The sequence below is a fragment of the Vibrio sp. D401a genome (assembly GCF_030248515.1).
Taxonomy (GTDB): Bacteria; Pseudomonadota; Gammaproteobacteria; order Enterobacterales; family Vibrionaceae; genus Vibrio; species Vibrio rotiferianus.
In genome coordinates, this window is the sequence record NZ_JAHGAI010000043.1 from 57,672 (window position 1) to 115,342 (window position 57,671).

Sequence of the window (57,671 nt, forward strand, 5' to 3'; positions counted from 1 at the left end):
CAACCTTAATCCTTTTGGCATTTAGATAAATATTAAACTTTACAAGGAGAGGTAACATTAAATAAAGAAGACTTTTATGAATATACACCTAACATCAGTGGGAAAATATTTAATCATAAAAACCCAATTGCAAACCAAGAAATTGTATTTGGAATAAACTCAGAAAAAATAAACAAAGAAATCATCTGTAAAACTGATAACAATGGTGGTTTTAGTTTCAACTCTATTTTTGTTGAAAGAGATAAAGAAACGGAAGTTATTTTTTCGGAAAAACGTGTATCACTTTATATTATCACTGAATATGAAGGAAAAAGATCGATAATATGGAATAGCACTTTGAGTGGATTTGAGGTAAGTGATTTTGAAAGAAATAACCTTGGAAGCTTGCGGTGTGATTTAGACAGTCCTATCACCTCCTTTTCTTTTCGCAATGAGAACGCAAACTCGGCGCCAATTTATGTTTATAGTCAATGCTCGTTATTCGGCTATTTTGAATCAGAAGCCATCGGAGAATAATTGTGAAATCATTAACCCCCCGCCTCGCATCAGCAATTGCCGAGATACCATATGACGTTTTTGGAGGTGAATTAAACAACGTTCCAACTGATGTTGCGAAGTTGTTTGAGTTTGATACCAAATTCAAGGTGTTAAAAGCGACTTCCCACTTGATAGGACTTGTAAAGCAAACTACAAAGTTTGCCGTAATTGCAGAAGGTAGAAAGGGATCGTTATACGCTGATTCTTTAGTCATATCTTTTAGAGGCACTGAGAAAATAATCGGTGATATTATTACTGACGGAAATCTCGGCCTAACAGGTACCTCCTCTGGCCATATTGTACATGCTGGCTTTGAAAACTGCTTCAATAGCGTTAGACCTCAAATTGAAAGCTATATTCTGTCATATAAGAAAACCTATAGAACAAGGCCCAAAGTCATCCATTGTGTAGGCCATAGTTTGGGAGGTGCAGTAGCCTCACTAGCTGCTGAATGGCTAAAGTGTACATACCATTCTAGGGTTCACTTATATACATTCGGCGCACCTAGAGTAGGATTTCTGCCTTTTGCGCGAGGAGTAGGCAGTGAAATAGAAAAAACTTATCGTTGTACGCATGGTGCGGACCCAGTTCCTATGGTACCTCTTTGGCCATTCATTCACGGCGGAAATGAATACCGATTAGATAGAAGCACTGGTATTTACGGCTGTGCCCATGGACTAAGCTCAACAGCAACTCCAGGCTACCTAAACACCGCGAACACACAAGATTGGGGTGGATTAGAGTATGCGTCAAACATCTACCTGCACCAGCCTGTAATTCTTTCATATTTTAATCGTCATAATGCCCACTTCAATTCTGGCTGGGTTGCAAAAATAAGCTCTGCAATATTGACCTTGCTCAAGTTAAGCGGGCAGGCGCACCGAGCGCAAGCATATATGACGGCAGGAATGACTTGCTGGGATTTGTTAGCTAAATTGCTTCATAGTATAAGTAAGATGAAAGACAAATATGCGGACCATTTGCGTGGAATCCTTGGACATATGAATGTCATGTCTGGAAATCTGGCGTTAGATATGTCACACCTCACTTACTCCATCATAAAAAATTGCTTCTCACGCTTTATCAGGAAACTCAAACAATATGTTGGACATGCATTGAACTTCGCAAATTAATGTCGATCCTCCCATTAAGCATTAATTTCGAGGTTAGAGTTACGTACACCTTTGTCAGCTGCAAGTACCAATTAGCTTACATACATAATGGGTGGAAAGCATCTGCATAACACACGGAGCTATTTACTTATAAAAAGCTGTATATTCGCCGGGCGAAATCCCTCTATGGGCTATTTAATTAGAGCTTTTAGAGGGAGGACGCGTCAATTGCATTTATCATATAAGCAGCATGACTTATTTCTGGCTCCGAGTACATAAATCACTCAGGTCCCAATCATCTGCTTTTTGAACAATGATATCTACGACACTAGCAAGCTCTTTGCCTTTTGGGGTTAACCCGTAGTTCACTGTTACTGGGATGGTGTCTTGTTGTTTTCGCCATACAAAGCCATGTTCGGACAACAGCTTCAAGCGCTCGGTAAGTACTTTGCTAGAGACTAGTGCTAACTGCTTGCGAATTTGGCCAAATCGCATCTCTTCTTGTTGCCCGAGTAGCCATACGATGTGCGCTGTCCATTTCGTCGATATCAATGTTAAGTATTTATCTACACTGCAATAGCCATCTGTCTGGCTGTAATTGATGATTTACTTTCGGCGACATCGCTCTTTCCTGATTCCTTCTCTACTAAGACAGTGTAATCAAACGTGGCTTCACAAACCAATAGTTACCTAGGGGTAACTAGTTACTTTTAGGAAGCTAATTTTAATTCGTAACTGACTTATCTATTGTTACCTCGCAACAAGGCTTGGGTTCACGCACTACCGGAGCCAATATCAAAAGGACTAAGTTATGCGTTACATTCTATTGTTTATTTACTTACTCTCGCTTGGTTTACACGCTGAGACGCTTTATTCGAAACCACAAACCCCTTCTGAGCTACATTCGTTATTTGGCCAGTATTTTGCAAATAAAGATTTGGAAGGATTGGAGACACTTTTTCATCCAGACGCTGTGTTTGTATTAGATAAAGAAGGCAACCAAGCTAAGGGAAGAGAAGCGATTAAGCAGGTATTGAAAGGCTATATGAAAGGCGATGTATATATGCTCACCAAAAGCGTTTCGTTCCACATAAACGATGACGTTGCCATGGTGCGCTCTGATTGGGAAATATCGAACGCTTCGCAAGAAAAGGCCATCCAAGGAACGGCGCTAGAGGTGATGCATTATGTGGATTGTGGCTGGGTTTACGTTATCGATAACCCCAATGGTTTCTAACGTTGGCAATAAGCACCAACAACATGCTTGACGAACTTCACCACAGACATTATTGACATTACATAGACATCTTGACTAGAAGCAAAGGCCTTCGATGTGTTGTGCAAGGCAATGATTATATTGCCTTAACTGGCACACCGATAGCCTAACGCCCTCTGTCTATGCAATTTCCACCGAATCTTCACCATCAAACAATTTCAAAAATTGAATGGTATTTAGACGTTTCAACTAGCACGGGACGAGGCTTACATAGTGGCGACTATGCGTGTTTCTGCCCAACCTCCCCCTTCAACAGAAATGGACGCATTACTGGTCTCACCCTCTAAAGTCGCTTACTATGCTTATTACCTATAACGCTTTGTGAGTTATTCATGAGCCGTAAAAATAATAAAAACCTCAGTATTCTTCTTAAACTCAACACCTTCGTGTCCCCTTATAAATGGCGTGTTGCTGCTGCCTTGGTGGCACTGGTTGCAACAGCCAGTTTAACGTTGTCCGTTGGCTATGGTGTTCGCATCCTTATTGACCAAGGGTTTGCTCAGCAATCTCTCCAAGAGCTCACCTATGCGATTCAGTTTATTATTGGTGTCACGCTATGTATTGCGGTGGGGACTTTCTTCCGTTTCTATCTGGTTTCTTCGGTAGGCGAACGCGTCAGCGCAGATATTCGTCTTGCGGTGTTTAACCATGTGATTACGCTACATCCTAGCTATTTTGAAACCAATAGCAGCGGCGATATTATTTCTCGTCTCACCACGGATACCACGTTGCTGCAGAGCATTATTGGCTCATCATTTTCTATGACAATGCGCAGTGCTTTAATGTGTATTGGTGCGATCATTATGTTGTTCGCGACCAACTTTAAACTCACGCTAATTGTGCTGGCTTCGGTGCCATTTGTATTGGTCCCGATTCTGGTTTACGGAAGACGTGTCCGCGCCCTATCTCGCAAAAGCCAAGACACGATGGCAGATGTAGGCAGCTATGCAGGTGAAGCAATTGAACATATCAAAACGGTACAAAGCTTTAGCTCAGAACAACATGAGAGAGCCGCTTTTGCAATTGAAGTAGAAAAAGCTTACGAGGTCGGCAGACAACGAGTAAAACAACGTGCGATTCTGATCTCTGGCGTGATTGTGATTGTATTCAGCGCCATTGCTGGCATGCTTTGGGTAGGCGGCAGTGATGTTATCCACGGTAAGATGTCTGCCGGTGATCTAGCCGCATTCGTGTTCTATGCCATCATGGTTGCATCGTCTACGGCGACCATTTCTGAAGTGATGGGCGAACTGCAAAGAGCAGCTGGTGCAACAGAGAGGCTGATTGAGATTCTGCAAGTCGAAAGTGATATCAGCGCGCCAAACAATCACCTTCCAATCACCGAGGATATGCCCGCAGAAGTGACCTTTGAGTCGGTGAACTTCAACTACCCTTCTCGTCCAGATCAACCCGCGATCAAAGACTTAAAACTGACTGCGGAGCGAGGCAAAGTGCTGGCGCTAGTCGGCCCTTCTGGTGCAGGAAAAACGACACTGTTTGAACTACTGCAACGCTTTTATGACCCACAACAGGGGCAAGTATTGTTTGGGGGTGAAGACATTCGACAGTTCGATCCAAATGATCTGCGCCGTCAAATGGCATTAGTGCCGCAGCAGCCTGCTTTGTTTAGTCACGATGTGTTCCATAACATTCGCTACGGCAACCCAGATGCAACTGACGAACAAGTAATAGAAGCGGCGAAGAAAGCCCATGCCCATGAGTTTATTGAGAAGCTACCGGACGGTTACCATAGCTTTTTGGGTGAGCGCGGCGTGAGATTGTCTGGCGGCCAGAAACAGCGAATAGCGATTGCACGTGCGATTCTGAAAGACCCTAAAATCCTATTACTGGATGAAGCCACCAGCGCACTAGACAGTGAGAGTGAACACCATGTTCAGCAAGCGCTAGAGGCATTGATGAAAGACCGCACCACGTTGATCATCGCGCACCGCCTGTCGACGATCCAACATGCAGATAAGATTGCCGTACTAGACGGCGGCGAGCTGATTGATATCGGCAACCATCAGTCATTAATGCAAAGCTGTGAGTTGTATCAGCGATTGGTGGCGTTACAGTTTAAACATTTCGAGTAAAAGGAGCCTTTTTGCTAATTGTACAGATAAGCCACTCAGCAACGGCAGAGAAAGTCCTCAACGATACCAAATACGCGAAGCTAACACATATAATCCTGCGGCAATCAAGAAGCTAAAGGAATAGAGCACTTCGAACATTCTGTTGAGGACCGCCTCCTGCTACTTCCCCAAACTGTACATCTTCTATCTTCGAACACGAAGTAAGTATGCTGTCGTAAGAGCACGTCCTCAAAGTTTTTGTTAATACGTTACCGCTCAATCATGGAAACGCTTAATTGCCTCATTTACGCCTCGATATAAACGTTTAAGCATCTTATTGAAAATCTCTCTAATTGTTTTATAAGTCAAATCGATAACAACAGAGCTAGCCGAACCGGCAAATACCAACATATGACCCAGAAGACCTTTCACTTGGGATGCAGCAGTTTTTCCTGCTTCGGCTATTTTTACCAACGTTTGTGCAATAAAGTCGTAAAGTGTCGCACCTGTACTAATCGCTCCTTGAGCGGCTATAAGTGAATAGTAACCAGTATCCTTAAGTAGGGTGACTAAAGCAGCACTTAAACGGTCAGTCCAATAATTACTATAATTAGCCTGATTGCGTTTATTGTAATCCAACCGCACAGGGCGAAGAAAATCGCTAGCAGCCATTTGTAACTCTTGCCAATCTTCACCTTTTGCTGTTGCAAGATAACCTGGAACAGCTCCTTGATCAGGATCCATGCCATGAGCGCTAGCGCAAATACCTTGCCCACCGTCGAGGCGAAACTCTAAGCCTTTATACGGCGAATGAAAAAATGGCCAAAGTGGCACTTTTGGTACAACATCCGCTCCATGCGTACAACGATAAATATCGTTGATTCTGTTCGTATTCGCACTAGCAAAACCAGACAAGCCAACCCTAGGTGCACCAAACGTATACAGTTTCACGTTGTTGCTATAAGAGCTAGTTGCGACCCAATCGGCAGTTAACGTAGCCAAAGCTCCGCCTAGACTATGTCCAATACAATGCACTGTTCCTGTCTTTGAATTTTTTCGCCATTCATCTAGAAACTTTTTTAATTGTGGGCGTAACAGTGAAAATGTACGCTGAAAGCCAGCATGAACAGTTTGTCCATTGGCACTCCCCTTCAAACCAATTTGCAAGTTAGTCCCCCAATCATGACCAGATGTCATTTTAGTTCCGCGAATAGCGATAATAGCATCTCCATCATATGGACCATCACCATAACCTAACGCTGCAAATCCCGTCTCTTTATTGAACAGGTAGCCTCCAGTTTTGCTAGCCAGATTATCTTTACTTTTAAAATAACTACGAATAGAAGGCGGGGGTGTAACATTACGCTGTTGTTCTCGTATAGAATATGCGAAGAAAGCTAGTTCCGAGGCTAGCTTAGGAGAAAGAGTTCCCATTTAAATCCCTTAAATTAGTCCATTAATATTGCCGTATTTCTCTAGATCTTGAAGTTCACCAAACTCTTCAATATCAGCAGCTTTCTTTTTCTCTATTTCTGAGCGAACAGGCCATCTGCAGACGCTTACGACCGTATAATTAACTACCCCATTTGGAAAATCAGAGTTGTAGATGTCAACGATTTCTTCGTCGTTAGCTAGGTCACAATTTAATTCCGACAGCATTTCAGAAAAGTAAGAGTTGTGTGTTACACCACGGGAGTTTGCGTCCCAAAGGTAAATTTCATCCTTTTGAGTATTGAATTGCTGATCATCAACGCGGATGCCTTGCCAAATCACATTGGTTCTCAACGGGTTATTAGCTTGACGCGATTGCATAGTTAGCTCCGGAAAGCTAAAACGCCCTTCACTATCGGTTGTTGTATAGTCGTGTATCTCACCATCCGTGATATCTATAAACTCGTAGCTTCTTTTCAGCTTAATACCAACCAGCGGTTTGCCATTGTAAGTGAGCTGTCCGCGTACAGCTGGAAATAGCTCGACAGTTTCCTTTTTAAACATTTCTATCTCCAATCCATAGGCTTCAAATGCAAAAGATAACAGGAAAATAATGAGAACTAGCGATGAGGGACTTCTAACCATACGCATCATACCTCATAGACAATCAGTTTTATTTGAGCTAATGCTATATACTGCATTTGGCACTATCAATGCAGAGCTACTCTAAAGGCATCTTCATTTGACTAATTCTTAGTTTTTAGACTCTCATACACATCTGGAAAAGCAACGCCTGTCGGCGATTCAACATGCAGAAAACATTGCCGTACTAGACGTCGGCGAGTTGATTGATATCGGCAACCATCAGCCATTAATACAAAGCTGTGAGCTGTATCAGCGATTGATGCTCCTCGAATTCAAGCGCATGGGGTAAACATAATTATTAAACCCGCTCTAAGTTGTGGGTTTCGCTGACGGACAAATATGTATTTTTTCGTCATATCCTCGAAGGCGGCATATACCAAAAACCGAGTGCTCTCGCCCGTTTTGCACAACTCGGTTTTTAAAATGATATTCATAAGGAGAATCATCTAGATCGCACTCTAGATTCTCCAAATTATCAATAACATAATCATGGATGTCCAAGCCAGTATGTGAAGACCACATTAAAATTTGATTGTTATTTATATTTGCAGTGATCTGAATTCCAATTAAATTTGTGTTGATTGACAGCGGCTTAAACCATTGACGGTGAATGATTGGTTCAAAATGAAACCTGCCGTCTTTATCTGTTATAGTAGTTCTTTCATAATACTCACTAAAACCCGCAAGCAGAGCCACTTCGATATTATCAATTGGCTCCCCGTATTTTAAAACAGTACCGGATATAGGAGGGCTAACTACTAGTTTATAGGGTTTAAAATAATTAAACACGTCACTATAACTCATAATAAAAAACAAAAAAAATGCAACCGTTATTGTGCATTTGTACTTAAACATTAATACATCTCGAATTTTGATTTAAAATATATCGAAACCATATATATTTATCACCCACCTATTAAAATACATTGATAATAATTCGTGCAACTTCACAATTATTTGCAATAAATAATGTTAACTATAATTAGTTTCTTGAAAAATAATTTTGTAGGTGTGGAAAAGTAATACGCACAAATTTTTTAAGATTTGTTCCAGAGGGGAGTAACTACGAGGGGGATTTTCACTAGATATAGTTGACCACACTTCAACACCACACGTGTCGAAGCGGTATCCTGTTGTTTTAACGAGCGTATTTCAAAAAGAGCAACGCGCTTTTTTCTAGAAAAATATCAATGCCGAGGCATACGACACCAACTAGATTAACTGACCGAGATTGCGGCTCTCTTTAAGCAAATTACTTAGAGGCAAGAATAGTGGCTCTGGTAAGTTGTTTAGCTCACACCACTGCCACTGCTTGCATTTATCTGGCTCGGCCACTTGAGGCTCACCGCTACCGCACGATGCTAAGACAAATAACGTCACGTAGTGCTTGCCCTCTTTCTCAAAAATGTCATTGGTAAAGGTCAGTTTTTCAATCGAATCGACGACTAAGCCCGTTTCTTCGAAAGCCTCACGCTTAGCACACTCTTCAATGCTCTCACCTAGTTCAAGGTGTCCGCCTGGGGTCGCCCAAGTGTTTGCACCATGAGAACCAATTCTCTCACCAAGCAATATTTTTCCGTCACGAAGGATAATGGTCGCGACACCAACTCTTACTTCTTTATTCACATTACATCCTTCAAAAGCGCTATTTTTTAACTCTACCTCGGTGTCGTTTTGGTAAACGACTACACCTCAACGCCGTTAGTTTTTTGCTCTGGCTTAGACCACTTGATGATGGCACGTAGGTTCATAGAGAAGAAAATGATATTTGCGATTATCATTGCCACACTTCCGGTGAGATAACCCACTGCTACCCAGCTTGTATTGCCACACATCATGAGTACGAAACCAATTTTATTCTTATTTCCTATTTGCCATATGGCAAGAAACGTAAGCACCATCGCAATCCAATCGATCCCATAGTACTGAAAATAATCCATTTTCCCTCCATTACTTAGTACTTAGTACTTAGTACTTAGTACTTAGAGTGATGCTTAGGGGGTGAGCCTAAATTAAATAGCACCATGCTAAGCCACCCCAGAACATTATATTTGCTGTCCATACCATTGTGCTTTGGATAGGCAGCATATGAACAATCAACTGGGGACAGCTTTTAATTTCACGAGGAAGAAACAGCATTTGAGGCTGAACATCCCAACTGGTTGCGAAACGAAGGACTCTTTTCAACCGAGGATGACTCAGCAAATATTCAGCGTAGGATGAATAAATTGTCCATAAACCCAAAACACCAATTAACTCGATTAAAGAGATTACCTCTAAACTAAATGGTAATAGTGAAGGCCCACCGATGAGTAAGATAGCCGCAAATATCCATTTTCTATTTTTCACTACACATCCTTGTTAATGATTTAAACTAACTGACTATGAAAGAGCTAGGCTGTTACACTGCCGCAGCCGCAATCAAAATGCAACAATAAATCAATAACTTAATTAACTATTTAGTTAATTACACCCTGTCAATTTCAATGGCAAGTTTGGTAGCGATTCGATTAAAGCAGCCTCTAATTAACGCATCACAGTAAGGTAAAGGTTATCGTCTTACGATATTTTTCGGCTCTGTAGAATGTGATGTAGCGGATTTAATACCAACTGCTTGGTTTTATTGGCAATGAACTCCTGTGACAGCGTTAAGGTCAATATCACCGAAAAAACAAATAGAAAAGACAAGCAAGTTACGACTGAATAGCTAGTCAGCAGCATTGGTACGCCAAGAATTATAAAGGCTTTTATAAAGAATCCATGCCAAGCGTATACATATAAAGAGTTTTTCCCCTGCGACAAGATTTTGTTACTTCCAACAGGAATTAGTAATAACACAGCAAAAGCCGTAAGCAGTGAGATAAGCATCAGACCAAGCCTGATTAGTCCAGCCGAAATGTCACCGATGCCAAGACGTGAGTAGGAAAAGCTACCATATAACCATTGGTGCGGCATGCCATTGTAATAAGAAAATAAAGCAACATTTAGTACCACAACCCCAACCATGGCAGCTTTGAGCGAGCGACCACAATACTTGCTCCTAACGCCCATAAAAGTATCAGGAGTGATCTTATGTCCAATGACAAAAAAAGGCAGGAAATAGAGTGTTCGGGACACACCAAAATCATACCCGATAGATCCTATGTAGCCGGCACTTAACGCGATAAGTAACGTCATTGCAATTGGGTATTTAAACTTCAGTATGCTAGGCAACATTAACTTCCATAAAAACAAGCTATATAAAAACCATAGCATCCAGTATGGCTGAACATTCTTTGTGTAGTTACTGATACTCCCTGTTGTAAGATAATTGAACGCTTCATAAGCAATAGTAAAAGCTACGAATGGAATCAGTATATTACGGACGGCTTTCGCTACTGCATCTGAGCTTCCATCACTGCGAGACAGCATCCCAGAAATGATGACAAAGGCAGGCATATGGAAGGAATATATGGAGAGGTAAACGATCTTAATTATTGGACTATTTTCGATGAGGGGCTCAATCAGGTGTCCGAACACAACAAGAAAGACCAATATAAACTTTGCGTTATCAAAAAATGGGGTGCGTCCCATACCGTTCCTTAACCAAGCTTTTCTCAGCTAAATTTTAATAAATCAGTTCTTACTGACACTTATAAAAACTTAGCCAAGCTTAAGTGCGTTGTAAACTATGGAAAATAGGAACGACGCTGCAATACTGCTTTGAGTGAGCGATACTATTAATCGGACGATTTGCTTTTCTTAACGTACTGGAACACTTTCCAGATGAGAAATCCTGCGGCGGCAACAATGAGTGCAGAGCGAATGAGGATAGGTGCGTCATGCTCAAGTTGACTAGCATGTGGGACAATGCTTGCAAACAATCGGCTAGCAAAAAGCAGCCCCATTACTAACATCACTATTTTGTTCATACGCCCTGCCATTGATATAGATACATTTTACAGAACAGACGGATAAGTATTACTCCTTCTCAAGAGCCCGCCTTGTGCTGAGTGAACGTAAAAGAATGCGCTTCTTCTGTATAGTCGTCAACGCGTTATCAGCCTAATGTCAGTAAGCTAATATTTCACATTTAATGGGGACTAATTGGTTCGTGGTGAAGTTATAAATTCACTTTATCTTTCTTGCAGACTTCGCAACCTTATCAAGCCAATTATTTCTTTTATTAATGTTTGAACCCAGGACGGGACCAAAATAGGTTGCAGAGCGATTTTTGATACCGGAAAAGTCCAATATAGACTTTTTAAGGTGTTTATAAATCACATTGCCTTTGAAGAGTTTGTACAATAATGGCGGTGTATCTAATGTAATAAATAGCTCTGAACTGCGTCCTGATAGTAACTTTTCTGGAAACATGTTTCCTTCAGTGTATTTAAAGGCGAAGTTCGGCAAGAATACGCGATCTACAACACCCTTAAATTTAGCGGGCACAGTCCCCCACCAAACAGGAGTAATGATGACGATATGCTCAGCCCAGAGGACGAGCTCTTGAAAGCGCAGCAAATCAGGTTCTAGTGATGTGCGGCTGTCATAGCCATTATCTAAACTGATTTCGAAGTGCATTTCACTGATCTCTACTTGCTTCACTTCGTTCTTCAACGCGGCGGTGAGAGCATAATTGTCCGCTAGAGATTTACAGAAGCTGTCAGTTTTTGGGTTTGCGTTTATAACCAGTACTTTTTTCAAAATATAATCATCCATGTTGACGAAAAGTACAGTTTAAGGTCTTACCTATAGGTCAGAGTCAACCCCTTGAAGACAAACATTTATTGACTCTCGATATTGCTGAATTCGGTCTCTTTGAATTTCCAGCTGCTTGATCTGAAGTTCCACATCTCGTTGCTTATCAATTAAAAAGTCTCTCACTATTTGCCAATCGAACTCTTCCTGATCACTCTTTAAGTGCGCCATTTCAGAGAGCTGGATTCCTAGTGTCTGTGCTTCTTTGATCAGCTTTATCAAATTGATATTCGTTTGGGTATACACTCGATACTTACCTGAACGGGCGACGTTGAGTAAGCCCAATGACTCATAGAGTCTGATGGCCCTTTGAGTCGCCCCTGACAGTTCAGATGCTTCTTTGATATACACTTCAACCTCCATATTGAATTCACTATACAAACTCTCGTCTACATGACGAATAGAGCAATCACAACATCGTCAGAACCACACGATTATTATGCAGCTTTAGTACAGTTCGCATTTAGACCATCACTCAACAACTTTAAACTGGATGAAATACAGATTACTTTCAGTTGGATAAATTTTACGTAAAATCCATTTGAGCATGAAAACGAATGGTAGGTTTTCAGCTTTTGCATGCTTTCTATTGAGTTGCTCAAACGCTACCGACTCAACGCCGAGTATTTCTAACTTACCGATCTTTCTGTTGTCTTCGTGAGTAAACGCCTCAACGACTTGCCCAACGGCATAATGACTCTCTGATTTATCACGAATCGTTGCCGTCTTCTTTCCAGATAAGATTTGTCGCTCCATCCTGGCGAAAAATGTGATTTTATCCAATGAATTACACCTACTTCCTAACGGTTTCTTCCCTGCACATAGCGTATCGTATGTGATTAATTGTTATCGTTCATTCCAGTCGCTTAGCGAACTTCTCTTCACTATGTTGTGGTAATAAGCACTCAAAACAGTCACGAGCACGCGTTTACAGCAAGGGCGTTAAATTGAATTATTGTCATAATAAAATCAATACGCTAGCCACAAGCAAGCTGATTCTCTTGAAACTATTCGAGGAGGTTCTGATATTAAGAATAAGACCTAACAAATGACCTTAGTATCTATATCGGAAAATACTCATCTTTTTGCACATCTATCCACAAATCGTAGTTTGTCATCACTTTCGAAAACTCAGCGCTATGAAGATAGCCGTTCAACCAAGCCCTTAATCTGGTGTATTGGCTATGGCGAAACCATTGCTTATCAATGCGAGCATATTTACGCAAAAATGGCAGTAAAGCGATGTCGACTAAACTCTCTTGTTCCGCGAACAAAAATGGGTGTTCTGTTAAGCGCTCTTCAAGTTTCGCCAGTTGAATTTCACATACTTTACGCCGTTCTTTTATATCGGCTTCATGATAACGTTTGGCGCACCCAAAGGCATTGAGCGCTGGCACGAAGTAGCGCTCAAACTCTTGTATTACAGTGATAATTTCTGGCAGTGCGTTGGGATTCCCGCTCTGTAGTAAATTGTCAGGATCATACTCACATAGCGCCCAAATCATAATCTCTAAGCTCTCTTCAAGAACAAGCGGAGCTTCTGGAACCTCCCTATTCTCGCATTGCACTTTTGGTACAACTAACACGGGAACGCTCCCCTTTGGCGACATATTCAACATCTCAGGCGGTTTGTTATCGAGTTTTATTGACCGAAGAAATACTCTCTGATGTGCTTTCAACAAAGCAAAGCGAGCCCTAATAGCATACGGGCAATTGTGTAAGGAATAGAGGATGGGGAATGGTTTACTCTGCATGTTCAACTCCATCAACGATTAGTCTCTTTATTTTCTCCAATCAAGTCTTCTTTTCCAATCAAGTAGTGTGAACAAACGACTTCCGAGATACAAAAATGCCTCTAAGCGACTGCTTGTCTCGCCTTTAACAGGTAGTACAATCAATGCCCTTTAGCATATTGAAAAACACTTGCCTTGATTCCGGGCTGCTGTCGCGATGCGCGGTGTAATCAGCATGGGTTTCTTCTTCTGCTGTTGGGGATAGGGTTATCCCCCATAACGCCTTAATTTGATTTGGAACGATTGAGTAACGGATATCGATGATCCTTAGTTCATCGTAGGGATCTTGGGCGATATAACCGTTTGAAAACCAACGAAAGCGCTCAATGTCCTTCGCCTGTTGCGATTTCATGTCGAGCCATGGGAAATCTTTGCTCAAGTCCAGCTTTGCAATAGATTGGCCTTGGTAGGTTTTCGAATATCCTCCTACCCTTACCGCATCTACATAATAAGCCTGCTTCGTTTCATAAATCACTTTCCAAACTAGGATGTTTGCGAACGTTGGTTTTGCCTCCAGCCGTATCGGAGAGTGTTGACGAGCTTGCGCTAACTCCCACCCTATGGCTTCAGCTTTGTTTCGTTGGTACGTCCCCAACGCGAGGTATGCTAAAACCCATATAAATGCGGCGCGCGCATACCAAGGGTTTCGCTTCAATACTGTAAAAAATAGAAGGCTCAAGATGGGCAGTGTGAATAGAGGGTCAATAACGGAGATGGTGTTCCACGCATACCGCTCTTCAGATAATGGCCATAACAGCTGGGTGCCATAAGTGGTACAAGCATCCAACAAAGCATGAGTACCGTAGCCTAGCGCACAATAAAACCAGGTTTGTTTAAACAACAATCCACGCTTCTTTGCGATCAGATTATGCAGAAGCAAGGCACAAATGAAGCTACCAATGGGAATAAATAAGAGAGAATGCGTAAACTGACGGTGGTATTCCAAAAACAGCAGTGGATCGCTTGATGAACGGATGAGTACGTCTAAGTCTGGTGTCATACCCGCCAGCATGCCGAGCACTCCAGCAACAACCAAGTGCTGTTTTTTGCTTATCGCCTGTGGCAAAGAAGCGCCCAGTAATCCCTGCGTTAATGGATCCATTAGTTACCCTCGCGAAGGCATTCGTTTGTTAGAAGTGACACATTCAATTGGTTGAAGACACGTACTTCTATTGTAGTGTAAGTAGGAATAGCCGAGCCCGCTAGTTGGTGAACTACGCTGTGCTAAATCTAGAAATGCAAAAGTTTCCCCCCCTTAAATGAAACAAGGCGAACCCAATCGCTCGCCTTACTCGATAGATCGCTGAAGTTAAAAACTTAGTCTTGAGATTCTTCCTTTGCGTTAATCTCAGCGTATGTGTGTAGCAGTTCTGTTAGCGTCTTAACCCATGCAAATACGTCTGTCGGTGTGTTTTGAAGTAGCTTTTCTACTTGCTCACAATGCGTTTCAAGCGTAATAGCTTCTTCCAAACGAAATGAGATTGCGTAGAAATGCCAAAGCACAAGACGCGTCATACGTTCGCTGTTTTGTTTCGCGTTATCTGAATCATCGAAAGCTTGCTGAATCTCGCTCAATGCGATTGCTGTCATGCGTAACATCGCATCGAGGCGCGCTGACAACATGCGGTCTTCACTGTCTACTTCTTCTTGATCAAAGGTAAACAGTTCGTTCATCACATCTTCTGGCACCATTTTACTGATCATGCGAGCACTGAACTCTTCCAGTTCATGGCGAGGCATGGTTACAAGACAATCGAATGTGTAATCACGAAGCATAAAATCACTCTACATCAGTTATAAACTTTTAGTCTGCGCATTCTAAGGGCTGTAATTTCAATTGCCACTGTTATTTTCGGGGGATGTAAACGTGTCGTCGGTCAAACTAGTTCCACTAGAGGATTTACTTTTCTAAAACAACTGGAACCACTTCCATACAAGGTTCCTAGCGACCGCGACAATCAACGCAGCATTAAGGAGACTTGAAGCCATCGAATTCTAATTGGTTAGCATGAGGGACAATAACGCTATTAACGAGCTCAAAAGCTTTCGTGAGTGCGGCTTCGTGCTCTCAAACACTACTTAGCAAAGAGCAAAAAGGAATCAGCGGTCTTTGACGGAGCTTCAACCATTGGCAAATGCCCCACGTTTGGCATAACCACTGATTTAGCATGGGGAGCGACTGACTTTAAAACCATGGCACCCGATGCATGCAAAACCCTATCTTTGTCCCCCCAAGAGATTAGCACTCGACCTGTGTAGTTTTCTAATGTGCTATCTAAGGGTAAGTCTGGGTGTGGCTCCCCACCTTTCATCCGATGAATTTGTTCAAATATCTTTGTGTTTATATCTGCATGCTCTTTGGCTTTGTTGGCCAAATGACTGATAATTGGTGACGGGACAAAGGGAGGCTCAACAAACAAAAAGCGGAAGAGCGCCGAGAACTCGTTTTCTGTACGAGCGAGAACCACTGGATTTTGGCCTTGTTTTGTTGCTAAAAACATTTCACTTACTTGCGCCCTTTCTACTCCAAAGGGGCTGATGAGCCATAAACTTTCGACGCTCTCGGGGTATTGGACAGCAAAATTTCCTGCAATATACCCACCCATAGAATTACCCGCGAGATGAAACTTTTTTAACCCTAAAGCTTCTGTTACCAGCTTTAGCCTGTCTATCTGCGACTGAACATCGTAGTTCAGTTCTATGTCCTTTGTGCTATTTCCGAAGCCTGGTAAGTCAATCGCGATGACATCAAAATCATCAATTAAATAGCGAGCTATTCGATTCCAGTTATCTTTATCTGCGCCAAAGCCATGAAGTAAAACTAGCGGTTTTCCACTACCACCACGAAGGTACTCAATTTCTAATTCACCCACCTTTATTCTTTCCACTTCAAGGTGTGCGAGGCTTCGCTCTGCTTTAATCAAATATTGAGATATGGTCGAAGACGGAGTAATGAAATACAAAATAACTGCGATAAAAATGACCGCTAGGATAGACCTCAGTATGTTTTTTCTCATGTAATAGTCCCTTTTACATGTTCTATAACGACACTCCTGTCGCATAACGCCTACTTAAGGCGTAAACCTCAAGTACACTGTTGTGTGCTAACTCTAATATATTGAACAGAATAATAAAATGAACTTGTTGCAAATTTGTAAAATTAGAGCGTTAGAAATCTGAGGTAAGATCTTTGGCGCAGCTTATTTCGATGTTTTGCTTTGAGAATAAAATACCCATGCGAAGAACAGCATGAATACGAAGTCATTCAATCCATAGATGCTGTAAAAGATGCCCGCAAATAAGTCTTTGTCATACACGGCGCCAAGGCTGTTATCTTTGAACCAAAACAACCATGCCAATACATAAACGAATTTCTCGATAGCGAACGCACCTGCTAACCACTTAATGCCGGATGTAGTCGCTGCAGCCCCAAGATAAGCCAAGCCCCATATGACGATCATCAGCAAACCAAAATTGGACATCACGACAGGGTCAAACTCGTTGATCACGGAGTTTGTGAAAACTCGCGAGAATACCAATACGCCACCGATGTTCATCATGGCTGCGGCAATAAAACCTAACTTAATCATTTTCATACTTAACCTATCTTTTAAGCCCGCATCGATTAGCGACTAAAACCAACTTTAAAGCAAACCGGCTACCCAAAATACTCATCGCTTCGTTCTTCGAGCCACAAGTCATGGTTTTTCATGAACTTAAAGAACTGAGCGCTCCAATAATAGCCACTCCATCGTACTTTCAAATTCGAACATAGCTTTAACGGAGCTGATGCTTGTTAACACAGGTATATTTACACAGAAATGGTAGTGTTTAGGTAACACTCTAATTCTTTCAGTGATTGCAGTATAATCTCGCAACCAATATTTTGAGTATAAGTTTGTTCCCCTTTAGTACCACCACTGAGGCATATCTTGCAGTTAACCAGTTTTAAATATAAAACGCGTAAAGGCCCTGATTATCGTCATGGCGACCAAGTGTCGTTCATCGATATCAAAGAGACGTTTGGCATCGGTGGTATTCGTATTGGTAAGTGGGTGAACACCGAAGAAAAGGATCTTGCTGCGAATTTAATATTCGATTCTTTGGCAGACTTGGCCTACATATTGGCCTTACCGCCTTCAGCAATTGGGCTAAGAGGTAACTTAAACCTTGCTTTTGGCACCGGAGGACGAAAAGGCGTTCAAGCGCACTATGCTCCAAATCAGCGCGAGTTAGCATTAGCCAAAAATGCAGGAGCAGGAGCACTTGCTCATGAGTTTTGGCACGCGTTCGATCACTATATAGCTGAAAAGGCCTTTGATATTGGCGACCGTTCTGGTCCTCAACGTAAAACGATTTTCGCCAGTGATTGCTGGCTACGTAACGCCAACCACTTTCCTCACCTATTAAACGAGCGCTTGCTTAAGATTTTCGATGCGACTTTGCTCAGTGCGGATGGTCAAGATAAGCACCACTACGTGACTCGAAGTGTCAAAGCGGATAAGGCAATGGGTTCAAGTTATTTTTCTCAACCAACAGAGATGATGGCAAGAGCCTTTGAAGCCGTTGTAGAGTCATGCTCTGGCATAGAAAACGCTTATCTAGTGTCTGGAACTGCCAAGGCTGACACCATCACCCTCTACCCGGATATTGCGCATCGCCACGTTATCTATGGTGCACTGCAAGCTTATTTCCGACCACTTGGTGAAGCACTAAGTCGCCAATAAGCGAATAGCGACTATTCATCATTATCGGATACCGTTTAAGCACAAACCTTTCCTATTAATCACAAAAAGGTTTATACATAACATTATGTTATTCAAAGTGCTGAATGTTTCATGACGTCAAAAGAAATACTAAAAATCCGCAATGTCCGCTGCTTCCTTATGTTCCGAAGCAGCTATTTCGCGCGCTTCTATTACCCTGTATTCACCCTGCTCTATCTGGATTACGGGTTGACTCTGTCTCAGTTCGCCATGCTCAATGTTGTTTGGGCCGCCACGATTGTATTAGCCGAAGTACCATCAGGTGCATTTGCCGATACGCTCGGTCGGAAACGGCTAGTGGTGTTGTCATCGCTGGTCATGTTCATCGAAATCGCAATGATCGCCTTTGTCCCGACAGGGAATCCCAGTTTTGTTTTCGTTGTATTTTTGATTAACCGAGTATTGAGTGGCTTAGCGATGGCGCTGGCAAGTGGCGCGGACGAAGCACTGGCTTACGACACATTGAAGGAACAAGGCAAAGAGGAGCTTTGGCCAAGAGTATTGCAAATTCAACTTCGTCTTTCTTCAAGCGTTGGAATTGTTGTCACTCTGGTGGGTGCGGCTATGTACGACGTAAACTTTATGGCTAGTGTTTATCACTTCCTTGGGCTGGCAGAGCCTGAGAGCACGCAAGACATTATGAGAATCCCCGTGTATGCCACCCTGTTTGTTGCGATGATTGCGATCTACGCGGCGCTGGGTATGAGGGAAGCCAAAAAAGTCATGCCAAGCAGTGAAAGTAAGTTGGCCTCTACCATGGCAAGTATGAAGCTGACACTCGACACGGCGAAATGGGTCTTGTCTACGCCTTACGTATTGTTCATTCTGCTCTACTACAGTTTGTTCGAACATACATCGCGTATGTTTTTAACCATGAACAGTCAGTACTATCGTGCGATTGATATTCCGATTATTTACTTTGGTTTTATTGGCGCAGGCATCAGTGTATTGCAGATTCTATTGGCCAGTCAGAGTCGTCGTTTAGCAGAAAGCATGGAGCCGAAAACATTCATTGCGATAATGGGCCTTGCAAGTATGGCAACGTATTATTGGATTAGTCTTGGATGGTCCATTTATGGTGTCATTCCGGCATTGATTCTTATCTTCATCATTATGACGATGAACATTTTCATTAGTTACCATCTCAACAAGAAAACGGAATCTCACAACCGAGCGACGGTGCTGAGCTTTAAAGGTTTGATGTTTAACCTAGGCTACGGCTCAATTGGTATTCTCTATGCGTATTACTACAAGTTGATCTCGCAAAACTATACGCAAGAACAGATTGCACAACACGTAGACTTCATCGCTTCGCTTTCTTCGTTTTTCTATTACTTCACGTTCTTGTTTTTTATCATCAGCGTGTTTTTCTACTTCAAAGACAAGAAGCAGTCGATTTTCAGATGATCAGACCTGACCTCACTCTCAGTTCGAAAAGGAAGCTATTACCACTGGTGAGGTCCAATTATCATATTCCCAACTTATCTACTAATTCTGAAAAAGACGTTTCAATCTGTTGACCAGATGTATCGATGCGAATCACGTTACCTTTCCATGCTTCATAGTGGCGATTTCTTACCTGATTCCAATCCGGCAGCCTTAAATTAGTCACTTCCGAGACTCGGGTATTGACCCTATATTCATGCTCATCACTATCTGAGCAACACACTTCAATGTTCACAAATCTTGCATCAACGCTCTCAGCCACTTGTTGCCACTCCTGACGAGTTAACTCAATTGGATTACAGGAGTCCGCTATACAGCTAACGCCAAGCTCTAGATTGTCGCGAATGACTCGATAACTTAATCGGTAGCCTTCCCCTTCAACTTTAACGTTGCACAGATCCCTTAGCCCTTGCTCTACAGTATCAACACGAAGGTACATAGCTCCAGTTTTGCGTGCTAGTAGCTTGGCTAGAGTGGACTTCCCTGAAGCTGGCAGGCCGGAAAAAATATACAACACAGGAATATTCAATTGATTTCTATCCTTTTGATATAACTACTTGTTGAGCTTCAACAACACCTTAAACAGAATGCACAATAGATACAGTGTTCATTAGCCATTATTTTTGAACAACTTACTTTGTTGTTACTATTTCTACACTAACGATTTTTGACCGAGTTGGATCTTTGGATCTATCCCCGCCTTACTGTATAAGCTCAGCGCAGATTCATTAAACGAGTACACTTCTAACCACAGTTCTTCACTACCTTGTGCAATCGCACGGCGCTCAAACTCTTCAATTAACTTCAACCCAACGCCTTGTCCTCTTGAGCAAGAATCAACAACAATCTGCTCGATGCTCGCTATTTTCCGTTGCTTCAGCGTCCAAGACTTCCTTTCCCACAACTCCCCATATACAAAACCAACCAGTCGCCCTTCTTCTTCAGCAGCTAGGCATATCGTACGATCGCTCTTGATGACTTTGTGCATATCAATTTTTAACTCAATCTCTTCTGGAGCTAAAAAATCATTTGGGAGGTTTTCTTGGTGATATGAATTAAGCTGAAATTGTAATCGCTTTACGGCGTCTATATCTGCGATACAAGCTTGTCGAATAGTTAGCATAGCAAGTTCCTTTTATTCTTTGAGAAGTTAAGAGGCTGGTGTTCATCCCATAAACACAACCAATCCATTAACTAGACTACCTTCTACTCCTCTTCTTCCGGTCAGATAAGACTATCATCGCCAATAAACTGCACGCAAACGTTCTTACGAACGAAATAGTCGCTGACTGGCTATTAGTCTATTACTGATCTAATCGCCAAGGCGGGTTCTTTCGGTTTTCGCCCGCCCAATATAGTTTAATTTCATTGCCTGAAGGATCATTAAGCATGGCTTCTCTCCAAAGGTAATCTTTTTCAGTAGGATCTTGCTCAAACTCGATGCCTTTCCTCTTTAAACTTGCGACTAACGCATCAAGCTCTTCGTGTTCAAAATAGATCACGCTGTTGTTTTTGGATTCTGGAGCACCGAGATACAGAGAAAAAGTGGCGTCTCCTTCAAGGCACTCAAAGCGCGCATAATTCTCTGTTTCAACGATCAAATTGAACCCAAGTTTTTGATAAAACTCGATTGATAGCTTGATGTCTTTAACGGTTAACAACACTTGATTTAGATTCATAGAAATATCCTTTTCCGAATAGTTGCTTAACAATTTTTGGTTTGACTGTTCAAGGCTGTGAGAATAAAACCTCAAGCTAACTTAAGGTCAAGAAGTGATTTCTACCGTGATTAGAAGTCTATGTATAGCAAGAGCTCAAAATGAAAAAGGCGGCACTGTGGCCACCTGTAGCTGTGTCGATTTATCGTTATTGGGTTAGCGCAATGTACTCTTGTTGCGCAGCTTGTAAGTCCTCAGAAAATTGTTTATCTACTTTTAGCTTTCTGAAACAAGACAGTAAACTTAGAATTCACAAGTATTGAAGAGACTGCTATTTCACGAAATACAGTATAAGTAACGCTATAAGATATACTGATGAGAAAGATATTTAAAAAACAAACACTCAAACTTTAAAATAGAAATGAAAATGTATATTACATTTAGTTAAAACGACTAAAAATAGTAAATCTTACTCACATTTAAGTAATATTAAATGTGATAATATGTTAATTTTACAAGCAAAGAAAGAATATGCAACTCATATCACACCAATCCTTATTGCAGAAAAGATGACATAACAATAAAGTCCGCACGAAAAATAACAACTATATTAGTGAGAGTATGAGTTTATTTAATTTGTTAAAAGCTGATCGCTTCGACTGGCTTTGTATTTCCCTATTAGTACCTATTACATTTCTAGCAATCACCCCATCATCCTATGGAATAGCTTTGAACCTTTTTGGTTACAATGGAGAAGGTCTACTTTGGGGGACACCTCGCCCCATTCGCTCAGATGAATGGTCTGTATGGACGCCTTACTTACAGATGTCTATATTAAACAACTTCGGCCGTTTCAATGAATTGTCTACTTATCATCAAGATTTGAGAGGCTTCAATGCCCTTCCTTTGCAAGATTGGGCCTTAATTTTCAAACCATTTATGTGGCCTTTTTGGTTGCTAAGCCCTGCACGTGCATTTGCTTTACATCATGGTTTAATCATTATGACATTTTTAATAGGGTGGAAAAATCTCACTTTGATTATTATAAAAGATTTATCAAAATCAGAGAAAAATAAAATATTATCAAGTGCTTTTTCATTACTATTGTTTTTTACCGGTTTCGTACAGTTTTGGTGGACAACTCTTGGCCCAATCCTAGCTTTGAGCCCTTGGTTGTTATTATTATTTTTAAGATGGAAGAATTCTCTAAGTCATTATATATGTCTTAGCTATGTCGCTACTGTATGGTTGTTATCTCATACTTATCCACCAATTATTATTTCAATCGCTTACTTTGGTATTTTGTTGCTGTATGTCCATCAACCTTTCTGGTGGCGGAGTTCGCTAACAAAGCTGACATCAACAGCCGTCGCCTGTTTGGTAGCATTAACCATATCACTAATCTACTACAGTGATGCAATACCAATAATGATGGAGACTGTTTACCCTGGCCAAAGAATATCTCAAGGTGGAGAGCGCGGCTGGCTTATCTGGTTGTCAACACTCGTACCATATATAACACATTCTTACTTTGATAATCTCGTAGAAAGAAACATATGTAACGTCGGAGCTATCTCTAGTTTATTACCATTAGTAGCAGTTTGTTTTGTAAAACCCAACACATCAAACCCTACAGTTAAAAGAGCTATCATTGGCAGTGCTGTTTTATCTACTATTTGTACAATTTGGATGTTATTACCTGTACCAGCTCTGTTAGCTAAGATCACTCTCCTATACAAAGTTCCCGGATTAAGAATGCTATTCCTCTGTGGCTTGACATTCAACTATCTTGCACTAGTCATTATAGTCTCAGGTAAAGTCGCAGTCAGTAAAAATCGGTGTGCTTTGTTCACCATTTCAGTCATTGCTATCATAGGACTTCCTAGTCTATTGTCGTTGATTAATTTTGGGGAAAAATCAGTATTTGAATTGTCAGCTCTAGCAATACTTTACACTTATCTTTTCATATATAGAAAAGATAAGGAAAGCAGAAACGAAAATGGAAACGTCATTTGCTTGTTAATTGCATTAGTCCCTAATGTCATAAGTTTCTCTTGGTTTAACCCAGGGCAATCTGCTTTTCCTATCTTTGACCTTCATAAAAGAGAAGAGATAAAAGTACTGAAAGAAACAGCACATGAAAATGAGCCAAACTGGATCGTTTCAAGAGATTATCGCGGGGCTATATTGTCAGGTATGGGCTTAAATTCGTTTGTTTCAGTACTAATTCAACCTCAACTAGAATTGTTTCGAAGCATGTACCCGGCAATGCCAGAAGATGAGTTCAACTATATATTTAATCGTTATGGACGCATTACTCTAAGTACAACGGAAAAAAGCCCAAATACTCCTTTTCCAGATGTAATATCAATACCCTTAGCAGATTTAATGCCGGATATCAACGACGTATACTCAACAATAGACGAATTACCACTTAATAGCATCATTAATAATGGTGGTCATATAGATGCTATTGCTGAAGAACCGGATAGACTGGTAATAAGTGGTTGGGCAATGTCTAAACCTATGAAACTAAAAGGAAATATGGATCTTACAGATATTTTTGTCATAGCGAACGAGCCGAGGCCCGATGTATCCAAAGCTTTGAACGATAGTCGAATGCTAAACTCGGGGTTTGAAATAAGCATTGAACGTAGTCAAGAACTAAACCAAATTATAGAAAATAACGGTTTATGCATTTTTAGTTCAGATAGTCAATATGGTCTGAGAGCGCTTAACTTATCAAACAAATTTCCAAAATATCGATGTAAATGGTAACGCTAGAAGTGATGAACGTTTAACTGAACGTTCATCGTATCTACTTTTCGTATTTCGCTTAATAACCATTGTATTCTCAGTCCTGGAAGCTCATCTTACTTCCTTTTAACCAAGCTATGATAGGTTTGTTCCTGATCAATACTCTAAGTACTGTTGGGTTAAGAGGGCTGAATTTCAGATCATACTGCCACTCGGGCAACCTTGTGACAAAACACTGCCGTAGCTCGTCGTCGGGGTAAATAACATGACTAAATCAGCAGGTAGGAATACAACATCAGTAACCAAAGACAATGGCATATCCACAAATGAAATAGGATATAAAGCATAAGACACTGCTGAACCATCCAAGAAGCATGGTTGGCGAGCAACGGACAGCGCTGTACCGGAAAATGGCTTACCGTAACCTCCTCTGGCATGTGCATCCATAGATGAACATCCCACTGTCAAAGAAGCCAATGCGACAACGACAAGTACTTGAAGTTTTTTAAGAAGATCGTTTTTCATATCTGATAGGTTCCAACTGATTGTTATTGATGTAAATTATTATTCGACAACAGTAACCCTATCTGCATTTATAAAAAACCTACCTAACTAATTTGATTGGGAATAAATCAATTTTCGTGACAAATGTATCGCTTCTAACTTGGGTAAATATCAACTTATAAACGTTCAGTTCCTTCGACCCATCGCACAAAGGCGAACCAATTGGTTCGCCTTGAGTACATGAGGAAAGAGTAAAAACGACGTCAGTTACAGCTTATCTGCGTCGACAACTTTGATCGTTGTCCAGTTGGTGTTGGCATCTTGAATAAAGCCCTGTGTATCTTCTAGCCAGCGCTTCTGTACCGATTTATCCAAGTTTAAGTAGAGTTTGCCACCTTCTATCTTCCATGCCTCGGGATCGGTTTCAAACTTCTTACCCATTGCAACGCCAAATGCACAGTAACCACCATATTGCGGTGCATAGGCTTGTGGGTCTGATTTAAACTGTTCACGGTTTGCAGCGTTGGCAAAGTGATAGATTGCGTTGTTATACGTGGCTGAATACTCAGCTTTACCTTGCACTGCGCCATTATCTGTAAAGTACGCAACTGGGTCATATCCCTTGATTGCAAGATCATTAGCATCAACGCTCATGCCCACATCTGCGGCCATCAGTGAAAAACTGCTTCCGATTAAAGCGGCCATTAAAGAGAGTTTTCGACCCGTTGATTTAATGCGTGACATAGTAAGCTCCTTTCTATGTTTGTTTACCTTGTGTGAATAAGTTAGCTAACTAATCCGGTCTATAGAGGGACTAAAGACCAAAAAAGTACGCAAATCGTTCGGAGCCAAAATGGACTTGTTATCACAGTTGATGGAGCACTTCTCAATACGTACAGGCGTGTTCTATTCTGGGCATTTATGCGGTGTCTCGTCATTCAAGCCGGAACAACATAACCGAGGTCATCTACATGTATTAAACGCTGGAGAGTTAACCCTAACGTGTGCAGGAGAACAACCAAAGCGACTTACACAACCTTGCGTTGTTTATTTGCCAAATACTACCCCTCACAGGATAGAAGGAACAGAAGAAACCGAGTTAGTTTGTGCCAATGTGGATTATATAGGTAGCCAGATAAACCCATTGCTATCCGCTTTGCCGGACGCGATAGTAATACCTTTCCATGCAGCTCCTAATCTAACACCAGTATTAGAGATGCTATCTCGAGAAGCGAGTGAAAGCTCAGTTGGTCAAGAGTACTTACTGGGTAAATTGAGCGATGCCTTAATGGCGTTGATCTTTCGCTATTTGATTGAGGAACATCAAATAGAGCACGGGCTATTTGCGGCTCTTGCCCATCCACGACTTGCAGCTGTAATGACTATCATTCATCAGCTACCTGCCCGCCATTTGAGTCTAAGCGAGATGGCATCTAACGCGGCAATGTCGCGCACACAGTTTATTGAGACCTTTAAACAAGTGGTTGGGGAAACGCCTGGAGATTACGTTCAAAAATGGCGCATATCTGTAGCTCAGTCTTTGCTTCTGCAAAATAAGCCACTCAACTGGGTTTCCGATGACGTCGGTTACAGTAGCTATTCTGGCTTCTCCCGCGCTTTTCAAAGTGTCTCTGGAATGTCACCACGTCTCTGGTTGCAGGAGCAAAGGGATGAAAGTGAGTAAAAGACTCAAATCAGCCATTAAAGGTATTGGGAAAATCTCAAACCACGCCAATACTTCACGACGCATGACAGTGCGATAAAAATCGATGACAATACATGAAGTAAAGGAATCATACGTTCAATCATGAGGTGGCGGTCGGGGTAATGGTCGAACTCATTGCCGCACAAATGATGCCCAATTAGCGTGGTTTCCACAATAAAAGGAAACCAAAACCAACAGATCACGCCTGACGCAATAATGCCTACAACAGCGTAAACTCGCCGCCAGAACGAGTTTTGAGTGCCACGTAACAAATAAGGTATGAGTATTACCAACGTCAGAGCGACATAACTGGCAGAGCTGAAAAAACGACTATCGTCTCCCTGAGTACAAGTTCCTACCACCGAGCCAAGCACTGATAAAACCGTAAAGAGCAAGATAAGGGCAAACAACAGCATCTTATGCTTTTCAATCCTCGTCAATCTGAGAAATGACAAATTCATCGACAAACAGCTTTCCTGTAATCGAATCAATCGCGGCGATGGCTCCTCCCGAGCCGTGGTAGGTTTCAGCATATAGATTGAATACTTGACCACAGGTTCGACAGGCAAAGTAGTTACAGATTAAATCACTCCACCCTTTCCGCTTTGCCATCTGAGAAAAAGGCTCACCCCAACTGCCGTAACCCAAGTATTTAAGCGCTTTAGCCTCCGTTCTTTCATTGAGAAAGCAGATTGCATTCGCCAAATCTTTAGGGTTGTTTATTTTTCTCGCGGCATCCGAACAATCTTCACAAATCATTTTGGTTTTCCAGTTCACCTTTAATTAAATTTATTGCTGACGTTTAAAATAAGCATCTAGATCATGAACGATGTGTTGTTGAAAGCCCTCCAGACTGCAAAGCATGATCTGAAGCTCTCGGTTATGTGTTCGGAAAAAAAGTGATAAACCACTTTCATAAGGAACGAAGTTATGGTCAATAAACACCATTTCCTCATCAACTTGATACCGCTCACCGTTATAATCATAAAATTCTTTTTTGATTCGGTAGCGAACACCAGGATGTAAAACACCAAAGCTCTTATTTTGACAAGTGTTGTTCATTTTCCTCAACGATCCTATCCTTTTGCATTCAACCTAATATAAGCAATCCTAAGACCTAACCGCTAACAACGAAGCCTACAAATACCGTATGTTTCGGGTCATTGTAGAAGTCGATGGTTGAAGTGCGATGCGCTTGTGTTCTTATCAGCGAGCGTTGCATTTGTTTCACGCTTTATCACAGCAGATTGCGAATCTATTGAGGTAAACGTTGGTATGTCTGGTTGGAAGCCAGAAAAAACTTTGTCACAGCAAATTGATTCCGAATTGCTTTGCTATTAAGTTTGTCAAAGCAAAACAAGCCACCGATACTACGCAGCTGATTAATAGCGTCAGCCAAAAGGAGTATTTGGTTAGCAAATATGGGAAGAGTAAAAACATTGGCAGCGTCGGCACGACAAACCAAAACGTATAGAAAGCGTGGTTGGACAGTTTCTCTGTCCCCTGACCTTCAATATACATCCATACCAGAGCCAGAATAGTCACCGTTGGTAAGGCAGCAACCAAAGCACCAAGTTTGTCACTTCTTTTCGCCACTTCAGAAATTAATACGACGATTGCCGCCGTGGTTAAGTACTTGGTCACTATCCATAGCATTGTATTGCACCTTCAATTCACTATCGCTCCGCTCTTAAAGTTAAACCAAAACAAGGCTTTGTTTACAAGCTGATAACCTAATATCTGTGAGTCTTCTCAGACATCAGGTAAAACGACAAACTCCGTAGGACAAGATAGCGACAAAAACACCCTCTAACGGTATGTCAAAGATTTTCGTAATGTAACTTTCAAGCTTGAAGATTACACAATATACACCTTTCCGATCGAAACAAAGACACACCACCGAATAATCAACACACGGTGGCAGTATTATATCCGCTAAGATTTGGCGGATGATTCAATAGTTATTGGGATGAAGTTAACCTGTTCGCGCTTCTATAAACTTTCAAAAGGTCGCTGATGAAAAAAGGTGAACAAAAATACTCGCCACAAATTAATGGTAGATTAACGAATAACGGTGAACCTATTGGCGATGTATGTGTCTTTCTCAATATTGGGTTAAGCGCTTATAACAAATGCTTGGATTTTACTACGCTCACTAACCATGATGGTCAGTTTAGTTTTGCCCCAGTTTCAGAAAAAACACCTCTATTGAACATACCACTGGTTGAGCACTATGTAACGATAGTTGTGTCTGCGGAACTCAACTCTGAGAACAGAGCGGTCATTTGGGAAGGCTCCTACGACGGGTTTGATTTAGAAGACTATCTGATACAAAACATGAAAAGTCTGGCTTGCGATATCACGAACCCACTCAAGTATTTTGCATTCTCTATTGATGAAAATGGAAACGATGATTATTACGTCAATAGCCAGTGCGAACTGCGCGGCTACATGGATTCAGACTTATATGATAGTTAGGAAACAATGCACTCGATCTCGTCCTAAATTCTTTGCTTGATATAGAGCGCGGTCTGCATCAGCGAGTGCACCTTGCACAGTGTCAAAACCACTAAAGCTTGTGATACCAATGCTCACTGTAATATCAATATTTAACTCATGGATAACTACAGATGTTTGCGCGACCTCTTGTCGAATTCTCTCACAGCACAGTATTGCTTGCTCCTCGTCAACATGTGGCATTAAAAGTATAAACTCCTCGCCTCCCGTGCGTGCCAAAGAATAATCAGAGCTTATGTTAGCGCTACATAATTTGGAAAAATGCGCCAGTACCTGGTCTCCAACCTCATGACCATGGGAATCGTTAATACGCTTAAAGAAATCGATATCAAGTACAGCAATTGCGCCAGCAGGATTTTCTGCTTTTAATGCTTCGAACTTACTTTCAAGTCCTCGTCGGTTAAGCAACCCCGTCAGGTAATCTGTTTGGGCTTCATTTTGTAAATCACTACGTTGCTTTTCTGAATGGCGATACTTATTAAAGTATTTAACAGATGTCGTGATGACGAGCAGTACCGAAAACAATGTCAAAAAGATAACTAACCTTGGCGTGATACCAGTATCGTTGGATGTTATGGAGAGCTGCCAATTAGTATTGAAGATATTCACTATTCCCGTATAAGCGTTACCATCGTTCTGTCCTTTTGAACTGATCACTTTATCGTAATAATTTGAGCTATCAGGATCGTATCCAACTACTGAGTAGTTCTTGATGTTGTTGGCGCTCAGTATCTCTTCTAGTGAAGCTAATATGGATTCTAAGTAGATAACAGATGAAGAGAATCCAATAAACCCCGCTTCATTTGAAATTCCCTTACGTAGAATAAATGCTTGTTTACCATTTTGGACAAGTTTTACCGGCCCAATAATTGTATTTTTCTTGCAGTCAATCGATTGAGCAGCGCCAACCTTTCTATTTTGGTCTTTTAAAACGTTATGGCCGATGGCCAGTTTTTGCGACTCATAAGGATATACCAATGCGACAATACCTTTTGGTAAGTAAAGCAACGCATCAACATTTCGATAAGTAAGGAGCAATGTTCGGCTTAGTTTATTAAATGCTTCTTGAGATATTGAGTCATCATCTGAAAGGATAACCATTTCTCTCACAACCTCAGCGGTAATCAACGCATCATTAAAAATAACTTTCATCTCTTTGTTGATAGCGTTAATCACTTTTTCGGTTTCATTTTGGTTGTTGATAGCGCTGAGTCTTGTAGCAAGCAGTTCGGTAAATATTATTAACAAGAACATCAATACCACTTTAAAAGTTCTACTCATTTCAACTATCCTAATCCAGCTGGTTCTCCATATCCTTAATTTATGTCTTAAAATCCGTTTAGCTTGATACCCAAGTAATTTCTAGACGCTTAGTTCAGCGAAAATGACTTAGGTATATATTAATGCCTTTCCAAATAAAGCACTTACATTCGATAGGCAAAAGGAATGCGAATTATACGCCTAAATGAATATGAGTCGATGATCAAAAGGTATCGTTACGGCAAATATTTTTTATCTCATAATCGTTAACTTCTATCGATCGAACAGATTGATCGATACGATCGAATTTGTTAATTAACAAATTTAATCGTCACGGCAAAAAACAACCCGCCTACTTGCTTAGAAAACAAGCGATTTCTATTTTTAAATCTACTCATGATTCAGAGAGCTCTGTTCTATGGAAACGCTTCATTTCTTTAGCAAACTCTTGAAAGTCGATGTGTTTAACTAATGCTGCGCATAGTGAGGGCAGAGGATCAAACATGAATACGCTGTCATTATGTTTAATATGGTCAAAGATTTGCGCTAGATTTTCTTGGTCAGATAAACCTGTAGACAAGAACAACGCGTGAATTTTTCCTATATCGTTGGCTTTGTCCAACTTACGTACAAAAGCATCCAGCGATGCTTCAGCATTTTGGCGCTCCCCCTTAAGAAAGTCAGCATGAAGTTGAATGAGAGTGAAATGCAGAGTTTCACTCTCATTCATTTTTAAACGGGATACTTCATTAAGAACCCGAGCAAACTTCTTTTCATATAATATTCGCCCTTCTTCACTTCTCATCCACACCATAAGTAACGCAAACAAATAATTCAGGGTGCTATGAACAACATTTTGATTGATTTGTTTTGCTGCATTTAGGTCTGAAGAAAAGTGAACAAGCGCATCTTCATATTTTCCTAAACCAATGGCGAACAATGCCAGTATTTGATGCTGTACTCGACTTAGTCCCCACTGGAGGCCAGATCGAGCAGCCAGCTGATAAGCTTGTTTGACATGGCCACTTTTTAGTAACAATAGGCTACCAATTTCCTCAAAAGGTTGGCCTAGTTGAAATCGAGTTGAGTCAAACTTTTCATACAGTTCGAGCGCTTCTTCCGTTTGGCCATTTAAAACCAATGTATTGAGAAATAAACTAATTTCAACAGAAGAGTCACGTTTACCCCCCTCTTTGATTAGAACGCCATAGAGCTCAGACGCCTGCTTGAGCTCTCGATTTAGTAGATGATGATTTGCTCGATTGAGCCGCAAGTCATGCTGATAGTCGATATAATGGCGTTCAAAAAACTGATAGCGCTTTTCAATATCATTGTGGCTATCTAGGTTTTCGGTTTGTAATAAAGGCCAGACTTTATTTTTTTTCTTGAACACCTTACGGATGAGGTCGCTGATATCTTGTTGGTTATCGTCTGGAGTAATGTGGACATCAGCCAAATAATAAGATCTATCGCGGACGAACCCTCTTTTACAATCCATGACAATAGTAGAACGCTCATCTACGGCGTTAGCCTTCTTTAGCTCATAAATTAAGTCCTGAGATTTTACCTGGCCGTTTCGAAAGCTCTGATCACATATCAAGATATCAAACTGCTGGTGGAAACTCCGATTAAGCGCTTCTGTCGGTGAGTTCAAGTGCACTATTTTATGCTGACGAATTCCTAGGGAGAGTAAGAGACTCGATATACTGATATTTTTATTTGCGAACTCTTTAATAAGCAGTACATTTGCATCTCTCAACTTAAGCATACCAGCCATCTTCCTTATTAAATTGGCCAGGCTCGTTGCGGATTTGTGCCTTGTAACACATTAAAATCACGAATGTTTAATCCTATACTGGCAGTAAGGATCAATATTATCGTTTATAAATTGTCAGTTACTTTTCTAGGCTCAAGTTTGTGCGATTGGTTCCAAGGATTGATTATACTCTCGACACTTGCACTGAAAATCCCGAGAAATCAGTTTTGTAATCCCCATTGTTCATGAAAAACTTCAAACTCTTCAATAAACACCTTAAAGCGCTTCGGCGTATGTATGCTCTGTTTGTATAAAATATAGAGTGTACCTTCCTCATACCATGTGCCATTGAACAACTTAATGAGCTCGCCGCAACGAACTTGTTCACGCACCTGGTTATCAGGAATTAAACCAATACCAAACCCCTCTTGAGCCAAATTAATCGCGATGTCGATTGAGTTAGTCGTCATATCACCTGTCACTTCAATTTGGCGCTTTTCTCCGCTCTCATTCGTCAGATTCCAATATCTTTCCTGACCTGGTGTGTTCGTGTGAGTAATACATTGGTGTAGCTCTAAATCATGAACATATTTAGGTTCTCCACGTTTTTGAATGTACTTTGGTGAGGCATAGCAACACCGCGTAAATCGAGAGGCTTTTCTGCATACGACTGACTCATCATTCGGTAAAAACGGGGCAATCATCAAATCTACATCTTCAAATAAGCTCAAAGTATTTGGCGTCAATGTATGGAAATGAATGTGAATATTCGGATACTTTTCGTGGAAATCCGGTAAGAAGCTTTTTGTTAAAAACCTCGCCATCGGGTGCAAACAGCCTATACGTAGTAGACCGCTAACACCTTTACGTTCAACATGAAGCTTTTCTACAGTGTGGTCGATAAGATCTAGAATTTGACCTGCCGACTCTAAAAACGTTTCGCCTTGTGGCGTAAGACTAATACTGCTCCCTCTCCTATGAACCAAAGTAACATTTAAGCTTTCTTCTAATGCTTTGATTTTTCGGCTTAATGTCGGTTGGCTTACATCGAGTGCTTTTGCTGTTTCGGTGTAGTTTAATTTTTTAGCCAAAACAGAGAACATTTTAACGGCTTCGATATCCATGTTTAGCTCCTAATCGTGTCTCTAAGATATTACTGACTATTATGTAAATTTTCTCTGTTCATCACTGTAAGTAAAAAAATATCTACCCTTTATTTGATCTCAACTCTGCTATTCAGTTTCTGAATTGCTGCTATTTCCTACTCGCGTATTGCCAAAAGAACAACTCTATATAATTCGACACAACTTTTCATAACTACCACCTTAGAGTAGGTCTATTCATGCAGTTAAAACACTCTTTACTATTTTCCACACTCGCTTTGTGTACCACGCCTGTCGCGGCAACAACCTTTGAAGCACCCAACTTTTATGGCGATATTTTAGGGCAAGTACGCTGGGAAGCGGGACAAGATTATCAGTCAGAAATTCATCGCGCTAATGCAGGCATCAAAGGTAAACATGATGCTGATCTTTTGCGTGTTATCTATAACCTAGAAGCTGAGTATTCTGAAGATTTAACTCAAAAGGTTACAGAGGAGCAAGACTTCGATACCCGCGTTAGCGAAGCAAACTTAATTCTAGTAACCAAAGATTTCGGCGGCATCTACTTCGGTAACGGGACCACTGGCACCTATAGAGATCTCTACTCTCATGTAGACATTTTTGAAAGCAACAATATGCACCGTTCAAGTAATGCAGCTTTATTTCGTCAAGCAAAATCTGGCGACAATCAACTTGCCTATATGACACCCAAATGGAACGGTGTGTACGCAAAAGTCGCGGTCATAAGCCCTGACAATAGCAATGGAGAAGACATTGATATTCTTGGTCTGCGCTTATTGTATGTGACTGATAACTTCGATCTGGTACTGAATCGTGCCCAAGTCGACGAGAAACAAATGCCAGGGCATCAAAACGATGACTACGTTCGTTACGCTCTGTCGTCTTCTTACACTTGGGATAACTTCTTCCTTGGTGGCCTCATTGAGCTGAATTACGACGACCCCCAAGGCGACAGCGCGGTATATGGTATCTCAGGTAAATACTCTCTAGATAAGCTGACCTTTAAGCTGGGAGCTCAACACAAAGCGTTCGATGATTTCGATAAAGATAGCCAAACGCTTTACCTAGCAAGTCTCAACTATGCCTTTAGTCAACAGTTCTCTACCTATATTGAAGTCGCTGAGTACGCTGAAGATTCAGCAACCAATGACCCGGCGAACAACAACGGTGAAAACCGAAATGACAACATTAACATCGGCCTCCACTTCAAGTTTTAACGCCTTGTGCTAAGGATCTAACAGATGAAAAAGCTATTCACTACGTTGAGCTTACTCTGCGCAGCTCAAGCCTATGCAGGTGTCTCTATTACCGACTGTGTCATCGTTGAACCCGCTCCAGGCGTCAACAAAACCGGACTGTTTTTTAATGCGACCTTTACTGAAGACGAAGAAGTAAAAGCACTGAGACTCCCTTCTCCGGAAGCCATTCTAGGAGCGGAAATACCCGAGCTTACCAATGAGGTTCAGATGCACAACACCATTATGAAAGATGGCGTGATGAAGATGCAGCGTTTTCCGAAACTGTTCCTCAAAAAGAACACGGTGACCAAACTAGAACGCGGTGGAACGCACTTTATGTTAATGGACCTCAAGAAGCGCCCACTCGCCGGTGAAAAGTACACGGTCAACTTATGGCTGACCTACCTTTCAGACCAACAATGTGAAGCGAACGTTCTTAAATCTTCTGACTTTCCCCCGAAGCATAAAATGTAGGTGAGATGATGAAAATTATTGAGCAAATTAAACAAGTGAAACGTTCGGTTAAACTTGCCATTGTCGCAGTCGGCATCGGTATTGGTTTGATCTCAGCACTCCCTGCGACCGAAGTTCTGCATGTATTCAGTACCAATGAATTTTGTGCGTCATGCCATACGATGAAACCAATGGCTGAAACGTTTTCTCAATCGATACATGGCGGTAATAACCAACATGGTTTTGTCGCAGATTGTATCGATTGTCACCTGCCGAAATCGAATATTGTCGAAGAGCTTTGGGTAAAAGGAACATCCGGAACTCGCCACCTATGGGGAGAGTTTGTGCTGGGTATGGAATCGCTTGATTATGAAGAACTTCACCCTAAACGTGGTGAGTATGTTTATGACTCAGGCTGTATCAATTGCCACCGAGGCTTGGAAGAGCGCGCTCAAGGTGCGGACGAAAACTCACCTGCATCGGACTTTTCTCATAACCTTGCATTTAACAACAAAGCTAACGATCCATCTTGGAAGTGTTCGAGCTGCCACTACGATATCGCCCACCCTAACTTAAAGCGTGAGATGCGTTTACGTGATGAAGAACGAATTCGTAATTTGGCGGCAACTGAGGGCTTATAAATGAAACATTCATCCGCATTGACACTTGCCATCAGCTTAGCATTGGCTGGTAGCACTTTAGCAGCAGAAGACATCGATAATGGATACGGTGATTACACCATTAATCGAACTTTTGAAGATTTAAAGAAATCACCTAAGGACCTAAAAGCAGCAAAACGTATCGTGTTTGGTTGTTACCTCGGTTGCCACCGACCAGCAAAAGAGGAAGTGCCTGAAACGCTGAGCCCTAAGCTTGAAGGCTTTGATCCGCAATGGTTCTTAGACCAATGGTTCTCTATGGATAATGAGCGCCACGCAGGTATCTCTTCTCAAATGAAAGAGATCGTTTACGCTAACCCGCCTCGTGATATGGCATCGACCGCGATCCTTCTTGGCGCGCAAAAAATGAAGTACAACCCAATGCCGGATGTACTGGAAAGTGAAGAGTTTAAACGCGGAAAAGAAACTTACGACAGAACCTGTAAAGCCTGTCATGGAGAACAAGGCGCATCAACTCAGAAAAACTTCCCGCCATTGAAAGGCCAAATGCCAACGTACATCTATGAACAGATGATTGCCTACCGCGACGGCAAACGTACAAACGGTGCATTAGCAGGCATCATGATGCCTTACGCTAAGATGTTGTCAGACCAAGACTACCGTGATGTAGCGGCTTATGTTTCTGGTCAACGCGTCAAGCCGATTGAAAAGGAAGAGTTTATTACTGGCATCGGAATGCCTGCACCTAAAGGTTTCAAGTTGCCAGAAACAGGTCAAATTCAGAACTTTACTGACACCTTTGGCGAAGATTCTGACTATCAAGGTAATGAGCCTAGTTACACTATCTCTGAATCAGGGAAAGTCGTTCTGGACAACAATACCCAGCTGATGTGGGAACGTGATTCCTCCCGAATCTGGATGACGGCCGTGGAAGGTAAAGAATACTGCGCAAACCTAGAAATCGATGGTTACACAGATTGGCGCTTCCCGTTAATGAAAGAGCTATTCTCCATAGCTGACATGGGTGAGTTCCGTCCGGCTATTAATACCGATGTGTTCTTGAACATGCCTCGTCAAAACTCTGGTATTTGGACGTTCCCTGTTTCTGACCGTCACGATCACGTTTGGCACGTAGGCTTCCCTGATGCTCATATCATGGGTCAACATACCGCTTCAACCAAGCTAGTTCGCTGTGTTCGCGCGGATAACGACGCCGCATACCACAACATGCAATACGTGGATAACGGTGACGGTACAGTCACAGAAAAAGTGACCAATCGAATGTGGCAGCAAAACATTGATTATGTGAAACGCAAGTTCGATGACTCTCTGAAGTACTGCCAAGACTTAGAATATGCTGGCTATGATGACTGGCGCACTCCAGATATCAAGGAGATGAACTCAATTGTAAACTACAACAAAGTTTCTCCAGCTATTGATGAAGAGTTTTTCCCGAACACACCAGTGAAGTCATTCTTCTGGACCAGTACCTCTGATGTTGCCGGCCCTACGCTTCACGTAAGACCGTTATCGGCTCGTAAGAAAAACCAAACGCCTGAGCAATTGGATTTGAGATTTACGGGTGATAACGAAGGTTGGGCACATGGCTATTTGACAGGACAAGGCTTCGGTATGTCAAAAGACTCCGAGTTCTATACTCGCTGTGTTCGCAACCCTTAGTTTTTCAATGAAGCCCTCTTGAGGGCTTCTTTACTTCCACACCAAGAATGTCGCCCCAAAAATCATTTATGGCTCGATTGCGATGATGCTTTCTATTGTTCGAGGTTACTATGAACAAGATTTTAATTCCCCTACTTACCTCTTTGCTTACCTTTTCTGCGTACGCCGATATCGAAGGTCGATATGATGATGGTGCTCGTTGGGCATTCATTTCTGACGATGACTCAAAAAACGTCGCCGTTATTGACACCTTTACGTTTTCCTACACAGACCAGATCGAACTCAAGGCAAAACCGATTCATCTTGAAGTGTCAGACGTACAAGACGTTCTCGTCTACATCGACGGACAAACACCAACCGTCTTCGTCTACGACTTAGTTAAAAAAACACACTGGCAGATGGAGATGGAAAGTGTTCCTACAGAAATTACCTTTCATGCTGATGAAGCCCAACTGGCAGTGGCAATGAAGGATCGCATAGACATTATTAAACCGCTAAAACGTGAATACACCGCCACGATTACCGACATCAAATCGCCGTTTAGCATGAACTTTGATAACGGCGGCTACAACTTGTATGTTTCAGAAAGCAAGTCAGGAAAAACACTTATTTATCGTAATCACGATGGTCAAAGAAGCTATATCAATGTCGGCGAAGGTAACGTATCTGAACTGACTTTGTCACCAGACGCACGCTTAGCACTTACCTCCCAATATAAAGATAATTCCGTGGTTGTTTGGGATCTCTCTATGGAAATGGAATTCAACACCTTCCATTTCGACTCACAACCTTGGCGTCCCTACGTGAGTTCAGATTCTGAATATATTGTTCTTGCCAGTGAAAGTGGTCAAGCGCAAGTTATCGAATCTTGGGGAGGTGAAGTTGTCAAAGAACTCAAGCTTACTGGGGCTCCAAAGTCTATTCGTACTGGTTGGATAGAGACAATGGGCATCATTGAATCAAAGGGAGCTCTGGACATTTTTGAGCTTTCGACCAATACACCAGTTCAATCAGTCTCGTTAAAAAATGACTTGCGAGAAGTAGTTGTGGTTTCAGACTCAAAGACGCTGTTTGCAACGCAAGAAGGCTCTTCAAAACTGTTCGTGTACGACATCCGCACCAAAAAGGTGTTGAAAGAGATCGACACCAAGCTCGCCAAGCCCCACCTGCTAGCAATGGGCATTACAAATACTGTATGTCACTAAAGGAACGAACAATGAGACGACAAACTTCCTATACTATCTATGCTTTTCTAGCGGCATGCTTGCTGAGTTTTAGCGCCGCGGCTAAACCTTTAAAGTTTGAACTGCAAGAGAATACCTTAGGTACTGTGACCGAGAAAAATTGGCACGGGAAATTCCTATTAATGGGTATAGGTTACACCAGTTGCCCAGACATTTGCCCCACCACTGTTATCGATTTAGCGACCGCGGTGAATTCGTTAAAAGAGGAGGCCGATAAGGTTACGCCAATCTTTATCTCTGTTGATCCTAACCGCGATACCGTTGAAAACTTGGACATGTATGTAAAGTACTTTGATCCCAAAATGGTTGGATTAACCGGAACTCAAGATCAGATCAAAGCAATAGCAAAGAGTATGAAAGCAACCTATGGCTACTCTCTTGAAGGCAAGCCGATTTATCCCCCTCTCCCAAAACAATATGAAGTTTACCACTCTGCCTACATCTACCTTTACGGACCAGACAGAGAGCTTATCGATGTATTTGGTTTTGGCGAAGGTGGTGTAAAAATCGGTCAAAGTTTGAAGAGGTATATCAATGAATAAATGGACCTCACTTGCACTGGTTAGCGTAACGTTATGCTTGAGCTTCTCGATAACAGCAAAAGAATGCACCACCCCAGATGGGTTTACACTAGAAAACGCGACTTATCAGCTTACCGAGTTAAAAAGCCCAGTAAGCTTGGTCAATCTATGGGCGGTTTGGTGCCCTCCTTGTTTAAAGGAGTTGCCTGCGCTCGACAGCATAGCGAATAACGAAAATTTTAGTATTGAAACAGTACACATTGGGGATAATCTTCCGGCCATCGAAGAGCGTTTTTCTAAATTGGGTGTTCATCACTTACCGAAAACCATTGAACCAGATATGGGAGCAATTCACGCGCTCGGTTTTCAAGGATTACCAGCCACATTGGTAGTGATTAATGGTGAAACCAAGTTTCGTTATTCTGGGTATATCAAGCAATCACCCGAAGTGATTCAAGACTGGCTAACTTGCTTAAGAGAGGAGCTGTAATCATGAAATGCATGCTTATTTTACTTATTGTCTCCATCAGCTTTTCTGCTTTTGCCAGCACTGAAAGTGATAAAGGCAAAGCGCTTTACATCGCCCCAGGGAAAGGTGGCTGCGCTACGTGCCATGGTGAGACCGGAAATGAGCCCGTGATGCCTATGTACCCGAAAATCGGTGGACAAAACGAACTTTACCTCTTCAATCAAATGAAAGATTACAAGATGAAAAAACGTAAAAACGGCTTATTCATGACCATGGAGGTAGCAATGGAACACTACACGGATGAAGAGATTCGCCTTATGGCTAAATACCTGAGCGCAATTGGAAACCCTTAGGGACTGATACCCCAAAAAAGACGGTCCATAACAAGACCGTCTTTTGGAATTCATACTGTTCAACCTCTTCTAAACTTTTTAATTACTTACCCCATTCACAACAAGTTGCTCTACGCTGTGCTTAGAGATTGTTTTTGTATTGCTCTAACATACTTTCAAGTTCCTTTGGGCTGAGTTTTACCTCTCCAAGTTCATCTTCCAAAAAACCTAACAACATCTCTGCACCCACTTCCCCATTTTCAAAAGCTTGAGAAAGATAGTACGCGGATAGTGTTTTGTTTTCCGGTAAGTAGCAGCCATCGTCATATAGACATGACCCCAAATAAAACTGAGCGCTAGCAAGACCACCTTGAGCCGCTTCCGACATCAACGAGAATCCACGAGCTATATTTTGAACTGATGGCTCTCGTAGTAAAATAAGACCTAAAAGCTCACGGCAATACTCGTCCCCTCTTTCAACAGCGACTTCTAGCTTGGTAACTGCATCTAAAATCCGACCTTGTTCATAAAGCTCATTGGCCTCTGCATATAGCTCATGAGTGGAGGCGGCCAATTGAGTCTTAAGCGCATTACCGCTTGATGACTCGGGTACGCCCTTTTTATACTCAGCGCACGCACTGACGGCAATGCAGAGTAATATTAGAGGTAGACTTTTCATATTCTTACCGTCCAACTTTAAAAGTATGATATTAGAATATGGATCATCGAGCTCATTGAGTGAAACTTAAATCGGCGTATAGCAAGATATTTTCAAGCTCACTTCACATTCGCTTGTACTATCCCGCTACCTAGCTTCCAATTTGATATGAACTTAGTTTTTGGGCTCTGCTGCTTCTTTTTTCTCTTCTCTAACGCTTGTATTTTCAATGATTTCGGCAACGTCTTTAGTCTCCGTGTCTACCCACTTCATAAACACTTGATAACCAGCCGCTAAGAATGCCGCACCGATGAACATGCCAAGAATACCACCAGACATCATGCCGCCAACTGCACCAATTAGAACAATCGGCATGGGGACATCTAAACCACGACCCAGTATCAATGGCTTTAAGAAGTTATCAATTAAACTAGCGGCGATCAGTAAGATGGTAAAGATGACGTTATGAACCGTGCCACTATCCCCCGCCCACAATAAGCCGACTGCGACCAAAGCAATGATGGTGACCGGAAGCTGAACGATAGCGAAGACTAATGCGATAAGCGTAAACAAAGCCGCAGCAGGTACGCCTGATAATGCAACAACGCCACCAAATGCCATTGCTGTTAAGAAAGCGATACCAATAATACCCACTGCAACTTGCCTGATGGTTGCAGTAGTGAGCTCATGCAAGTCTGGCCCTCTGACTTCATCAGTAAAGCTAATGAAAATCTTACGTATCGATTTTGCTGCAGGTTGTTCCCAGGCCAACATAATACCTGCGATAATAATCGCACCAATCAACATAAACATGCTTTTCGCTGCGCCTGTCGCACTATCCACAAACCAGCTAAAGAAGGTCTTAATCTGCGGCTGACGCTTCTCAATAAAAGTTGGCAAATCATCTGCGGCTTCATACCAAACCGCATGAACTTTCTCACCGACCAAGGGCCAGCTTTTCACACTGTCTGCTGGTTTGGAAACAACCAACGTACCATCTCGATACGACTCAAGGGCACCAAGCGTCTTAGAAGCAAACGAGTTACCAACCATTGCTGTCGGTGTACCGAGGAGCAACACTCCGACAATGGCAATCAATGTTGCTGATCGAGAAGAACTCAAACTGAACTTTCTTTCTATCAATAATTTGATTGGATAGAGTGCGATTGCCAGTACGAGAGCCCAAAGCAAGATAGGCAGAAAGGGTAAGAACGCCCACCAACAGACAATAACGATAAGTGTCGTTACTGAAAACCTAATCAATGAAGTAGTAAGAGCTTTCGCGAGAACTTTCTCTAGATTTTCATTTGAGTTACTCAAAGCTTGATTTCTCCCATCTAGCGAATCCGAAGCATTTGATGCTTTAATTACAGAAAGCTTCGAACGAATATTAAATACACCTCAGAAGCCAGTCTGCCCAATACGCTTGTACGCATCTATATAACCTAGTACACCCTCCCGTATATTCCACGGTTTCGTTGCGTCAAGTACCGAATAAATTGAATTTGGTGATGGTATTCGGGTTTTCTCTGTTTGGATTTTAGTTAACGCTCTCAAAGCTTTATATTTGTGTGCAATTGCACTATTTAGCTTTAAGGGCAAACATGTCAGAACTTAATCGTATGCGTTCAGGTGAGATGTATAACTGCTTGGACAAAGAGCTTCAGATGATGCGTGATAGTACTTCTGCATTGATCTTCAAATTCAATCATGAATCAGACGCAGAAAAACGTCATGCACTACTGACTAGTATGGGGGTGAGCTTAGGTGAAGGAGCATGTATCCAAGCGCCACTGCAACTAACCTACGGCTGCCACCTAACCATTGGAAAAAATAGCTATATCAACTGGGATGCGATCATATTAGATAATGGGAAGGTCGCTATTGGTGCGAACGTGATGATTGGTCCACGAGTTCAAATCTATACCGCTGCACATGCTTTAGAAACCGAGCAACGCCTTGCTGGAGATGAAACGGCCAAGCCAGTGACAATCAAAGACAAAGTATGGGTTGGAGGCGGTGCCATCATCATGCCAGGAGTAACCATCGGAGAAGAAGCTGTTGTAGGAGCTGGCTCCGTGGTAACCAAAGATGTTGCAGCCGGAGATCGCGTCGTCGGAAATCCTGCCCGCTCCATTAAAAACGGTTGATAACCTTATCATTCTAACGAATTGAAAACCCGACTAGTTCAACGGTTTGTATAGGGTATCTACCGATATACTCTTTCTTTTCTTTCAAGGACTTGCTTTATGGACTTTTCGACAAAGTCGTTAATAGTAGCGCTTTCCCTCGCCACCAGTACGCTGTCATTTGCGGCAACAGGTGAAAACGCTATTCCAGAAAGAACGATATCAACGAGCTTCCCATCAACTCAGGCTTGGTTGAACCACGTCAAAAAGGGATTAGCCCCATATTGGATGGATGAGAAAGCCTACGGGGATCCTATTGGGAACTTCCCTACTTTCCGTTGCAACGACGGCCGCAAGCTAGATACGGAAAATGTTTGCCCTGAATTAAACCGTGGCTGGATTACTCCTCACTTTGGTCGTGAATACACCCGTATGAAGTCACGCCAAACGTACGCTTATGGGGTACTTTATCACCTAACTGGGGACACACAGGCTCTTGAGCTTGCTAAGAAAGGGGCATATTACCTTATCAACGAATTGCAAGATAAAGAGCACGGCGGCTTTGTCTCATTTACGCAAAACAAACAAGTGGGCTTAAAGTGGACGCAACGTACGTCACAAGACCAAGCTTATGCCCTCGTTGGGCTAGCGATGTATTACTACCTGACACGAGATCCAAACGTAGAGAAAGTGCTTATCGAACAGCAAAAGTTTATCTTCGATAATTACAAAGTGAACGATGAAGTTGGCCTAGCTTGGGTATTGGAAGATGGCGATGAACAGAGTGCAAAGCAGCATGAGTTGGTCGCGCAACTGGACCAAATTAATGGCTATATGCTTTTGGTCGCGCCTCTTCTTCCTGAGCCTTACAAAACACAATGGCTAAATGATCTTAAGTGGTTAACTAACACCTTAGTTGAGCACTATCACTCAGATCAGGAACAGCGCTTCTACGGTGCTATTCATCATAAAGCGGTAATGCAACCCAACGCTAAGCACAACGACTTTGGTCATACGATCAAAGCGTATTGGATGACTTATCTCGTTGGCGAACAGTTGCAAGCATCTGATTGGCAGCAGTTTGCTATAGAAGGAATGAGAACCACTCTGGAACGTGCCGAATATCAGTTCCCATTTGACCCCGTCAGCGACTACTTCTCTGCGGAACTACAAAACGAATGGGCGAACAAAGCAATTCCAGCGTGGCAAAGTCGGCCATACTCTAATGGCAGTTCTTCATGGGAGTGGGCTGAGCTCGACCAGTCTGCAATGACACTTGCCATCCTAGATAGCAAGGTTGGAAACGTACTACCATACACCACTCGCACCTTTATGGATGCATGGGTCGATCATCAATATGGAGGCATTGGCCTCGAACCAAAATCAACCAAAGCGTTCCATTGGGGCAATGGTTATCATCAGTTTGAACACGCGTTAATCGGCACGCTAACATCTGGTGCGTTAAACCATCAACCGATCACCTTATACTATGCGAATGAACAGAAGCCAATGCCAAGCTTCACTCCATACTATTTCAAGGGTAAGGTAAAACACGTTGGTTTAATAGACGACGGTAAGCGCCAAGCGGTAACGTTTACAGGAATTACTCCCTAGTCGTTCTTAATCCATCACCTACTAGCCAACAAAAAAGGCGACCTACTGGTCGCCTTTTGTTTCCTCACGCTAGTTAGATTTTGAACGCACCGACATAGCGGTCGAGGGTTTGAGAAAGCTCGGCCAATTGTTGGCTTGATTGCTCTAGTTGCTGACTCGCATTTAAGCCATGCTTAACTGAGTTACTCACTGTATCCATGTTCATGTTGATCTCGTTAGCCACGGTCGATTGCTGCTCCGTCGCTGTCGCAACTTGGGTATTGATGTCAAGGATGGTCATTACTTGCTTAGAAATCGCTTCTAATGCCTGTCGAGCCAACTCCGTTTCCGTGGTTCCCTCTTCTATCAACGCTTTACTGTTGCTCATTGAGTTCACCGCATTCTGTGCTTCTGTTTGTAAGCGGCTGATCATTGAATCAATCTCGTCCGTTGACTGAGCGGTTTTTGTTGCAAGGTTACGAACCTCATCCGCAACAACTGCAAAACCTCTGCCAGCATCTCCCGCACGCGCTGCCTCAATCGCTGCATTTAGCGCCAATAAGTTCGTTTGCTCAGAGATCCCTCGAATTACCTCTAGAATAGTGCCGATCGACTGTGTGTTATCAGCTAAGCTAACAATAATGCTAGACGTACTATTCATCTCTGTTTCAAGATTGCTGATCGCCGTTGTAGTTCTTTGGAGCGTTTGATATCCCGCTTGCGTCTCGTCAGTCGCTGTACTAGCCGCCCCGGCTGCGCCCGCTGCGTTTGATGCAATTTCATTTACCGTTGCGATCATTTCGTTCATAGAAGTGACCACCAGCATTGTTTGTTCATTTTGCTCTTGGCCTCGCGAAAGAGCTTGTAGTGACTGCTCTCGAAGCGCGATGGCTGAACCATTAAGTTCGACCCCAGTGTTGACGACTTGAGAGATAATGCCATGTACCTTTTCAACAAATAAATTAAATGCCGATGATATTTGCGCGACTTCATCATTTCCCTTAATCGGCAAGCGGACCGTTAAATCACCATCGCCTTGTGAAATGTCATTTAATGCATTCTTAAGCACCGATAGAGGTTGCATCAGTTTGCCCAATAATAATGAGAGCACAACAACACACAGCACGAATATGACAACCATTGAGCCAAGCTGATAGGCAATGATGCCATTAGTCGCCTGGCTTACTTCAGTAATTGGAATACCGATATCGAATGTGCCATACAGCTGACCATTTAAATAGATTGGCGCCATAATGTCGAATACCCACACCTCTTGTACATCCGCATACCACTTGGAATATTGCTGAACGCCTTTCGTTGCTCCTTCGACCGTGTAATCATCTTCGTATGTTTTGTTGAGCTTCTGCTTGTCACTGTGTGCAACCGCCGTAACATTGCTATCAATCACAATCGCATAGCTAACATCTGAACGTTGCTTTAACCCGTCAACAAGGGCTTGTAGATCTTCTAATGGCTGTTGTGAGTTCTCTAGAATATAACCCGCATTTTCAGCTAGGAACTCTGCTTGAACTTGAGATTTGTGTAAGATGATGTCATCTATTTTTTGACTGGATATAAGATAGGTCGACGCCATACTCGCCATGACAGCAATGCCAAACATGGCACAAACGGCTAATAGGATTATTCTCTTCATTCTGATTGTCTCAACGCAATTTATTAATGTCCATCTACAGGGGTGTTTAAGCCTTGCACTTTGATACTGACAACTGAAAGCCAAGCCATCGAAGACCCGACGTTAGATGTAAATGTTCAGTTACTTTATCTGAAGAAAATGCAACAACTTTAATAAAATTGGTGATTAATTATATAAATATCACACTTTTAGAATTTGAAAGCTGAGTAAGTTTCCGTGTATTCGCTCCAAAGTAGATTAGCTAACCGTTCGGTAACCACTAGTGTGCTAGGATCCAAACATTAGCACTCTGTGTAATTTGGTTATTTATGCTTGTACTACTGATCGAAGACGACAAAGTTTTAGCAGCCTCACTAAGCGACTATCTATCACTTGATGGCATTGAATGCGACTTTGCTTATAACGGACAAACGGGACTTAATCTAGCAACGCAAAATGAGTATGACGTGATTGTCTTGGATATTATGCTGCCAAAGCTCAATGGCTTCACTGTCTGTCAGCAGCTAAGAGAAAATGGCATTAACACGTCGATTTTGATGATGACAGCAAGGGACTCACTCAATGATAAGCTCCAAGGTTTTGACTCAGGAACTGATGATTACATCACTAAGCCATTCGCCATGGCAGAACTCAGTGCTCGCTTAAAAGCATTATCAAAACGACGTACCAATTGTGTCTCAAATATTATTCAGGTTGATGATCTCAAATTAGATCTCAGTACCCATAAAGCACATCGAGACGGCAACGAATTAACACTATCACCGCTTGGCTGGAAACTACTGGTGACACTTGCGAAACACAGCCCAAAAGTCGTCACAAAAGAGACTCTTCAACAAGAGGTTTGGGGTGACGAAACCAATGCCAACAACTTGAAGGTCCAAATGCACAAGTTAAGGCAAAGTGTGGATAAGCCTTTTTCTAGACCGTTAATTCACAGTGTTCCTAGAGTCGGTTTTGTATTACGAGGGCAAGGCGATGCCTAGTCTGAAGAAAAGAATTTACCTTTTTATCACTGCTTTTCTTGTAATTGTTTTATTACTTATCTGTGCCCTAAACTATATGGTGTTAGGTAATGCCATTAGTGTTGATACGCGTAATATGATGATCTACCAAGGTAAGTTTATTGAAGAGCATAATCTGGAACAATCATTAGCAAAAGATACGCATAGTAAAATCATTGCAACTTACAGTGCTATCGATGACATTCCGCTGTATCTCAAGAAAGGATTTCCTTGGGCAAAGATGCAACCAGGCAAACTACACGAACGTTCACTACACAATGATGAGAAACAAAGGATTTACGCTTATGCATTAAAGTACGAACTACAAAACCAGCGCGGTTATTTATATATAGTCTCGGAGTACCAAGAGAGTATAGAGGAAGAAATGCGCTACGATGAGACCATCGTTGTCGCGAACACCTCCCTTATCATCATCATATCCTGCGCCGTGCTTTTCAGTTTCACCATCATTTTCATTCTGATTTATCGCACTCTGCTAAGTCCAGTTCGAGCACTGTCCAGCTGGTTGGATACACCAAGCAAAGCCATTCCCGATGACAAAATCAAATATCGAGAAATGATAGCCATTGCTAAAGGCTACCAAGAAAGTAATCAGAAGCAAAAAGAACTTATTGATAAGGAGGAGTTCTTCTTAAATACGATGAGTCATGAGCTACGAACGCCTATTGCGATCATATCATCCAGCGTGGAACTAGTAGAAAGGCTCGACACAAGCCCGAAAGTTACCAAAGTTAATCATAGAATCGACTACGCGATTAAGAATATGAACATCCTCGTAAAGACACTACTTTGGCTCTCGAAGAAAGACGCTCAACCCCTTGAATATACAGAAATACATCTTTCAGACGTTATCGAAAATGTCATAAAAGACAACGAATACTTACTCATGGGGCGTGAAACAAAACTCTCTATAGAAACGGAATTAGATGAAGAGTGCATCGTCACAGATAACTATGGCGCAGTATATTTAATTCTGGTTAATTTATTGAGAAATGCACTTCAACACAGTATCGATGGCATCATTACTATTCATCACCACAAAGGCGTTGTGACCATCAGCAATCCAGTCGAGCAACAAGAGCAAAGTACCGATAACGAATCATACGGCTATGGCTTGTACTTAGTTGAGAAAATTTGTTCAAATCGCAACCACTTGTTTTCTCTAACCTACAAGGCTGGCTCAGCGACTGCGATAGTCGATTTATCTGCGTCGATAACCGATTGATAACCTCTCATGCATTATGTTTAGGCTCAAATATAAGCATTGAAAGAAGGTTGTATGAGCAATACAAAAGCAAAGCTAGCGATTTTAGCTACAAGTGTTTTATTGGCAGGAAACGTAAACGCCAACGAGCAAATCTATGATTACGTAGTCGTTGGAGCTGGAGCCGCTGGGCTCTCCGCTGCTTACAAACTTCAGGAGCTCAACAAAAACTTTATCGTGCTCGAAAAAAATAACCGTGCTGGCGGTATCGCTCACACCGGAATCAAAGGTAGCTTCCATTATGCGAAAGGGACGGAATACCTCGGTAAACCAGAAGGACAGCTTGCAAAAGTCATTCAAAAACTGAAGATTCCATTGGTTGAAATCCCCTCTCCAATGGATATCGCATTCTATCAAAACGAAATGCACATCGGAGACAAACAACTCGCCCACCTCACCATCAGCGAGTCAAGTGAAGAAGAGTTTCAGCACTTTATTGATGTTCTCAATCAGTCTCGATCACTTTCGCGCCAAAAGTTGAGTCAACTGGACGAAATAACGGCAAAACAGTGGCTAGATTCACACCATATCTCGCCGTTTATTCAATTACGCTATAACGTCATGTCTCGTGGGTTATTCGGAGCAAGTCTCGATGACATCTCAGCCTTAAGCTTTATCCCTGAGGCGAGTTTTGATTACGTAGATGTAACCGACGTTAGTGAGCTTATTGAAGAAGAATCCTCCCAGTCTGGTTCGTGGACAACACAAAGCGGTATTTCTACCATTGCTACGTCCATCGCCTCCACGTTGGGAGATAAAATCCAGTATCGCTCAACAGTTCAAACCATTGAGAAAACGCCTAACGGATACAAAGTTCATTTTTCTCACAAAGGAAAAAATAACACTGTACTGGCCAACAAAGTGATCGTAGCAGTGCCCGCACCAATCGCTCAATATATCGCCCAACCAGTACTGACTGATGAGCAAAAATCGGTGCTATCTCAAGTTAAATATTCCCAATACATAACCGTCGCTCTATTTTCTGAACAGCCAGTGTTTAATAAAGCATTCGATATGGCGATCATCGGAAAAGGTTACGTGACTGACCTATATGATTCAACATGGGTAGAGCGCCACTATAATCAGGACCTTAAAAAGGTGGATGAGTATATAGCGAGCGCCTACCTAGCACCGAAAACCGCATCGGATATGTCACTGTTAACACTATCGGACTCAGAGATATTGGATATCGTCACGAGTGAGCTCTCTTTGGTAGTGCCGGACATCAATAACAAAATAGAGGGTTATGACATCACACGTTTCAATGCTGCCTATCCGGTTTTCGACCCTTACTACTTTCATAGACTTGTTCAATTAAAAGCGAGTTTTAGAGGCGTATACCTCGCGGGAGATTATATGTCCTATCCGACATTTGAAGCGGCTTTTGAGTCCGGACATGAAGCGGTCTTGCAAGCTGAATCAGATGAAGAATAAATGGTAGAGAAAGCGATACTAAACAATGAAAAACCTTACCTTTACCTCTTATCAAGATTCGCATTTCCACTCATGCGTTGATCTTGTGATGTCTACATGGAACCTTCACTCAGGTTTTGTCAATGTACCGAATATACGGATTGTCTACGAACATTATCTCACCACTTGCCTTAACTGGAATCACCACCTTGATGTCGTTCTCGATCCTCAAGGAAAAGTGGTGGGCGTACTCTTTGCAAGCAAAGAAAATATCTCTTACCTAGAAGAACTCAAATTTGCCAAAAAAGACAAGAAGCTCAATAAATGGAAGAACAAAAACCTTGCTGCTGGTAATTTTGGTGAAAAAGAGTCAGCAAAAAAGGCCTTCTCCGGATTTCTAAAAAATGACTGCGCAGGAGAGCAAGATGCCGCTATGTTTGACGGTGAAATCAATCTATTCATCGTGGGTGTAGAACTAAGGGGACGAGGCATCGGATCATTGCTATTGGAACGTTATGTCGAGTTTTGTAGAACGAATGAACTCAAGAGAATCTTCTTATGGACGGATTTAACCTGCAACTATAAGTTTTATCTTAATCAAGGGTTTGTTTTGCATAAGAGATTTAAGACCTACTCAAAGTTTCAACAAAAGTGTAGCATTGCTGATGGAATGATCCTCTACTTAGATATCAGGCCTGAGGTTCAAGACTTTAGATTATCATAGCGTGGAAAAAAGCGACCCTTGAGGGTCGCTTTTTATATTAGTTTGCATCTAAGGCAGTAGCACTGTGTCGATTACATGAACCATACCATCGCTCAGTTTGTTATCAATATCGACCAACCCTGCTTCCGACTTGTTTGCCATGATCAACCCGTTTTCAAAACTGATGGTGTTGCCATCAAGCATATTTATTTTTTTTGCTCTTACGACAGAACGTGAGTTGCGAGTATCAAGCGTCACATGATAAGCAAGTACCGCTGCCACGCCTTCTACTTCGAGCAAGTCAACGGCTGCATTGAATGCGTCTGCATCGGTCGACGTTCCTGTAAGGTCGTAAAAGGCCTGGTCAGTAGGCGCGAATACTGTGTACTCAGTGCCATCAAAAATAGCAACGGTTCCTGTGGCGATGAGCGCAGCAACTAGGATGTCAAAATCACCACCATTATCATCAAAATCAAACGGTTCGCCCGATGCCCCAACGGCGAATTCAACGATACTTGCGTCTATTTCATCTGCCCATTTAGGTTTTTTTGCCAGAGCGCTGGTGCTGAATAGTGAGAATAGAGCAATACTTACGATCAGGCTTTTGAGTGTGCATTTAAAAGTGTTCATTATCAGTCTCCTTTCTTAGCGTTAAAAACGCTATCACCCGAGAATTACGGGTGACTTGAGGCCGGAGATCATTTTTTAAATCGAAACCGATAGCACTTTTTTGCCATTATGAAATTAGTTTAATTTGTAGAAGTTTGAGATGTTATTATGCCGTCAGTTTCCTACATTATAACAGCCACCGAAGCCGTCTAATATTGACGGCTTCTTTCTAAGTAGAACTTAACAAGGTGAAAAGGGTTTATTAAAAACCAAACTTACCATTACCATTCTTCCACTCTGACTTCGGTGGAATCGCCTCAATCGTGTCCCAATGCTCTACAATCTTACCGTTGTCGACGCGGAATAAGTCATAAAACGCTACATGTTGGTTCATGAACTGGCCTTCGCTCACTGATAACACGAAGTTCCCTTCACCGAGAATCAAATGATTTTTGCTGTACATCATCGGCATACCCGCTTCCGCTAATTGCTTTAGCGCAACGCTCAGTCCGCTTAAACCATCAGCAACCGCAACGTTGTGTTGGATGTAGTCACTGTCTTTCTCACCGATGAACTTACTGATCTGAGACATGTCCCCTTTCATCAGAATGGTTTGAACAAAATCAGAAACAATGGCTTTATTCTCATCTGTTTTATTTACGTCTGTGATTTCTGTTGCACCGTCAAATTGAGTTCGGCCACTTGGGTTTGGTTTCGCCACGTCTTGTAAGTTATCCCAGTGCTCAACGATCAGCCCATCTTCAAAACGGAAGATATCAAAACCCGCTTTTGGTCCGAAAAAATCGTACTCGGTATGCAAGGCAACGTAATCACCATCTTGAATGGTGCGAATTACTTTTGCTTTAGCACTGCCTTCCGGCAGCATTTTCATCACTTCTCCAAAGCCCGCTAAACCATCTGCAACAGCAAGGTTGTGCTGAATGTACTTGTTTGGGTTGATATAAGAAATAGCCGTTTGGTCGCCAGTTTCTATGCTTGAGATAACGGCAACGGCTTTGTCTCGATTCGGTAACTCATCGGCGTTTACAGCGAAAGAAACACTTGCAAAAACAGTAGATGCGATGACAGAGCTAGCGAAAAAGCGAGTCAATTTATTCATATTATTTTCCTCTTATTGGCTTGGGAATAATAATAAAAATGAATCATAGACTCGTCTGTGTGAATACGTGTCGAAAAATGGTCAATATCGAACATGAACACCAAAGTACGTTCATATTCAATATCATAACTGGGGTTCTTTGTACTGCTTCTGAAATTGGCTTGGCGTCATATCTGTCTGATTTTTAAAGTATCGAACAAAATTACTCGCATCTTCAAAACCAAAGTCAAAAGCTAACTGTTGGCTGGTAACATTACTGACAACCAAGCGTCGCTTTATCTCAATCGTGACAAACGCATCAATCATTTGTTTCGCGGTTAAGTTTGTCGCCAACTTACAAATCACATTTAGTGTTTTGTAGGTTGACCCTATCTGCCCCGCGTACCAGTTCGCATCACGAATTCGCTCATAATTGGCTTGGAGTAAATCAAAGAAACGAGCCAGCTTGTAGCTCTGCTCTTTGGTTAACTTGTCATGGCGCTCTTCAGGACGCAGACGATGCAGCATCAACGCAAAAGATGAGAACAAATACATAACAATCAATGGATCGGAACGCTTGTTTTCCATCTCTTTAATCACTTCGCCAATAAGCAGTTTTGCACTTAAACGCGTCTCACCATCTAAGTTCAATACCGGAGAATGAGTCTGATTTAAGTGTGTTGGTGTGTAGCTGGGTAGGCGCATGTTTGCATGCACTTGGTCGAGAAACGCTTGGGTGAAAAGAATCACTTTACCGGAAGGCTTTTGCGATAAGTCGAAAGCTTGCACTTGCTCACGACGAACAAAGATAATGCTACCTGACTCAAACGGATACTGTTTAAAGTCCACCATGTGCATACCACTGCCTTGTTCAATATAAACCATCATAAAGAAAGTAATGCGGTGTGGCTTCTGGGGTGAATGACTTCTGTACTCTTGTCCATGTAAGCTTTCTAGATCGAAGACTTCAATCTCCGCTTGATTAGATTTGTTATGGTCAAAGCCTACCGTTGGTATTGGTATTTGCATTCACCCTCCACTCGTTACTACTTGTATTTTGGCTAATTTAAATCGGATTATGCCACCAAACTTTACCACATCACATTACCTAGGTAGTGACTAAGGACGTGAATATTTGTCTATTCCCCCAACTCCAAAAGCAACAAAGACAAGCCGAAACCTGCCTTTGTTTATTGCTATTAAGAAACCTGTTTTCCCTCGACGGGTTTTGCGTGGCTCGCGCTTTGCTCTGTGGCAACCATATCATCAAACTCTGAGACTTTTGCCAAGAACGCGGGCTTGTCGTTACTTGGGATCGAACTTGCCAATGGAAGATCTGCTTTCATCGCATCGACCGCGCGGTTGCGCACCAGTACTTCGAAGTGCAAGTGTGGCCCTGTTAGACGTCCTGTCGCACCTGAAAGCGCAATCTTCTGTCCACGCTTAACATGCTCACCCTTCTTTACCAAAAAGCGGCTCAGGTGCAAGTAGCGAGTTTTATAGACACTATTGTGCTCAACCACTAGATACTTGCCCGCGTATGGGTGGTTACGAACCGCGACTACTTTTCCATCACCGGTTGAATATACAGGAGCACCAACTGGCGTCGCGAAGTCAGTACCATTATGAGGAGAAATTCGTCCCGTCACTGGGTGTTTTCGGTTAGGATTAAATGGCGAAGTGATACGACGGTATTGCTTATCAATTGGGTAGCGGTTAAACGCTTGTTCTAGACTGTTCCCATCGCGATCATAGAAGCGGCCATCTTGAGCCAAAAACGCTTCTACGTCTTTACCATGCATTTTAATTGCAATGCCCTGCACTTCCGTGTTGCCCGTCAAATGATCATCAACATACTGACGACTTACCAACACGTGAAAACTGTCGCCAGCACGAAGCTCACGGGCAAAATTCACTTTGTCGCGCAATACACGTGTGATGTTGGCAATCTGGGTGGTGGTTAGTCCTTGTTGATGGGCAGAAGAAGAGAAGCTACCGTTAATCGTACCTGAGTACATTTCCTCGCGCCATTCACCAGGTTCTTCAACAAAGTTATAGGCAAACGAGCCATCGTCATTTCGTGTGTAGATAGCGCGTTCAACGAGGCTCTCGTGAAAAATAACTTGTTTTAAAGTCTTGGAGTCTCTATCAACCATAAGCTCAAGATGATCTCCCGGCTTAATGGTATCGAGCTTAAGTGAAGTTATATCAGCTTTAAGCAGTTTTTGCGTGGTTTCGTATGGGACGCCCCATGAGGAGAAGATCGTGCTAAGTGTGTCACCTACTTTAACGAAGTAGTGAATGCGCGCAATGTTGTCGTGATCTTGTGTTACCAGTTTGGCGCTTGGTGTCGTGTCGTCTGTCTGAGCCTCATGTACGCGAGCGCTCTCTAGCTCGGAATAAGGCGTGACCTTAATGGTGATTTCTTCTGGTTTCGTTTCTGCTTGGTAGGTGAGGTAAGCTGCGAGAGAGAATGCAGTAGCTGCAACACCAATGAGTGAATAACGAACAAACTTCATAGTACTTGGGATAATCGGAAACAATAATTGTTATGTTATAACATCTAAGTCTCAAAATTTAAACATTGCGTATTTGAGAACTTTGTTTCTAAGCTTTTCTAGTCTCGCTAAGCGCCTATTTTGCTTAAATAAACCTTACTGAAAGGTAAACTCCTTTTACCTCTCAGTAAGTTTTTCTATTACAGAGGTTTTGCCCGAATATGGAACACATCTAGACACGATTAGGTTGTTCATTTAGATCTCGATGGTTGAGGCTCAACTCTGTTAAAGCCTAACTAAGATAAAAGAGCAACCAAAGTTTCTAATACTTACAAGCCCAACGATGGACAGATCGTGGGGCTTTTCTAATTTAACAAGAGAAGCTATTCTCAGGTTTTATTCCTTCATATTTCTCACATCGTTATCCGAGTAAAAACGTGCCCAAAGAACCCAAAAGAATTCAATCCGTTGAGCGAAGCTTTACCATTCTAGAAGCGCTTTCTTTACATAATGCGCCTATGTCATTACAGCAAGTCAGTGAAGCTGTCGTGCTTAATAAAACCACGGTGCACGGTTTACTCGCGACCATGAGTGAGTTGGGATACGTTTCTCGAGTAAAACAGGGCTACACATTGGGACTGCGATTTCGTAATCTCTCCAAGTCACTTGAGCAAAAGGACGAATCGATTCGTCGGCACTTTGCTTCTCTTTTGAAGAAGATGGCACAGTTGACAGATAACACCGCCTATCTTGCTGTTCAAAGTGGCGCGCAGGAATACCTTTATCTGGATGCCATCGAACGAGATAACCCACTAACGATCCGCAGCCCACGCGGCAAACGTGAGGGGCTAACTACCTCTGCAATTGGTAAAGTCTTTTTGGCCTTTGATGAGGAACTCCGACGACGCTTGCGCTTGCAAGACCAACTCTCCCCGTCGTTAGAGAAAGAACTGAACGTGGTTGCCGACAATGGTTATGCGTTGGACTTAGAAGAAGCGGAACCGAACTTAAACTGCCTTGCCATCCCGCTCTATCTTGAGGGAGAGCTCGTTGCCGTCGCGGGTGTTAGCGGTCATACAAAAGAACTAAACCAGCAGCGTTTAATTCATTTTGCGTCCGTCTTTTTGAAACGCTAACACGCCTCCTATCCTCGGAATAATAACCACTGAGCTTATTGAATTCGACATTGTCGAATCTTGCTGTGTTTGTTCCCTTTATGACGCATTTTGTTCCGGTTCACTCTTAAACTCACCACATACTCAATGAATGTTTAGGAGTCCCCTATGTCTACTGTTTTAATCACGGGCGCAAATCGTGGTCTTGGTTTGGAGTTTGTTCGTCAATACGCAAACAAAGGTTGGCATGTGCTGGCCGCCTGTCGCGCGCCAGAATCAGCAAATGCACTGAATGAACTAGCAAAAAATAACGACAACATTGAGCCATTAACGCTCGATGTAACAAAAGAATCCGACATCAATGCGCTGGCAGACAGTCTGAATGGCCGCCCTATCGACCACTTGATATTAAATGCAGGCGTGCTTGGTGACGCTTGCGCAAAACTCGGTGAAATGACACAAGCTAAATGGCTAGAAGTGCTAACCATCAATACCGTTGCTCCTGCTCTACTTATCCAAGCGTTACAAGACAACGTTGCAGCTAGTGAACTCAAAACCATCGTCGGTATCTCGACTCGCGTCGCGAGCCTTGGTGATAACAGCTCAGGCAATATGTACAGCTACCGTACGTCTAAAGCGGCACTGAACCAAATTCTGGTATCAGCAGCGCAAAACCTACGCGAGAAAGGAGTGAAAACATTGGCGATTCATCCAGGCTGGGTACAAACCGACATGGGTGGCAAAGACGCGACCTTTACCCCAGAGCAAAGTGTGTCTGGCATTATTAATGTTGCGTCAAACTTAACGCTGGAAGAATCTGGCAGCTTCCGAGTATTCGATGGTTCAAGCATTGAATGGTGATCTGAAAAAGAATCTCCACGTAACACAACCTATTGAAAAGCAGCTTAAATTAGCTGCTTTTTGATTATAAGCCTGAACGACAAATTCTTAGTTTTAACTTAATCAATAAAAATATCTGACTTAGAATAGCCACCTTAACAAACAGAACACGAGGGATCGTATGACTCGCTTTACTCCATTGAACGTCGCGAAACACCAACTCAACAACCGTTTGGTTGTGCCACCGATGGCCTCTCAAACCGCGACAACCGATGGCATTGCCACCCAAACCACTATTCAACACTATGACAAACTGGCGCAATCGGGTGCAGGTCTTGTGATGGTGGAATACAGCTTTGTGGATTTTACCGGCCGAAGTGAACCGAACCAGTTAGGTGCACACAGCGATGACTGCATCGAGGGAATGCAAGCGATCGCAAAAGTCATTCATGCTCGCGGTGCAAAAGCAGGCTTTCAAATCACACATTGCGGCGGTAAAGCACAGTTAGAGGTATGCCCTGATTTAATTGGACCTTCCGGCATAACCGTTCCCGCTTACGATCGCGTGCTACCACAACCAAAAGCAATGACATTGGAAGACATGCTTGTTTGGCGTCAGAACTTTATCGATGCTGCGCTTCGTGCCGACAAGGCTGGGTTTGATTTTGTCGAACTGCACTGTGCCCACGGTTATGGCTTGAACCAAGTTCTTTCTCCAGTAACAAACCAACGTGATGATCAATACGGTGGCTCATTAGAAAACCGCACTCGTTTGGTGGTCGAGATCATCGAAGCAATCAAAGCCAATAGCAACATTGGGGTGATGGTGCGAATCCCCGGTCAAGACCTTTACCCAGAAGGATTAACCCAAGAAGACATGGTAGAAGTGTGCCAGTTGCTGATTAAAGCAGGCATGGACATCATTGATGTGTCATCTGGCATTGGTGGTTGGAATCGTCCTAAAGATCGCCGCGGCGAAGGCTATCTGGTATCAGAGTCCACCTTCCTCAAGCAAGCGGACTTGGGTGTTCCTATCATTGGTGTTGGTGGAATTGAAAGCGCAGAGTACATCGACCAAGCCGTAAACAACGGTTGGCTCGATTTGGCAGCTGTTGGGCGTGCCATCTTGAAAGACCCTCTCGCTTTCAATCAACAAATCATGCAGCAAGAAGTCAGCGCATAGCCTCCCTATTCAAAAAAAACAAATGCCGAAGTGAACTGCATCACCTCGGCATTTTTGTTTTCGGGTTGTTTCTGTTTTTTGGTTATCTATATTTTCGTGCTTATATTTACTCACGGTTAAGGCAGAAGACGAATTACCACTTAACGATACCCAACGTCACTTTAACGCCACCTACAAGCGTTGAACCACCATAGTCTTTTGCAAGGCGCAGCAGAGTGTCATGAAAGCCCAAGTT

General features: G+C 42.4%; 63 protein-coding genes (1 of these 63 only partly in view). 26 read left to right on the forward strand and 37 right to left on the reverse strand.

Features of this window, described 5'->3' with window-relative positions; genetic code table 11:
* Positions 1–105: 105 nt before the first annotated feature.
* Together KIV41_RS24880 and KIV41_RS17610 are read left to right on the forward strand one after the other, a co-directional pair.
* Complete coding sequence (locus tag KIV41_RS24880; RefSeq protein WP_373417615.1) at positions 106–516, forward strand: DUF6795 domain-containing protein; 411 nt, start codon at positions 106–108, stop codon at positions 514–516.
* A 2-nt stretch (positions 517–518) separates the two neighbouring features.
* Entirely contained in the window at positions 519–1,670 is a 1,152-nt protein-coding gene (locus KIV41_RS17610; RefSeq protein ID WP_285337180.1) for a lipase family protein, read from the forward strand.
* Positions 1,671–1,904: 234 nt separating this feature from the next.
* Here the strand turns inward: KIV41_RS17610 and KIV41_RS17615 are convergent, their stop codons facing one another.
* Positions 1,905–2,201: a helix-turn-helix domain-containing protein gene (locus KIV41_RS17615; RefSeq protein ID WP_285337181.1), complete on the reverse strand. Its 297-nt coding sequence runs from the start codon at positions 2,199–2,201 to the stop codon at positions 1,905–1,907.
* A gap of 259 nt (positions 2,202–2,460) precedes the next feature.
* Here KIV41_RS17615 and KIV41_RS17620 point away from each other — a divergent pair, with 259 nt between their 5' ends.
* A complete protein-coding gene (locus KIV41_RS17620; protein WP_285337182.1) occupies positions 2,461–2,886 on the forward strand; it encodes a nuclear transport factor 2 family protein in 426 nt (141 codons plus the stop codon).
* Positions 2,887–3,257: 371 nt separating this feature from the next.
* Positions 3,258–5,018 carry an ABC transporter ATP-binding protein/permease gene (locus KIV41_RS17625; RefSeq protein ID WP_285337184.1) on the forward strand — a complete coding sequence of 587 codons (1,761 nt, stop codon included), beginning with the start codon at positions 3,258–3,260 and terminating at the stop codon, positions 5,016–5,018.
* 255 nt (positions 5,019–5,273) lie between these two features.
* Here the strand turns inward: KIV41_RS17625 and KIV41_RS17630 are convergent, their stop codons facing one another.
* The 16 genes from KIV41_RS17630 to KIV41_RS17705 form a co-directional block, all read right to left on the reverse strand.
* The gene (locus KIV41_RS17630; RefSeq protein WP_045385086.1) at positions 5,274–6,431 is read right to left on the reverse strand and encodes a lipase family protein; all 1,158 of its coding nucleotides are present in this window, start codon (positions 6,429–6,431) and stop codon (positions 5,274–5,276) included.
* Positions 6,432–6,440: 9 nt separating this feature from the next.
* Entirely contained in the window at positions 6,441–6,992 is a 552-nt protein-coding gene (locus KIV41_RS17635) for a DUF6795 domain-containing protein (protein ID WP_285337186.1), read from the reverse strand.
* A gap of 390 nt (positions 6,993–7,382) precedes the next feature.
* Positions 7,383–7,928, reverse strand: a complete 546-nt coding sequence (locus KIV41_RS17640) for a DUF6795 domain-containing protein (RefSeq protein WP_252042831.1) — start codon at positions 7,926–7,928, stop codon at positions 7,383–7,385.
* A 357-nt stretch (positions 7,929–8,285) separates the two neighbouring features.
* Positions 8,286–8,699 carry an NUDIX hydrolase gene (locus tag KIV41_RS17645; protein ID WP_010452016.1) on the reverse strand — a complete coding sequence of 138 codons (414 nt, stop codon included), beginning with the start codon at positions 8,697–8,699 and terminating at the stop codon, positions 8,286–8,288.
* Positions 8,700–8,758: 59 nt separating this feature from the next.
* Positions 8,759–9,013 carry a nicotinamide mononucleotide transporter gene (locus tag KIV41_RS17650; RefSeq protein ID WP_038883972.1) on the reverse strand — a complete coding sequence of 85 codons (255 nt, stop codon included), beginning with the start codon at positions 9,011–9,013 and terminating at the stop codon, positions 8,759–8,761.
* A 67-nt stretch (positions 9,014–9,080) separates the two neighbouring features.
* The gene (locus tag KIV41_RS17655) at positions 9,081–9,422 is read right to left on the reverse strand and encodes a hypothetical protein (RefSeq protein WP_252042832.1); all 342 of its coding nucleotides are present in this window, start codon (positions 9,420–9,422) and stop codon (positions 9,081–9,083) included.
* Positions 9,423–9,632: 210 nt separating this feature from the next.
* Complete coding sequence (locus tag KIV41_RS17660) at positions 9,633–10,646, reverse strand: acyltransferase family protein (RefSeq protein WP_252042834.1); 1,014 nt, start codon at positions 10,644–10,646, stop codon at positions 9,633–9,635.
* Positions 10,647–10,792: 146 nt separating this feature from the next.
* Positions 10,793–10,984 (reverse strand): hypothetical protein, encoded by a 192-nt coding sequence (locus KIV41_RS17665; protein WP_010452026.1) that lies wholly within the window; start codon positions 10,982–10,984, stop codon positions 10,793–10,795.
* Positions 10,985–11,183: 199 nt separating this feature from the next.
* On the reverse strand, positions 11,184–11,759 hold the full coding sequence (locus KIV41_RS17670; protein ID WP_285337189.1) for an NAD(P)H-dependent oxidoreductase: 576 nt from the start codon (positions 11,757–11,759) through the stop codon (positions 11,184–11,186).
* 45 nt (positions 11,760–11,804) lie between these two features.
* Positions 11,805–12,164, reverse strand: a complete 360-nt coding sequence (locus KIV41_RS17675; protein ID WP_252042836.1) for a MerR family transcriptional regulator — start codon at positions 12,162–12,164, stop codon at positions 11,805–11,807.
* Between the two features lie 120 nt (positions 12,165–12,284).
* On the reverse strand, positions 12,285–12,596 hold the full coding sequence (gene yqfB / locus KIV41_RS17680; protein WP_010452033.1) for a N(4)-acetylcytidine aminohydrolase: 312 nt from the start codon (positions 12,594–12,596) through the stop codon (positions 12,285–12,287).
* 278 nt (positions 12,597–12,874) lie between these two features.
* Complete coding sequence (locus KIV41_RS17685; protein ID WP_252042837.1) at positions 12,875–13,567, reverse strand: glutathione S-transferase; 693 nt, start codon at positions 13,565–13,567, stop codon at positions 12,875–12,877.
* Between the two features lie 124 nt (positions 13,568–13,691).
* A complete protein-coding gene (locus KIV41_RS17690; protein ID WP_285337190.1) occupies positions 13,692–14,708 on the reverse strand; it encodes a metal-dependent hydrolase in 1,017 nt (338 codons plus the stop codon).
* A gap of 215 nt (positions 14,709–14,923) precedes the next feature.
* Positions 14,924–15,382, reverse strand: coding sequence for a hypothetical protein (locus KIV41_RS17695; RefSeq protein WP_038883951.1), 459 nt, complete (start codon positions 15,380–15,382; stop codon positions 14,924–14,926).
* A gap of 299 nt (positions 15,383–15,681) precedes the next feature.
* Positions 15,682–16,623, reverse strand: coding sequence for an alpha/beta fold hydrolase (locus KIV41_RS17700; RefSeq protein ID WP_285337191.1), 942 nt, complete (start codon positions 16,621–16,623; stop codon positions 15,682–15,684).
* A gap of 183 nt (positions 16,624–16,806) precedes the next feature.
* Positions 16,807–17,202 carry a hypothetical protein gene (locus KIV41_RS17705; protein WP_285337192.1) on the reverse strand — a complete coding sequence of 132 codons (396 nt, stop codon included), beginning with the start codon at positions 17,200–17,202 and terminating at the stop codon, positions 16,807–16,809.
* Between the two features lie 336 nt (positions 17,203–17,538).
* Here KIV41_RS17705 and KIV41_RS17710 point away from each other — a divergent pair, with 336 nt between their 5' ends.
* The gene (locus tag KIV41_RS17710) at positions 17,539–18,333 is read left to right on the forward strand and encodes a CLCA_X family protein (protein WP_285337193.1); all 795 of its coding nucleotides are present in this window, start codon (positions 17,539–17,541) and stop codon (positions 18,331–18,333) included.
* A 111-nt stretch (positions 18,334–18,444) separates the two neighbouring features.
* Positions 18,445–19,779, forward strand: coding sequence for an MFS transporter (locus KIV41_RS17715; protein ID WP_285337194.1), 1,335 nt, complete (start codon positions 18,445–18,447; stop codon positions 19,777–19,779).
* Between the two features lie 61 nt (positions 19,780–19,840).
* Here the strand turns inward: KIV41_RS17715 and KIV41_RS17720 are convergent, their stop codons facing one another.
* The 3 genes from KIV41_RS17720 to KIV41_RS17730 form a co-directional block, all read right to left on the reverse strand.
* Complete coding sequence (locus KIV41_RS17720) at positions 19,841–20,347, reverse strand: AAA family ATPase (RefSeq protein WP_171358152.1); 507 nt, start codon at positions 20,345–20,347, stop codon at positions 19,841–19,843.
* 123 nt (positions 20,348–20,470) lie between these two features.
* Positions 20,471–20,941 (reverse strand): GNAT family N-acetyltransferase, encoded by a 471-nt coding sequence (locus KIV41_RS17725; RefSeq protein ID WP_143693375.1) that lies wholly within the window; start codon positions 20,939–20,941, stop codon positions 20,471–20,473.
* Positions 20,942–21,122: 181 nt separating this feature from the next.
* Positions 21,123–21,497, reverse strand: a complete 375-nt coding sequence (locus KIV41_RS17730; RefSeq protein WP_171358153.1) for a VOC family protein — start codon at positions 21,495–21,497, stop codon at positions 21,123–21,125.
* Between the two features lie 600 nt (positions 21,498–22,097).
* On the opposite strand from KIV41_RS17730, the gene KIV41_RS17735 reads away from it, so the two are divergent.
* The gene (locus KIV41_RS17735; RefSeq protein ID WP_285337195.1) at positions 22,098–24,254 is read left to right on the forward strand and encodes a hypothetical protein; all 2,157 of its coding nucleotides are present in this window, start codon (positions 22,098–22,100) and stop codon (positions 24,252–24,254) included.
* Between the two features lie 174 nt (positions 24,255–24,428).
* On the opposite strand, the gene KIV41_RS17740 is transcribed toward KIV41_RS17735, so the two are convergent.
* Positions 24,429–24,758: a YceK/YidQ family lipoprotein gene (locus KIV41_RS17740; RefSeq protein ID WP_143693373.1), complete on the reverse strand. Its 330-nt coding sequence runs from the start codon at positions 24,756–24,758 to the stop codon at positions 24,429–24,431.
* 246 nt (positions 24,759–25,004) lie between these two features.
* Entirely contained in the window at positions 25,005–25,481 is a 477-nt protein-coding gene (locus tag KIV41_RS17745; RefSeq protein ID WP_138956225.1) for a YHS domain-containing (seleno)protein, read from the reverse strand.
* 109 nt (positions 25,482–25,590) lie between these two features.
* On the opposite strand from KIV41_RS17745, the gene KIV41_RS17750 reads away from it, so the two are divergent.
* On the forward strand, positions 25,591–26,421 hold the full coding sequence (locus KIV41_RS17750; protein WP_252042846.1) for an AraC family transcriptional regulator: 831 nt from the start codon (positions 25,591–25,593) through the stop codon (positions 26,419–26,421).
* Positions 26,422–26,438: 17 nt separating this feature from the next.
* On the opposite strand, the gene KIV41_RS17755 is transcribed toward KIV41_RS17750, so the two are convergent.
* The 4 genes from KIV41_RS17755 to KIV41_RS17770 form a co-directional block, all read right to left on the reverse strand.
* A complete protein-coding gene (locus tag KIV41_RS17755) occupies positions 26,439–26,858 on the reverse strand; it encodes a hypothetical protein (RefSeq protein WP_285337197.1) in 420 nt (139 codons plus the stop codon).
* Between the two features lie 10 nt (positions 26,859–26,868).
* A complete protein-coding gene (locus tag KIV41_RS17760) occupies positions 26,869–27,201 on the reverse strand; it encodes a hypothetical protein (RefSeq protein WP_252042847.1) in 333 nt (110 codons plus the stop codon).
* Between the two features lie 30 nt (positions 27,202–27,231).
* Positions 27,232–27,504 (reverse strand): DUF3601 domain-containing protein, encoded by a 273-nt coding sequence (locus KIV41_RS17765; protein ID WP_252042848.1) that lies wholly within the window; start codon positions 27,502–27,504, stop codon positions 27,232–27,234.
* Positions 27,505–27,747: 243 nt separating this feature from the next.
* Positions 27,748–28,098, reverse strand: coding sequence for a DUF3147 family protein (locus tag KIV41_RS17770; protein WP_071234431.1), 351 nt, complete (start codon positions 28,096–28,098; stop codon positions 27,748–27,750).
* 360 nt (positions 28,099–28,458) lie between these two features.
* On the opposite strand from KIV41_RS17770, the gene KIV41_RS17775 reads away from it, so the two are divergent.
* Positions 28,459–28,920 (forward strand): DUF6795 domain-containing protein, encoded by a 462-nt coding sequence (locus KIV41_RS17775; RefSeq protein WP_252042849.1) that lies wholly within the window; start codon positions 28,459–28,461, stop codon positions 28,918–28,920.
* Here the strand turns inward: KIV41_RS17775 and KIV41_RS17780 are convergent.
* The 3 genes from KIV41_RS17780 to KIV41_RS17790 all read right to left on the reverse strand — a co-directional run bounded on the left by KIV41_RS17780 (position 28,906) and on the right by KIV41_RS17790 (position 33,099).
* Positions 28,906–30,240, reverse strand: coding sequence for a diguanylate cyclase (locus KIV41_RS17780; protein ID WP_285337198.1), 1,335 nt, complete (start codon positions 30,238–30,240; stop codon positions 28,906–28,908). The two genes, KIV41_RS17775 and KIV41_RS17780, sit on opposite strands and share 15 nt — an antisense overlap.
* Positions 30,241–30,613: 373 nt before the next feature.
* Positions 30,614–31,996, reverse strand: a complete 1,383-nt coding sequence (locus tag KIV41_RS17785) for a hypothetical protein (protein ID WP_285337200.1) — start codon at positions 31,994–31,996, stop codon at positions 30,614–30,616.
* A gap of 200 nt (positions 31,997–32,196) precedes the next feature.
* Positions 32,197–33,099, reverse strand: a complete 903-nt coding sequence (locus tag KIV41_RS17790) for a LysR family transcriptional regulator (RefSeq protein ID WP_009697488.1) — start codon at positions 33,097–33,099, stop codon at positions 32,197–32,199.
* Positions 33,100–33,317: 218 nt separating this feature from the next.
* Here KIV41_RS17790 and KIV41_RS17795 point away from each other — a divergent pair, with 218 nt between their 5' ends.
* From KIV41_RS17795 to KIV41_RS17830, 8 genes are all read left to right on the forward strand, one after another.
* A complete protein-coding gene (locus tag KIV41_RS17795) occupies positions 33,318–34,316 on the forward strand; it encodes a porin (protein WP_285337202.1) in 999 nt (332 codons plus the stop codon).
* Between the two features lie 24 nt (positions 34,317–34,340).
* Complete coding sequence (locus KIV41_RS17800; RefSeq protein WP_038883926.1) at positions 34,341–34,811, forward strand: copper chaperone PCu(A)C; 471 nt, start codon at positions 34,341–34,343, stop codon at positions 34,809–34,811.
* Between the two features lie 8 nt (positions 34,812–34,819).
* A complete protein-coding gene (locus KIV41_RS17805; protein ID WP_010452073.1) occupies positions 34,820–35,431 on the forward strand; it encodes a NapC/NirT family cytochrome c in 612 nt (203 codons plus the stop codon).
* Complete coding sequence (locus KIV41_RS17810; protein ID WP_010452076.1) at positions 35,432–37,090, forward strand: DUF1566 domain-containing protein; 1,659 nt, start codon at positions 35,432–35,434, stop codon at positions 37,088–37,090.
* A gap of 110 nt (positions 37,091–37,200) precedes the next feature.
* Complete coding sequence (locus KIV41_RS17815) at positions 37,201–38,295, forward strand: YncE family protein (protein WP_285337205.1); 1,095 nt, start codon at positions 37,201–37,203, stop codon at positions 38,293–38,295.
* An 11-nt stretch (positions 38,296–38,306) separates the two neighbouring features.
* The gene (locus KIV41_RS17820) at positions 38,307–38,876 is read left to right on the forward strand and encodes an SCO family protein (protein ID WP_285337207.1); all 570 of its coding nucleotides are present in this window, start codon (positions 38,307–38,309) and stop codon (positions 38,874–38,876) included.
* Positions 38,869–39,345 (forward strand): TlpA disulfide reductase family protein, encoded by a 477-nt coding sequence (locus KIV41_RS17825; protein WP_045385027.1) that lies wholly within the window; start codon positions 38,869–38,871, stop codon positions 39,343–39,345. Before KIV41_RS17820 ends, KIV41_RS17825 begins: the two co-directional genes overlap by 8 nt.
* A gap of 2 nt (positions 39,346–39,347) precedes the next feature.
* Positions 39,348–39,677 carry a cytochrome c gene (locus tag KIV41_RS17830; RefSeq protein WP_285337209.1) on the forward strand — a complete coding sequence of 110 codons (330 nt, stop codon included), beginning with the start codon at positions 39,348–39,350 and terminating at the stop codon, positions 39,675–39,677.
* Between the two features lie 121 nt (positions 39,678–39,798).
* On the opposite strand, the gene KIV41_RS17835 is transcribed toward KIV41_RS17830, so the two are convergent.
* Both KIV41_RS17835 and KIV41_RS17840 read right to left on the reverse strand, forming a co-directional pair.
* Positions 39,799–40,335 (reverse strand): hypothetical protein, encoded by a 537-nt coding sequence (locus KIV41_RS17835; protein ID WP_285337211.1) that lies wholly within the window; start codon positions 40,333–40,335, stop codon positions 39,799–39,801.
* Positions 40,336–40,488: 153 nt separating this feature from the next.
* Positions 40,489–41,634, reverse strand: a complete 1,146-nt coding sequence (locus KIV41_RS17840) for an AI-2E family transporter (protein WP_285337213.1) — start codon at positions 41,632–41,634, stop codon at positions 40,489–40,491.
* A gap of 284 nt (positions 41,635–41,918) precedes the next feature.
* On the opposite strand from KIV41_RS17840, the gene KIV41_RS17845 reads away from it, so the two are divergent.
* Both KIV41_RS17845 and KIV41_RS17850 read left to right on the forward strand, forming a co-directional pair.
* A complete protein-coding gene (locus tag KIV41_RS17845; protein WP_285337215.1) occupies positions 41,919–42,464 on the forward strand; it encodes a sugar O-acetyltransferase in 546 nt (181 codons plus the stop codon).
* Between the two features lie 99 nt (positions 42,465–42,563).
* Positions 42,564–44,057, forward strand: a complete 1,494-nt coding sequence (locus KIV41_RS17850; protein ID WP_285337217.1) for an AGE family epimerase/isomerase — start codon at positions 42,564–42,566, stop codon at positions 44,055–44,057.
* Positions 44,058–44,130: 73 nt separating this feature from the next.
* On the opposite strand, the gene KIV41_RS17855 is transcribed toward KIV41_RS17850, so the two are convergent.
* The gene (locus KIV41_RS17855; RefSeq protein WP_285337219.1) at positions 44,131–45,690 is read right to left on the reverse strand and encodes a methyl-accepting chemotaxis protein; all 1,560 of its coding nucleotides are present in this window, start codon (positions 45,688–45,690) and stop codon (positions 44,131–44,133) included.
* 308 nt (positions 45,691–45,998) lie between these two features.
* Here KIV41_RS17855 and KIV41_RS17860 point away from each other — a divergent pair, with 308 nt between their 5' ends.
* From KIV41_RS17860 to KIV41_RS17875, 4 genes are all read left to right on the forward strand, one after another.
* Positions 45,999–46,673 (forward strand): response regulator transcription factor, encoded by a 675-nt coding sequence (locus tag KIV41_RS17860; protein WP_010452098.1) that lies wholly within the window; start codon positions 45,999–46,001, stop codon positions 46,671–46,673.
* Positions 46,666–47,937: a HAMP domain-containing sensor histidine kinase gene (locus KIV41_RS17865; protein ID WP_285337221.1), complete on the forward strand. Its 1,272-nt coding sequence runs from the start codon at positions 46,666–46,668 to the stop codon at positions 47,935–47,937. Before KIV41_RS17860 ends, KIV41_RS17865 begins: the two co-directional genes overlap by 8 nt.
* Positions 47,938–47,991: 54 nt before the next feature.
* Positions 47,992–49,410, forward strand: coding sequence for an FAD-dependent oxidoreductase (locus tag KIV41_RS17870; RefSeq protein ID WP_285337223.1), 1,419 nt, complete (start codon positions 47,992–47,994; stop codon positions 49,408–49,410).
* Positions 49,411–49,498: 88 nt separating this feature from the next.
* The gene (locus KIV41_RS17875) at positions 49,499–50,113 is read left to right on the forward strand and encodes a GNAT family N-acetyltransferase (protein WP_285337225.1); all 615 of its coding nucleotides are present in this window, start codon (positions 49,499–49,501) and stop codon (positions 50,111–50,113) included.
* Positions 50,114–50,161: 48 nt separating this feature from the next.
* Here the strand turns inward: KIV41_RS17875 and KIV41_RS17880 are convergent, their stop codons facing one another.
* The 4 genes from KIV41_RS17880 to KIV41_RS17895 form a co-directional block, all read right to left on the reverse strand.
* The gene (locus KIV41_RS17880) at positions 50,162–50,722 is read right to left on the reverse strand and encodes a fasciclin domain-containing protein (RefSeq protein WP_138943371.1); all 561 of its coding nucleotides are present in this window, start codon (positions 50,720–50,722) and stop codon (positions 50,162–50,164) included.
* 241 nt (positions 50,723–50,963) lie between these two features.
* Positions 50,964–51,821, reverse strand: coding sequence for a hypothetical protein (locus tag KIV41_RS17885; protein ID WP_285337227.1), 858 nt, complete (start codon positions 51,819–51,821; stop codon positions 50,964–50,966).
* A 123-nt stretch (positions 51,822–51,944) separates the two neighbouring features.
* Positions 51,945–52,823 carry a helix-turn-helix transcriptional regulator gene (locus tag KIV41_RS17890; RefSeq protein ID WP_373417616.1) on the reverse strand — a complete coding sequence of 293 codons (879 nt, stop codon included), beginning with the start codon at positions 52,821–52,823 and terminating at the stop codon, positions 51,945–51,947.
* A gap of 176 nt (positions 52,824–52,999) precedes the next feature.
* Complete coding sequence (locus tag KIV41_RS17895; RefSeq protein ID WP_285337229.1) at positions 53,000–54,319, reverse strand: peptidoglycan DD-metalloendopeptidase family protein; 1,320 nt, start codon at positions 54,317–54,319, stop codon at positions 53,000–53,002.
* Positions 54,320–54,735: 416 nt separating this feature from the next.
* Between KIV41_RS17895 and KIV41_RS17900 the strand changes: the two genes are divergently transcribed.
* The 3 genes from KIV41_RS17900 to KIV41_RS17910 all read left to right on the forward strand — a co-directional run bounded on the left by KIV41_RS17900 (position 54,736) and on the right by KIV41_RS17910 (position 57,436).
* Entirely contained in the window at positions 54,736–55,434 is a 699-nt protein-coding gene (locus KIV41_RS17900; RefSeq protein WP_285337230.1) for an IclR family transcriptional regulator, read from the forward strand.
* Between the two features lie 147 nt (positions 55,435–55,581).
* Positions 55,582–56,274 carry an SDR family oxidoreductase gene (locus KIV41_RS17905; protein ID WP_285337231.1) on the forward strand — a complete coding sequence of 231 codons (693 nt, stop codon included), beginning with the start codon at positions 55,582–55,584 and terminating at the stop codon, positions 56,272–56,274.
* A 160-nt stretch (positions 56,275–56,434) separates the two neighbouring features.
* Positions 56,435–57,436, forward strand: coding sequence for an NADH:flavin oxidoreductase (locus KIV41_RS17910; RefSeq protein WP_285337232.1), 1,002 nt, complete (start codon positions 56,435–56,437; stop codon positions 57,434–57,436).
* A 133-nt stretch (positions 57,437–57,569) separates the two neighbouring features.
* Here KIV41_RS17910 and KIV41_RS17915 read toward each other — a convergent pair whose 3' ends face one another.
* Positions 57,570–57,671, reverse strand: partial view of a phosphohydrolase gene (locus KIV41_RS17915; RefSeq protein WP_285337234.1) — the 3' portion only. It continues 459 nt past the right edge of the window; 102 of the gene's 561 nt are visible here — the last part of the coding sequence; its start codon lies beyond the right edge, outside the window; the stop codon is at positions 57,570–57,572.

Excerpts from the sequence above, each read along its gene's own strand:
- KIV41_RS17695 (WP_038883951.1), bottom strand. The coding sequence starts at position 15,382 with ATGCTTCGTGATTACACATTCGATTGTCTTGTAACCATGCCTCGCCAT.
- KIV41_RS17830 (WP_285337209.1), top strand. The coding sequence starts at position 39,348 with ATGAAATGCATGCTTATTTTACTTATTGTCTCCATCAGCTTTTCTGCT.
- KIV41_RS17795 (WP_285337202.1), top strand. The coding sequence starts at position 33,318 with ATGCAGTTAAAACACTCTTTACTATTTTCCACACTCGCTTTGTGTACC.
- KIV41_RS17685 (WP_252042837.1), bottom strand. The coding sequence starts at position 13,567 with ATGCAGAGTAAACCATTCCCCATCCTCTATTCCTTACACAATTGCCCG.
- KIV41_RS17715 (WP_285337194.1), top strand. The coding sequence starts at position 18,445 with ATGACGTCAAAAGAAATACTAAAAATCCGCAATGTCCGCTGCTTCCTT.
- KIV41_RS17665 (WP_010452026.1), bottom strand. The coding sequence starts at position 10,984 with ATGAACAAAATAGTGATGTTAGTAATGGGGCTGCTTTTTGCTAGCCGA.
- KIV41_RS17700 (WP_285337191.1), bottom strand. The coding sequence starts at position 16,623 with ATGAGAAAAAACATACTGAGGTCTATCCTAGCGGTCATTTTTATCGCA.
- KIV41_RS17880 (WP_138943371.1), bottom strand. The coding sequence starts at position 50,722 with ATGAACACTTTTAAATGCACACTCAAAAGCCTGATCGTAAGTATTGCT.
- KIV41_RS17690 (WP_285337190.1), bottom strand. The coding sequence starts at position 14,708 with ATGGATCCATTAACGCAGGGATTACTGGGCGCTTCTTTGCCACAGGCG.
- KIV41_RS17750 (WP_252042846.1), top strand. The coding sequence starts at position 25,591 with ATGGACTTGTTATCACAGTTGATGGAGCACTTCTCAATACGTACAGGC.
- KIV41_RS17790 (WP_009697488.1), bottom strand. The coding sequence starts at position 33,099 with ATGGATATCGAAGCCGTTAAAATGTTCTCTGTTTTGGCTAAAAAATTA.
- KIV41_RS17875 (WP_285337225.1), top strand. The coding sequence starts at position 49,499 with ATGTCTACATGGAACCTTCACTCAGGTTTTGTCAATGTACCGAATATA.
- KIV41_RS17745 (WP_138956225.1), bottom strand. The coding sequence starts at position 25,481 with ATGTCACGCATTAAATCAACGGGTCGAAAACTCTCTTTAATGGCCGCT.
- KIV41_RS17905 (WP_285337231.1), top strand. The coding sequence starts at position 55,582 with ATGTCTACTGTTTTAATCACGGGCGCAAATCGTGGTCTTGGTTTGGAG.
- KIV41_RS17910 (WP_285337232.1), top strand. The coding sequence starts at position 56,435 with ATGACTCGCTTTACTCCATTGAACGTCGCGAAACACCAACTCAACAAC.
- KIV41_RS17800 (WP_038883926.1), top strand. The coding sequence starts at position 34,341 with ATGAAAAAGCTATTCACTACGTTGAGCTTACTCTGCGCAGCTCAAGCC.
- KIV41_RS17895 (WP_285337229.1), bottom strand. The coding sequence starts at position 54,319 with ATGAAGTTTGTTCGTTATTCACTCATTGGTGTTGCAGCTACTGCATTC.
- KIV41_RS17660 (WP_252042834.1), bottom strand. The coding sequence starts at position 10,646 with ATGGGACGCACCCCATTTTTTGATAACGCAAAGTTTATATTGGTCTTT.
- KIV41_RS17865 (WP_285337221.1), top strand. The coding sequence starts at position 46,666 with ATGCCTAGTCTGAAGAAAAGAATTTACCTTTTTATCACTGCTTTTCTT.
- KIV41_RS17705 (WP_285337192.1), bottom strand. The coding sequence starts at position 17,202 with ATGAAAATGATTAAGTTAGGTTTTATTGCCGCAGCCATGATGAACATC.
- KIV41_RS17780 (WP_285337198.1), bottom strand. The coding sequence starts at position 30,240 with ATGAGTAGAACTTTTAAAGTGGTATTGATGTTCTTGTTAATAATATTT.
- KIV41_RS17765 (WP_252042848.1), bottom strand. The coding sequence starts at position 27,504 with ATGAACAACACTTGTCAAAATAAGAGCTTTGGTGTTTTACATCCTGGT.
- KIV41_RS17775 (WP_252042849.1), top strand. The coding sequence starts at position 28,459 with ATGAAAAAAGGTGAACAAAAATACTCGCCACAAATTAATGGTAGATTA.
- KIV41_RS17785 (WP_285337200.1), bottom strand. The coding sequence starts at position 31,996 with ATGGCTGGTATGCTTAAGTTGAGAGATGCAAATGTACTGCTTATTAAA.
- KIV41_RS17770 (WP_071234431.1), bottom strand. The coding sequence starts at position 28,098 with ATGCTATGGATAGTGACCAAGTACTTAACCACGGCGGCAATCGTCGTA.
- KIV41_RS17810 (WP_010452076.1), top strand. The coding sequence starts at position 35,432 with ATGAAACATTCATCCGCATTGACACTTGCCATCAGCTTAGCATTGGCT.
- KIV41_RS17760 (WP_252042847.1), bottom strand. The coding sequence starts at position 27,201 with ATGATTTGTGAAGATTGTTCGGATGCCGCGAGAAAAATAAACAACCCT.
- KIV41_RS17820 (WP_285337207.1), top strand. The coding sequence starts at position 38,307 with ATGAGACGACAAACTTCCTATACTATCTATGCTTTTCTAGCGGCATGC.
- KIV41_RS17640 (WP_252042831.1), bottom strand. The coding sequence starts at position 7,928 with ATGTTTAAGTACAAATGCACAATAACGGTTGCATTTTTTTTGTTTTTT.
- KIV41_RS17850 (WP_285337217.1), top strand. The coding sequence starts at position 42,564 with ATGGACTTTTCGACAAAGTCGTTAATAGTAGCGCTTTCCCTCGCCACC.
- KIV41_RS17620 (WP_285337182.1), top strand. The coding sequence starts at position 2,461 with ATGCGTTACATTCTATTGTTTATTTACTTACTCTCGCTTGGTTTACAC.
- KIV41_RS17825 (WP_045385027.1), top strand. The coding sequence starts at position 38,869 with ATGAATAAATGGACCTCACTTGCACTGGTTAGCGTAACGTTATGCTTG.
- KIV41_RS17730 (WP_171358153.1), bottom strand. The coding sequence starts at position 21,497 with ATGAATCTAAATCAAGTGTTGTTAACCGTTAAAGACATCAAGCTATCA.
- KIV41_RS17815 (WP_285337205.1), top strand. The coding sequence starts at position 37,201 with ATGAACAAGATTTTAATTCCCCTACTTACCTCTTTGCTTACCTTTTCT.
- KIV41_RS17805 (WP_010452073.1), top strand. The coding sequence starts at position 34,820 with ATGAAAATTATTGAGCAAATTAAACAAGTGAAACGTTCGGTTAAACTT.
- KIV41_RS17855 (WP_285337219.1), bottom strand. The coding sequence starts at position 45,690 with ATGAAGAGAATAATCCTATTAGCCGTTTGTGCCATGTTTGGCATTGCT.
- KIV41_RS17860 (WP_010452098.1), top strand. The coding sequence starts at position 45,999 with ATGCTTGTACTACTGATCGAAGACGACAAAGTTTTAGCAGCCTCACTA.
- KIV41_RS17650 (WP_038883972.1), bottom strand. The coding sequence starts at position 9,013 with ATGGATTATTTTCAGTACTATGGGATCGATTGGATTGCGATGGTGCTT.
- KIV41_RS17625 (WP_285337184.1), top strand. The coding sequence starts at position 3,258 with ATGAGCCGTAAAAATAATAAAAACCTCAGTATTCTTCTTAAACTCAAC.
- KIV41_RS17725 (WP_143693375.1), bottom strand. The coding sequence starts at position 20,941 with ATGCTAACTATTCGACAAGCTTGTATCGCAGATATAGACGCCGTAAAG.
- KIV41_RS17870 (WP_285337223.1), top strand. The coding sequence starts at position 47,992 with ATGAGCAATACAAAAGCAAAGCTAGCGATTTTAGCTACAAGTGTTTTA.
- KIV41_RS17835 (WP_285337211.1), bottom strand. The coding sequence starts at position 40,335 with ATGAAAAGTCTACCTCTAATATTACTCTGCATTGCCGTCAGTGCGTGC.
- KIV41_RS17735 (WP_285337195.1), top strand. The coding sequence starts at position 22,098 with ATGAGTTTATTTAATTTGTTAAAAGCTGATCGCTTCGACTGGCTTTGT.
- KIV41_RS17740 (WP_143693373.1), bottom strand. The coding sequence starts at position 24,758 with ATGAAAAACGATCTTCTTAAAAAACTTCAAGTACTTGTCGTTGTCGCA.
- KIV41_RS17845 (WP_285337215.1), top strand. The coding sequence starts at position 41,919 with ATGTCAGAACTTAATCGTATGCGTTCAGGTGAGATGTATAACTGCTTG.
- KIV41_RS17635 (WP_285337186.1), bottom strand. The coding sequence starts at position 6,992 with ATGTTTAAAAAGGAAACTGTCGAGCTATTTCCAGCTGTACGCGGACAG.
- KIV41_RS17755 (WP_285337197.1), bottom strand. The coding sequence starts at position 26,858 with ATGCTGTTGTTTGCCCTTATCTTGCTCTTTACGGTTTTATCAGTGCTT.
- KIV41_RS17885 (WP_285337227.1), bottom strand. The coding sequence starts at position 51,821 with ATGAATAAATTGACTCGCTTTTTCGCTAGCTCTGTCATCGCATCTACT.
- KIV41_RS17630 (WP_045385086.1), bottom strand. The coding sequence starts at position 6,431 with ATGGGAACTCTTTCTCCTAAGCTAGCCTCGGAACTAGCTTTCTTCGCA.